This is a genomic window from Streptomyces sp. NPDC051041, assembly GCF_044456065.1.
GTDB lineage: Bacteria > Actinomycetota > Actinomycetes > Streptomycetales > Streptomycetaceae > Streptomyces > Streptomyces glaucus.
This window is the reverse complement of the sequence record NZ_JBITFM010000011.1, coordinates 1-56,420: the sequence shown is the minus strand read 5'-3', so window position 1 is coordinate 56,420 and position 56,420 is coordinate 1. Positions and strand designations below refer to the sequence as shown.

Genomic DNA, 56,420 nt, shown 5'->3' with positions numbered 1-56,420 from the left:
GTTCGGTTACGCGGCCGACCACGTGCGGGCCCTCGACGTCGTCACCGCCGACGGCGAGCTGCGCCATGTGACGGCCGACAGCGACCCCGACCTGTTCTGGGCCCTGCGCGGCGGACGGGACAACTTCGGGGTGGTCACCAGCCTGGAGATCGCCCTGCAGCCCGTCGGGCGCATCTACGGAGGCGGGGTGTTCTTCGGCTTCGAACACGCCGAGAAGGTCCTCGCCTTCTTCCGGGAGTGGACGTCCCGGGCGCCGGAGACGATGACCTCCTCCGTGGGCATGATCGAATACCCGCCGATCCCGGCGTTCCCCGAGCCGCTGCGCGGCCGGCACGTGGTCCACGTCCGCTTCGCCACCACCGACCCGGAGAACGGCCCGGACCTCGTACGGCCGTGGCCGGAGGTCGCTCCCACGCTCCTGGAGCACCTCGGCGAACTGCCGTACAGCGAGTCGGGCTCCATCTACCGGGAGCCGGACTTCGCCCACTCCTACGACGGCAACAGCGTGCTGCTGAGCGAACTCCACCCGCGGGTGCTGGAGGCCGTCCGGGAACTTGCGGGGCCCGGCGCGCCGGTGCCGTGCATCGTGGACCTGCGCCACCTCGGCGGCGCGCTCTCCCGCCCGCCCGAGGTGCCGAACGCGGTGTCCTTCCGCGAGGCGCAGTACATCCTGCGGGTGCTGTCCGCGCCCGACGGCGTCGGACTGTCCGAGGTGCGGGCCGCGCACGAACGGATCGACGAGGCCGTCGAGCCGTGGACGATCGGACGGTCGCTGAACTTCGTGTACGGGATGCGGGCCGCCGGCGACTTCCGCTCCGAGCTCTACGAGGACGCCGTTCTGGCCAGGCTGTCCGCGCTGAAGGCGGTCTACGACCCGAACAACGTCTTCCGCCGCAACCAGAACATCGAACCGGCGGCCTGAGCGCCACCGCGCTCCCCGGCCCCCGCCGCGCGGAACGGGGACGGCCACGAGACCCCCGCCCGGGCCGCGGGAAGCATCTCGTGGCGTCCCCGCACCGCCGAGGAGCGCCCGCGCCGAGTGTCCCGGTCCTTCACCGCGCGCCCGGCGGCGCCGGGGGACGGCTGCCGCGTGCCGCGGCGCCCGTGCCCCGGCCATGCCGGAAGCGGGGGCCCGCGGCGACCCGGCCGCGGCGGGCCGGGCACTCCCCGCCGGCGGTCACCCTCGGTTACTATGCACACTTCATGTCGGAGGCCGAGAGCAGGACGGACGGCCACCGGCGGACTGCCGGGAGGACGGGGAGGTCCACATGCCGGTCGAACCCCCCGGAAGATCCTCCCCGGGGCTGACGAGGGGCGGTCCCCGCTGGTGCGCGCCTTTGGGGCCGAGCGGGGACTTCACGGCTGAAGAGGCGGGTGACCTGGAAAAATGCTGAGAGAGGTCCGTGCGACCCGCTACATCGAACCCCTGCACTCCGGCGGTTCCGTCCCCGGCGTCGTCGAGGCCGACGACCTGGGCACCTACGTCGTGAAGTTCACCGGCTCCGCACAGGGCCGCAAGGCGCTGGTCGCCGAGGTGATCGTCGGCGAGCTGGCCCGCGCCCTCGGACTGCGCTTCCCCGAGCTGGTCCTGGTGCACTTCGACCCGGCGATCGCCGGGCACGAACCGCACCAGGAGGTGCGCGACCTGCACACGGCCAGCGCGGGCGTCAATCTCGGCATGGACTATCTGCCGGGCGCCCGGGACTTCACCCCGAAGCTCGCGGAGGCCTTCCCGGTCGATCCGCTGGAGGCGGGCCGGATCGTCTGGCTGGACGCGCTGACCGCGAACGTCGACCGCACGGTGCACAGCTCCAACCTCATGGTCTGGCCCACGCTCGGTGTCGCGCCGCCGCGCCTGTGGCTGATCGACCACGGCGCCGCCCTGGTCTTCCACCACCGCTGGGACACCTCCGCCCCCGACAAGGCGTACGACTTCCGCCACCACGCCCTCGGCTCCTACGGGCCCGACGTGCGGGCCGCCGACGCCGAGCTCGCGCCGAAGGTGACCGAGGAGCTGCTGCGCCGGGTCACGGCCGCCGTGCCGGACGCCTGGCTGTCCGGCGAGCCCGGCTTCGGCACGCCCCGGGAGCTGCGGGAGGCGTACGTGGACTACCTGTACGCGCGCGTGCGGGCCTCGGCGGCGTGGCTGCCCACCGACTTCCCCACCCGGGAGGACCTGGCCGCCGAGGAGGCGCGCCGCGCGGAACGGACCCGGCGAGGCCGTCCGGACTGGCTCAAGCGGGTCCCCGACCTGCACGGCAAGCCGGCGGCGGAACAGGATTGGTCGGTGCACCTGGGATGACGGACACCCCTTCGGCGGAGAGCCGGCGCGTGCAGATCGAGTACTGCACGCAGTGCCGCTGGCTGCCGCGCGCCGCCTGGCTGGCGCAGGAGCTGCTGACGACGTTCGAGACCGAGCTGACGGAGCTGTCGCTGAAACCCGGCACGGGCGGCGTCTTCGTGGTGCGGGTGGACGACGAGGTGGTGTGGGACCGCCGGGAGCAGGGCTTCCCGGAGCCCACGGCGGTGAAGCGGGCCGTACGCGACCGGGTGGCCCCGGGCAGGTCCCTGGGCCACTCGGACAGCTCCGCGTGAGCCTCAGCCCGTGAGCTGCTCGTACGCCGGCAGGGTCAGGAAGTCGGCGTAGTCCTCGTCGAGGGCGACCTTCAGCAGCAGGTCGTGGGCCTGCCGCCAGGCGCCCGCCGCGAACGCGTCCTCGCCGATCCCGGCGCGGATGTCCGCCAGCTCCGCGGCGGCGATCTCGCGGACCAGGCCGGCGGTGACCCGCTCGCCGGTGTCCAGGACCACGCCGGCGTCGACCCACTGCCAGATCTGCGAGCGGGAGATCTCGGCGGTGGCCGCGTCCTCCATCAGGCCGAAGATGGCGACCGCTCCCCGGCCGCGCAGCCAGGCCTCGATGTAGCGGATGCCGACCTGCACGGCGTTGACCAGGCCCGCGTGGGTCGGCCTGGCGTCGAGGGAGTCGACGGCGATGAGGTCCTCGGCCCGGACGTCGACGTCCTCGCGGAGGCGGTCCTTCTGGTGCGGACGGTCGCCGAGCACCCGGTCGAAGGACTCCATCGCGATCGGCACCAGGTCGGGGTGGGCGACCCAGGAGCCGTCGAAGCCGTCGCCGGCCTCGCGGTCCTTGTCGGCGCGGACCTTCTCGAAGGCGGCCTGGTCGGCCTCCGGGTCCTTGCGGGACGGGATGAACGCGGCCATGCCGCCGATCGCGTGCGCGCCGCGCCGGTGGCAGGTGCGGACGAGGAGGTCGGTGTACGCCCGCATGAACGGGGCCGTCATCGTGACCGCGTTGCGGTCCGGCAGGACGAACCTCGGCCCGCCGTCCCGGAAGTTCTTGACCAGGGAGAACAGGTAGTCCCAGCGGCCGGCGTTCAGCCCGGAGGCGTGGTCGCGCAGCTCGTGGAGGATCTCCTCCATCTCGTACGCCGCCGTGATCGTCTCGATGAGGACGGTGGCGCGGACGCTGCCCTGCGGAACGCCCACGTGATCCTGGGCGAAGACGAAGACGTCGTTCCAGAGGCGGGCCTCCAGGTGCGACTCGATCTTCGGGAGGTAGAAGTACGGGCCCTTGCCGAGGCCGAGCAGGCGCCGGGCGTTGTGGAAGAAGTACAGGCCGAAGTCGACGAGGGCGCCGGGGACCGGGGCGCCGTCGCCGTCGACGAGGTGACGCTCGTCCAGGTGCCAGCCGCGCGGGCGCATGACGACCGTGGCGAGTTCCCCGTCCGGGCGCAGGGCGTAGGACCTGCCCGTGCGCTCGTCGGTGAAGTCGATGGTCCGGGTGTGGGCGTCGATCAGGTTGAGCTGGCCGAGGACGACGTTCCGCCAGGTCGGCGCCGAGGCGTCCTCGAAGTCGGCGAGCCAGACCTTCGCCCCCGAGTTGAGGGCGTTGATCGTCATCTTGCGGTCGGCGGGGCCGGTGATCTCGACCCGGCGGTCCTCCAGCGCCTTCGGGGCGGGCGCCACGCGCCAGGTGGGGTCCTGCCGGATGTGCGCGGTCTCCGGCAGGAAGTCGAGCGTGGCGGTGCGGGCGATCTCGGCGCGGCGCTCGGCGCGGCGGGCGAGCAGCGCGTCACGCCGGGGCGTGAACCTGCGGTGCAGCTCCGCCACGAAGGCGAGCGCCGCGTCGGTGAGGACCTCCTCCTGCCGGGGCAGGGGCCCGGCGTCGACGATGGTCAGCGGGGACGGCGCTGGCGCGGACATGAGCGGTCACTTCCTTCGGGGAGCGTGGCGCCGGGTGCCGGTCCTCCGGGCGCCTCTCGGATGTCTTCCCGGACAGGGCGGGCGGCGACCGAGCGGTGAGCGGGCGCTTCTGGAAAATGGATAGTAATTTCCTCATGGCGGAAGTTCAATGATCTGTTGAGCCGGATCCCCCGCATCGACGCGGGCGGCGCCCGGTGCCGCTTCCCTCACTCCAGGCGGCCGAGATCGGCCTCGGTGTCGATGTCGTACGGCCGCGCCACGTCCCCGCACTCGACGAGCGCGATCGCCTCCGCGTGCTCCCGCAGATAGGCGCGCGCCCCCCGGTCGCCGGTCGCGGTCGCGGCGACGCCGGCCCAGTGGGCCGCGCCGAGCAGGACGGGGTGGCCGCGCACGCCGTCGTACGCGGCCGAGGCCAGGGACGTCTCGTCCCGGTACGCCGCGAGCACCCGGGCCATCGCCGCCGCCCCGATGCCGGGCTGGTCGACGAGCGAGACCAGCGCGGCCCGCGCCCCCGTCCCGGCGAGCGAGGCCAGCCCGGCCCGCAGCGACGTCCCCATGCCCCGCTCCCAGTCGGGGTTGTCCACCAGCACGCAGCCGCCGAGCGCCGCCCGCTCGCGCACGGTGTCGGCGCGCGCCCCCAGCACGACGTGCACGCGGGCGCAGCCGGCCGCGCGCAGGACGTCGGCCGCGTGCTCGACGAGGGGGCGTCCCCGGTGGGCGAGCAGCGCCTTGGGCCGCCCGCCGAGCCGCCGCCCGCCCCCCGCCGCGAGGAGCAGCCCGGCGACCCGGTCATCGTTGTCCGTCATGCGTCCTGCATACCCGACGCGCCGGCGGGCGCCGGATTTCCGGGGCTGAATTTCGGTCCCGACGGTGGCGCGCCCCGCGTGCGGTGGCGTTTACTACCCGCGTCCCCCGGCGCACGTTCCGTGCCGAAGGGGGCGCTCGGCGCGGCCACGATGAAGGGGCGCACAACGGCGTGCGGAGGGGGAGAGCTGTGTTGCGGAGCGTGGGACAGCGGCCGGTGACCGGCAGCGACGGGGACCCGAGGGTGGTGGAACTGCGGACCGCGGTGTCCCGGCTGCGCCGGGAACTCGCCGCGCATCCGGCCGAGTTCACCGATCGCGCCATCGCCGAGGACGAACTCGCCGCCCTCGCGGCGATGGTGACCCGAGGTGTCGTGGAGGTGCCGCGGCTGCGCCGCTCGCTGCTGCTGATCGCCGGTGCGATCGGCTCGGTGAGCGCCTTGTCGCGCGGGGTGTCGGAGGTCCGGCGCGCGGTGGAGCTGTTCGGCGAGCCGCCGCGGGACTGAGGCCGGGCGTCCCGAGGCCGGGGCGCGCCCGCCGGCCGGGGCCCAGGAGGCGCGGAGGCGGGGACCGGGCGTCCGGGGTCAGGGGCTCAGGGCGTCGGCCCGCCGGAGCTCAGCAGCGTCTGCGACAGGTCCGCCGCGACCTGCCGCAGCACCGGCACGATCTTCTCCGTGGCCGCCTCCGTGACCCGGCCGGCCGGGCCGGAGACGGACAGGGCCGCCGCGGTGGGGGAGCCGGGCACGGGGACGGCCAGGCAGCGGACGCCGATCTCCTGCTCGTTGTCGTCGATCGCGTAGCCCTGCCGGCGCACGTCGCGGAGCGCCGCGAGGAAGCCCTCCGGCGTGGTGATCGTCTTCTCCGTGGCGGCGGGCATCCCGGTGCGGGCGAGCAGGGCGCGCACCTCCTCGTCCGGGAAGGCCGCGAGCAGGGCCTTGCCGACCCCCGTGGAGTGCGGCAGCACGCGCCGGCCGACCTCGGTGAACATCCGCATCGAGTGCTTCGAGGGGACCTGCGCCACGTACACGACCTCGTCCCCGTCGAGCAGTGCCATGTTCGCCGTCTCGCCGGTCTCCTCGACCAGGCGGGCCAGGTGCGGGCGCGCCCAGGCGCCCAGCAGCCGGGACGCGGACTCGCCGAGCCGGATCAGGCGCGGGCCGAGGGCGTAGCGGCGGTTGGCCTGCTGGCGTACGTACCCGCAGGCCACCAGGGTGCGCATCAGGCGGTGGATGGTGGGCAGCGGCAGCCCGCTGCTCGCGGACAGCTCGCTCAGGCCGACCTCGCCGCCCGCGTCCGCCATCCGTTCGAGCAGGTCGAAGGCGCGCTCCAGGGACTGGACGCCGCCGCTGGCGGACCTGGCGGAGCCGGTGGTGCTGGCGCTGGACGTCGGCACGGCACGTTCCTTTCGGGGCTGGCGGGAGGCAGAAGCCTACCCGGCGGCCGGTCGGCGCCCCGCTTGCGCGAAGCCGTTTTCCATTGTTGAGAATTCTAGTTCCGCTTCGTGAAAACCCCCAGGACGGGGGCGGCTGAACGCACGGGGAGGCGGCGCGCCCTTGACGGGGCGGGGGCGGGAGTGAAGACTCCTTCAACAGAACGTTGAATTCCGTTACGTGGGTGTAAATCCCGTTACGGCGAGGTGACGACGGCGGCAGGGAGAGGTCCGGGTGTCCGACGCTGAACTGGTGCTGCGCTCGACGCGCGTCATCACCCCCGAGGGGACGCGCGCCGCCTCCGTCGCGGTGTCCGGCGGAACCATCACGGGCGTCCTGCCGTACGACGCCCCCGTCCCGCGGGGGGCCCGCCTGGAGGACGCCGGCGACCACGTCGTCCTGCCCGGCCTGGTCGACACCCACGTGCACGTCAACGACCCCGGCCGCACCGAGTGGGAGGGCTTCTGGACCGCCACGCGCGCGGCGGCGGCCGGCGGCATCACCACCCTCGTCGACATGCCGCTCAACTCCCTTCCGCCGACCACCACGGTCGAGAACCTGCGCGTCAAGCAGAAGGCGGCCGCCGGCAGGGCGCACGTCGACGTCGGCTTCTGGGGCGGCGCCCTGCCCGGCAACACCGGGGACCTGCGCCCGCTGCACGAAGCCGGCGTCCTCGGCTTCAAGGCCTTCCTGTCGCCGTCGGGCGTGGACGAGTTCCCGCACCTGGACCGGGAGCAGCTGGTCCGGGCCATGGCCGGGATCGCCGCGTTCGACGGCCTGCTCGTCGTGCACGCCGAGGACCCGCAGCGCCTCGCCGCCGCCCCCCGGCCCGGCGGCCCGGAGTACGCCCGCTTCCTGGCCAGCCGTCCGCGCGACGCCGAGAACGCCGCCGTCGCCCACCTCGTCGCCCAGGCGAAGCGCCTGCGGGCGCGCGTGCACGTGCTGCACCTGTCCTCCGGCGACGCGCTGCCGCTGCTCGCCGAGGCCAGGGCCGAGGGCGTGCGCGTCACCGTGGAGACCTGCCCGCACTACCTCACCCTGACCGCCGAGGAAGTCCCCGACGGGGCCAGCGAGTTCAAGTGCTGTCCGCCCATCCGGGAGGCCGCCAACCGGGACCTGCTGTGGCGGGCGCTGGCCGACGGCACCATCGACTGCGTGGTCACCGACCACTCGCCGTCCACGGCCGACCTCAAGACCGACGACTTCGCCACCGCCTGGGGCGGCATCTCCGGCCTCCAGCTGAGCCTGGCGGCCGTGTGGACCGAGGCGCGCGGGCGCGGCCACTCGCTGGAGGACGTCGCCCGCTGGATGTCGGCGCACCCGGCACGGCTGGTGGGGCTCGACGGGCGCAAGGGCGCCATCGCGCCCGGCCGCGACGCCGACTTCGCGGTCCTCGACCCCGACGCGGCGTTCACCGTCGATCCGGCGGCCCTCCAGCACCGCAACCGCGTCACCGCCTACGCCGGCCGGACCCTCACCGGCGTCGTCCGGTCCACCTGGCTGCGCGGACAGCGCATCGCCGCGGACGGCGAGTTCACCGGGCCGAGGGGCCGCCTGCTCACCCGCGCCCGCTGACCCCGTTCCCCACCGGCCGGCTCCCGAAAGGCAGGACCAGACCACCGTGACGGCGATCGAGCGCTTCACCGGCGACGCGAACCCCTACGGCGGCGGCGACCCGTACGCGGACTACCGCACCGCCGACCTCCCCTTCACCCACCTCGTCGACCTCGCCGACCGCGAGCTCGGCGCCGGTGTCGTCGCCGCCGGCGACGAGTTCTTCGCCCCGCGGGAGAACCTGCTGCTGCCCGGACGCGCCGAGTTCGACCCGGAGCGCTTCGGACCCAAGGGCAAGATCATGGACGGCTGGGAGACCCGGCGCCGCCGCGGCGCCTCGGCCGACCACCCCTGGCCCGCGGCCGACGACCACGACTGGGCGCTGATCCGCCTGGGCGCGCCGGGGATCGTCCGGGGCGTCGTCGTCGACACCGCCCACTTCCGCGGCAACCACCCGCGGGCGGTGTCCGTCGAGGGCGCCGCGGTGCCGGGCACCCCGTCGCCGGAGGAACTGCTCGCGGCCGACGTGCGGTGGACGACCCTCGTCCCGCGCACGCCGGTGGGCGGCCACGCGGCGAACGGCTTCGCGGTGTCCCTGGAGCAGCGCTTCACCCACCTGCGCCTCAACCAGCACCCCGACGGCGGCATCGCCCGCCTGCGGGTGTACGGCGAGGTGGTCCCCGACCCGCGGTGGCTGGCGGCGCTCGGCACCTTCGACGTCGTCGCCCTGGAGAACGGCGGCCGGGTGGAGGACGCCTCCGACTTCTTCTACTCGCCCGCCGCCCACACCATCCGGCCGGGCCGCTCCCGGCGGATGGACGACGGCTGGGAGACCCGGCGCCGCCGCGACCGGGGCCACGACTGGATCCGCTACCGGCTGGCCGCACAGGCGCGGATCCGCGCGATCGGGATCGACACGGCGTACCTGAAGGGCAACGCCGCCGGCTGGGCCTCGGTGTCCGTCCGGGACGGCGAGGACGGCGACTGGACGGAGATCCTGCCCCGCACCCGTCTCCAGCCCGACACCGACCACCGCTTCGTCCTGCCGGCCCAGGCCGTCGGCACGCACGCGCGCCTGGACGTGTTCCCGGACGGGGGCGTCTCCCGGCTGCGCCTGTTCGGCTCCCTCACGCAGGAGGGCGCGCACCGGCTGGCCGCCCGCCACCGGGAAGCGGGCGGCTGAGCCCTCGGCCCGCGGGGCGCCCCGGCCGTACGGCGCCGGCGCGCCCCGCCCGCCTCACGCCGCGTGACCGCCGTCCACGGCGAACTCCGCGCCCGTCACGTACGCCGCTGCGGCCAGGTGGGCCACCGTCGACGCCACCTCCTCGGCCGTCCCGAAGCGGCCCAGCGCGGTCATGGCCGCCTGACCGGCCGCGTACGGGCCGTCCGCCGGGTTCATGTCGGTGTCGACGGGGCCCGGGTGGACGATGTTCGCGGTGATCCCGCGCGGGCCCAGCTCCCTGGCCAGGGCCTTCGTCAGGCCGATCAGCGCCGCCTTGCTCATCGCGTACAGCGTCCCGCCGGGGCCGGGCACGCGCCGGGCCAGGCAGCTGCCGACGGTGACGATCCGGCCCCCGTCCGTCATCCGGGCCGCCGCCGCCCGGCAGGCCAGGTAGACGCCCCGCACGTTCACCGCGAGGACCCGGTCGACGTCGGCGTCGGACAGGGTCTCCAGAGGGCCCAGCACACCCACGCCCGCGTTGTTCACCAGCACGTCGAGCCCGCCCAGCGCGTCAGCCGCGCGTTCCACGGCCCCGGCCGCCTCCGCGGCGTCCCCCGCGTCCGCGCGCAGCGCCACCGCCCGCCGCCCCAGCGCCTCGACGGCCCGTACGACGTCCTCGGCCGCCTCCGCGGCGCTGACGTAGGTGAGGGCGACGTCCGCGCCCTCCCGGGCGAGCCGCAGGGCCGTCGCCGCGCCGATGCCGCGGCTCCCGCCGGTCACGAGGGCCGCCTTGCCGTGCAGGGCCCCGGGGGCCGTTTCCTGGGAAACCGGAGAAGTTCCTTGAGAAGTCATGCGTCCATCCCACCCGCCGCCGCGCCCGAGTACCGGCGGTGAACGGACGTCGACCTCGGCCCGCCGGGCGCCCCGCCCCCGCCCGCCCCGCCGGGAGCGCCGATGAGGCGCGGACGCCGACGGGGTCCGAACCGGTCCCGGACCGATGACGGCGGACCTCACCCGGGCCCGGAGGAGGGCGTCCCCCGAGTCCGTCCGTACCGCCTTCGTCGCCCCCGACGACGTGTACCGGCGCCGGGCGGTCCTCGGGAGGACGTGCGCGACGGCTTCGGGCAGGGCGGCGCCGCTCAGCCGGACCCCCGGCCCTCGGCGGCGGCGCACAGGGCGAAGCCCAGCACCAGCAGGGCGACGCTCGCATAGACCTCGTAGCCGTCGAGCACGCCGAGCCGCTGCGCGAGGCCCCAGTCCCAGCCGGTGAACTCGTGCACCAGGCCGGCCACGCCCTGCAGCAGAGTGACGAATCCGAGAAACTCCAGCACCCGCTTCACGGCAGGAGCCTCGCCCCGCGAGCCCTCCGCGCGCATCGGCCGCGGGGCGAGCCGTGTCCGGCGGAAGTCGCCCGTCCCGCAGCGGCCAACGCGTCGAAAGTCTCCCGGGCGTACGACTTCGGTCGACGATCCGCCGCGGGCGGCGGTGGCGCGGGCCGCGGCTGCGTAGATTTGCCGACCGTGAGGGGTGACGATCCGGTACTCGAGCCGCCGGCCTTCCCGGCGCGACGCTGGCTGCTGCCGTCGGCGGTGGCCGAGGAACCCGGTGCCGACGGGAGAGGAACCGGACGGCGCGGGCCCCGGCGGACCGTGCGCGACTGGGCCGTCGACTTCTCCTGCTTCGCCCTGGCCGTGCTCGTCGGCCTGCTGGCCGCCGACACCCTGGAGAAGGAGCCGGACCTCCCGTACGCCCTGGAGGTCCTCGACCAGTGCGCCGGCGCGCTCTCCTGCGCGGGGGTCTGGCTGCGCCGCCGCCGGCCGGTCGGGTTCGCGGTGGCGATGGTGCCCGTCGGCCTCCTGTCGAACACCGTGGGCGGCGCGGCCCTGGTCTCCCTGTTCACGCTCGCCGTGCACCGGCCCTTCCGGTACGTGGCCTGCGTGGGCGGTGCCTCCGTCGCCACGGTCCCGGTCTTCTTCCGGCTGCGCCCCGACCCGGAACTCCGGTATCCCGAGTCGGTCGTCCTCACCGTGTCGCTGATCGCCGCGGCGGTCGGCTGGGGCATGTTCACCCGGTCCAAGCGGCAGCTCATGCTGAGCCTGCGCGACCGCGCCCGGCGCGCCGAGACGGAGGCGCGGCTGCGGGCCGAGCAGGCGCAGCGGCTCGCCCGGGAGGCCATCGCCCGGGAGATGCACGACGTGCTGGCCCACCGGCTGACGCTGCTGAGCGTGCACGCCGGGGCGCTGGAGTTCCGGCCGGACGCGTCCCGCGAGGAGGTGGCGCGGGCGGCGGGCGTCATCCGCGAGAGCGCGCACGAGGCGCTGCAGGACCTGCGGGAGATCATCGGCGTGCTGCGGGCGGCCGACGGCCCCGACGGCGCCGGCCGCCCCCAGCCGACCCTCGCGGCGCTGGACACGCTGGTCGCCGAATGCCGTGCGGCCGGCATGAAGGTCACCCTCGCGGGCGGCGTCGCCGACCCCGCCGCCGTCCCCGCCTCCGCCGGCCGCACCGCTTACCGGATCGTCCAGGAGGGCCTGACCAACGCCCGCAAGCACGCCCCCGGCACGGAGGTCACGGTGTCCGTCACCGGCGCCCCGGGCGACGGCCTCGCCGTCCGCGTGCGCAACGCACCGCCCGGGGCCGCGGCGGCGCACGTCCCCGGCTCCGGGCAAGGCCTGATCGGCCTGACCGAGCGCGCCGCCCTGGCCGGCGGCCGGCTGGAACACGGCCCCGCGGCGGACGGCGGGTTCGAGGTGCGGGCGTGGCTGCCGTGGAGGTGAGGACCGTGACGGGAGCGGCTGCCGCGGGGGCGGGCCGGAGCGGGGCCGGCTGCCGGGACGACCGCGGCTCCGCGCGGCCCCCGGCGTGATTACGTAAGCCCATGACTGCGATCAGAGTGCTCCTCGTCGACGACGACCCCCTGGTGCGGGCCGGGCTGTCCTTCATGATGGGCGGCGCCGACGACATCGAGATCGTCGGTGAGGCCGCCGACGGCGACGAGGTCGAGGCACTGGTCGACCGCACCCGCCCGGACGTCGTGCTCATGGACATCCGGATGCCGGCGGTGGACGGTCTGACGGCCACGGAACGGCTGCGCGGCCGCCCGGACGCCCCGCAGGTCGTGGTGCTCACCACCTTCCACGCCGACGAGCAGGTGCTGCGGGCCCTGCGCGCGGGCGCCGCCGGATTCGTCCTCAAGGACACCCCGCCCGCCGAGATCCTCGACGCCGTGCGCAGGGTCGCGGCCGGCGACCCCGTCCTGTCGCCCGCGGTCACCCGCCGGCTGATGGAGCACGCGGCCGGCTCCGCCGACACCCGGCGCGTCCGGGCGCGTGCCCGGATCGCCGCCCTCAACGAGCGCGAGCGCGAGGTCGCCGTCGCGGTCGGCCGGGGCCTTCCCAACGCGCAGATCGCCGCGGAGCTCTTCATGAGCGTCGCCACGGTCAAGGCCCACGTCTCCCGCGTCCTCGCCAAGCTCGGCCTCGGCAACCGGGTCCAGATCGCGCTGCTGGTGTACGACGCGGGACTGCTGGAGGAGCACGAGGAGCACGAGGAGCACGAGGGGGGCGGGCGCTGACGGCCCCCGGGACCGCCCGCCCCCGCGCCCCTCACCCGGCGACGGACTCGGCGGCCCCCGCGATCTCCGCCAGGCGCACCGGCCTGCGCTCCCGCCGGGACAGCTCGCAGGCCTCGGCGATCCGCAGGGCCTGCAGCGCCTCGCGCCCGTCGCAGGGATTGGGCCGCTCGCCCCGGACGACCTCCACGAACGCGTTCAGCTCCGCCGCGTACGCCGGGCCGAAGCGCTCCAGGAACCCCGGCCACGGCTTGTCCGCGGCCGGCGGCCCGGTCGGCTCGGTGGACGCGATCGGCGTGCGGTCGTCCAGCCCGACGACGATCTGGTCCAGCTCCCCGGCCAGCTCCATGCGGACGTCGTAGCCCGCGCCGTTCAGCCGGGTCGCGGTGATCGCGGCGAGCGTGCCGCCGTCCAGGGTGAGCAGGGCCGCGCCCGTGTCGACGTCCCCCGCCGCGCGGAACATCGCGGGCCCGGCGTCGGACCCGGCGGCGTACACGTCCACCACCTCGCGCCCCGTCACCCAGCGCAGGATGTCGAAGTCGTGGATCAGCGTGTCCCGGTACAGCCCGCCGGCCTGCGGCAGCCGCGCGGCCGGCGGCGGCTCCCGTTCGCCGGTCACCGCCCGCACGGTGTGCAGCCGGCCGAGCCGCCCGGACCGCACCGCCTCGCGCGCCCCCGTGTAGCCCGTGTCGAAGCGGCGCTGGAACCCCGTCTGCAGGACCGTCCCGGCCGCCTCCACCTCGGCGAGGGCGTGCGACGTGCCCGCCAGGTCCAGCGCGACGGGCTTCTCGCAGAACACCGGGAGCCCCGAGCGGGCCGCCCGGCCGATCAGTTCGGCGTGGGCCGACGTCACCGTCGTGATCACCACGGCGTCCACGCCCCAGCGGAAGATCTCGTCCACTCCCGGCGCCGCCGTCTCGCCCAGCCGGTGCGCCAGCTGCTGTGCCCGCGCCGGGTCCGCGTCGGTGAGGATCAGGGAGCCGACGTCCCGGTGGCGGCTGAGCGTGCGGGCGTGCAGGGTGCCGATGCGGCCCGTGCCGATGACCCCGATGCGCATGGGAACAAGGTGCGGGCCGGACCCGCGCGCTGTCAATCCATATGTCAGGACAACCGGACTACACGACTTCCCGTCAACAGCGCACGGAGCTACGCTCGGGCCGTGCCGAAACCAGAAGTGGACCCGACCGTGTCACTCGACCTGAGTGTGGACCGCAGCAGTCCCGTGCCGCTGTACTTCCAGCTGGCGCAGCAGCTGGAGGCGGCGATCGAGCACGGCGTGCTGACCCCCGGCAGTCTGCTCGGCAACGAGATCGAGCTCGCCGCCCGGCTCGGCCTGTCCCGGCCCACCGTCCGCCAGGCCATCCAGTCGCTGGTCGACAAGGGACTGCTCGTGCGCCGCCGCGGAGTCGGCACCCAGGTCGTGCACAGCCAGGTCAAGCGTCCGCTGGAGCTCAGCAGCCTGTACGACGACCTGGAGGCGGCGGGTCAGCGCCCCGCCACGAAGGTGCTGGTCAACACGGTCGTCCCGGCGGCCGCCGAGGTCGCGGCCGCGCTCGGCGTGGCGGAGGGCGACGACGTGCACCGGGTCGAGCGGCTGCGGCTGGCGCACGGGGAGCCGATGGCGTACCTGTGCAACTACCTCCCGCTCGGCCTGATCGACCTGGGCACCGACCAGCTGGAGGCCACCGGCCTGTACCGGCTGATGCGCGCCGCCGGGATCACCCTGCACAGCGCCCGCCAGCGCATCGGCGCCCGCGCCGCCACCGCCGCCGAGGCCGAGCGGCTCGGCGAGCAGGAGGGCGCCCCGCTGCTCACCATGCAGCGCACCACCTTCGACGACACCGGCCGCGCGGTCGAGTTCGGCACCCACACCTACCGGCCGTCCCGCTACTCCTTCGAGTTCCAGCTGCTCGTACGGTCCTGAGCCCGGCCCCGGCCGCCCGGACGGCCCCGACTTCGTCGCAATGTCCGGACAAGGCGACCGGCTGCTCCTCCCCGGCCGCCGGGTGCCCGGCCCCCGTGCCCGACAATGGGGCGTTTGGGACTGGTGAGGTCAACACCGTCATCAGTCCCTCGCACATGTCAGAACACGGCAGGACACGGCAAGAAGGGCACGGCCTCGTGGCACGGTTTCGGACCTGGGTAGGCATCGCGGTGGCGGGGGCGCTGACCCTCTCCCTCGCCGGGTGCAGCAGCACCGGCGGCAAGCGCGCCGAGGACGCCCGCAAGGCCGCGGCGGCCCAGGGGAGGGCGGCGGTGAACACGCCCCGCTGGACCTTCGCGATGATCACCCACTCGGGCGACGGCGACACCTTCTGGGACATCGTCCAGAGCGGCGCCGAGCAGGCCGCCGTGAAGGACAACGTCGACTTCCTCTACTCCCACGACGACGAGGCGCACCAGCAGGCGCAGCTGGTGGACGCGGCCGTCGACAAGAAGGTCGACGGGATCATCGTCACGCTCGCCAAGCCCGACGCCCTGCGGGCCGCGGTCGCCCGCGCCCGGAAGGCGGGCATCCCGGTGGTCACCGTGAACTCCGGCTCGGCCGAGTCCCGGGAGTTCGGCGCGCTCACGCACATCGGCCAGGACGAGACGATCGCCGGCGAGGCGGTCGGCGAGGAGCTGGACGAGCGGGGCCGCAAGAAGGCGCTCTGCGTCCTGCACGAGCAGGGCAACGTCGGCCACGAGCAGCGCTGCGACGGCGTGGCGAAGACCTTCGACGGCACGGTCGACCGGCTGTACGTCAACGGCACGAGCATGCCGGACGTGCAGTCCGCCATCGAGGCCAAGCTCCAGGCCGACAAGAGCGTCGACGCGGTCGTCACGCTCGGCGCCCCGTACGCCGACACCGCCGTACGGGCCCGGCGGGACGCGGGCAGCGACGCCGAGGTCGCCACCTTCGACCTCAACGCCAAGGTGGCCGCCGGCCTGCAGGACGGCACCCTCGCCTTCGCCGTCGACCAGCAGCCCTACCTCCAGGGCTACGAGGCGGTCGACCTGCTGTGGCTGTACAAGTACAACGCCGACGTCCTCGGCGGCGGCAAGCCGGTGCTGACCGGGCCGCAGATCATCACCAAGGACGACGCGGCCGCGCTGGCCGAGTACACGAAGCGGGGCACCCGATGAGCACCACGACCGGCACCACCCCCGAAGAAAGGTTCCTGCGCACGCCTTCGCCGCAGCGGCTGCTCAGCCGCCCCGAACTGGGCGCGGTCGTCGGCGCGATCGCGGTCTTCCTGTTCTTCGCCCTGGCCGCCGACAGCTTCCTGCGCGCCTCCAGCATCAGCACGGTCCTGTACGCCTCCTCCACGATCGGCATCATGGCCGTCCCGGTGGCGCTGCTGATGATCGGCGGCGAGTTCGACCTGTCCGCGGGCGTCCTGGTGACCTCCTCGGCCCTGGTGTCGTCGATGTTCAGCTACCAGATGACCGCGAACGTCTGGGTCGGCGTCGGCGTCTCCCTGCTGGTCACCCTCGCGATCGGCGCCTTCAACGGCGTCATGCTCACCCGTACGAGGCTGCCGAGCTTCATCGTCACGCTCGGCACCTTCCTGATGCTGACCGGCATGAACCTCGGCTTCACCAAGCTGATCGACGGCACCGTCTCCACCAAGACGATCGCCGACATGGAGGGCTTCCCCTCCGCGCACGACGTCTTCGCCGCCACCCTCACCGTCGGCGGCGTCGACTTCAAGATCACCATCGTGTGGTGGCTCGCCCTCGTCGCCGTCGCCAGCTGGATCCTGCTGCGCACCCGCGCCGGCAACTGGATCTTCGCGGTCGGCGGCAACCAGGACGCGGCCCGCGCGGTCGGCGTCCCCGTGCGCAGGACCAAGATCGGCCTCTACATGGGCGTGGCGTTCGGCGCCTGGGTCTCCGGCCAGCACCTGCTCTTCAGCTACGACGTCGTCCAGTCCGGCGAGGGCGTCGGCAACGAGCTGATCTACATCATCGCGGCCGTCATCGGCGGCTGCCTGATCACCGGCGGCCACGGCAGCGCCGTCGGCTCGGCGGTCGGCGCGCTCCTGTTCGGCATGACCAGCAAGGGCATCGTCTTCGCCGAGTGGAACCCCGACTGGTTCAAGTTCTTCCTCGGAGCGATGCTGCTCCTCGCGACCCTGCTCAACGCCTGGGTCCGCAAGCGCGCGGAGGCCACCAAGTGACACAGACCGCACCGCGTACGGCGCTCGTCGAGCTGTCCGGCGTCGGCAAGTCCTACGGCACCGTCCGGGCCCTGGAGGGGGTGTCGCTGGAGGTCCACGCGGGGGAGATCACCTGCGTCCTCGGCGACAACGGCGCGGGCAAGTCCACCCTCATCAAGATCATCGCCGGTCTGCACCGGCACGACGCCGGCGTCCTGCGCATCGAGGGGGAGGAGACGCGCCTGTCCTCCCCGCGCGAGGCCCTGGACCGCGGCATCGCCACGGTCCACCAGGACCTGGCCGTCGTACCGCTGATGCCGGTGTGGCGGAACTTCTTCCTCGGCTCCGAGCCCCGCAAGGGCGTCGGCCCCTTCCGGCGCCTGGACGTCGGCCTCATGCGCCGGACCACCCGCGCCGAACTGCTGCGCATGGGCATCGACCTGCCGGACGTGGACCGGCCCATCGGCACCCTCTCGGGCGGCCAGCGCCAGTGCGTGGCGATCGCGCGGGCGGTCCACTTCGGGGCGAAGGTCCTGGTCCTGGACGAGCCGACCGCGGCCCTGGGCGTGAAGCAGTCGGGGGTGGTGCTGAAGTACGTGACGGCGGCCCGGGAGCGGGGCCTGGGCGTCGTGCTGATCACCCACAATCCGCATCACGCGTATCTGGTGGGGGACCGGTTCGTGCTCCTGAAGCGGGGCACGATGGTGGGCAACCACACACGGGACGACATCACGCTGGACGAGCTGACCCGGCAGATGGCCGGCGGCAGTGAACTGGACGATCTGCGGCACGAGCTGGAACGCGCTCCGTAGGGGCGCGGCTCCGCCGGCGCGGGCGCGACCGGCCCGGGGCGCCCGCGCCGGCGGACATCACACGTCCCCGTCGCCGCCCCTTACGGTGTCCGCCGCGAGGGTGAGGCAGAATCGGCCCCGATGAGCACCTACCGCGACCTCACCGCCCCCATCGGCTCCCGCCGCGCCCCCGTCCTGCGCACGGTCGGCACGAGGGAGCGCCGCTCCCATCTGACGGCGCCCCGCGTGCCGACCGTGGGCATCGACATCGGCGGCACCAAGGTGATGGCGGGCGTCGTCGACGCCGACGGCAACATCCTGGAGAAGCTCCGCACGGAGACCCCGGACAAGTCCAAGAGCCCGAAGGTCGTCGAGGACACCATCGTCGAGCTGGTCCTGGACCTGTCCGACCGGCACGACGTGCACGCGGTCGGCATCGGCGCGGCCGGCTGGGTGGACGCCGACCGCAACCGCGTCCTGTTCGCCCCCCACCTGTCGTGGCGCAACGAGCCGCTGCGGGACCGCCTCGCCAGCCGCCTGTCGGTGCCGGTGCTCGTCGACAACGACGCCAACACCGCCGCCTGGGCCGAGTGGCGCTTCGGCGCCGGCCGCGGCGAGGACCACCTCGTCATGATCACGCTGGGCACCGGCATCGGCGGCGCCATCCTGGAGGACGGCCAGGTCAAGCGGGGCAAGTACGGCGTCGCGGGCGAGTTCGGGCACATGCAGGTGGTGCCCGGCGGCCACCGCTGCCCGTGCGGCAACCGCGGCTGCTGGGAGCAGTACAGCTCCGGCAACGCCCTGGTGCGGGAGGCGCGCGAGCTGGCCGCGGCCGACTCCCCGGTGGCGTACGGGATCATCGAGCACGTCAAGGGCAACGTCTCCGACATCACCGGCCCGATGATCACCGAGCTGGCCCGCGAGGGCGACGCCATGTGCATCGAGCTGCTCCAGGACATCGGCCAGTGGCTCGGCGTCGGCATCGCCAACCTCGCCGCCGCGCTCGACCCGTCCTGCTTCGTCATCGGCGGCGGCGTCTCGGCCGCCGACGACCTGCTCATCGGCCCCGCCCGCGACGCCTTCCGCCGCCAACTCACCGGCCGCGGCTACCGCCCCGAGGCCCGCCTCGTCCGCGCCCAGCTCGGTCCCGAGGCCGGCATGGTCGGCGCCGCCGACCTGGCCCGCCTGGTCGCCCGCCGCTTCCGCCGCGCCAAGCGCCGCCGGGTGGAGCGCCACGAGCGCTACGAGCGGTACGCGAAGGCCCGCCGTACGATCCGGGAGTCGCTGTGACGGAGTCCCTGCCGCCCCGGCCCGCCCCACCGAAGCCGCACCCGCCGGCCGAGGAACGCCGGCACATGATCCGCCGCAGGGCGCTCACCCTGCTCATCATCGTGCTGCTCATCGGCATCCCGGCGGGCTACCTGGTGATCTCCGCCAACCAGAGCCGCAGCAGCGGCAAGGACAAGGAGGAGAAGTACTCCGCGACCGGGCTGACCGCGGGCTGGCCGTCGAAGCTGCAGCGCCGCCTGTACCAGGTGCCGGTGCCGCACCCGTCCGGCAAGGTCGCCCACTACGAGACGAACAACTGGAAGACCAGCCGTCTCTACGTCCAGTTCGAGACCACCTCCGCCGGCCTGGACGCCTTCCTGGCGGGCGTCGGCGTCGACCGGGGGGACCTGAAGCGGGGCGCCGTCACCATCGGCGACCGCGACCAGCGGGTCACCGGCTGGCGGTTCACGGGCCCCGGCCCCTGGTGGGGCCTGGTCCACCGGCAGAAGAACCCGCTGCCCACGCGGGACATCGTGGTCAACCTGGCCGACCCTGCCTATCCGATGGTGTACGTCGTCTCGCGCACGGTGCCCTGACCGTCCCGCACGCGATGTCCTGACCGGGACCGGCCCGGGACCGGTTGTCAGACCCCGCCCGTACAGTCGTAGACGTCTGATCCGGCACACGGGCGGGAGGGGTGACAAGGCGCATGGGCGGCACGGCCGCGGTGGACGAGCGAGCGAGGGCGGCGGGGGAGTCCGGGCCGGCCGTTCCGGTCCGGCTCGCGGCCGTCTTCCTGCCCGCGCCCCTCCCGCGCGAGGGCCGGATCGCCTTCTGGGACCCCGAGGGCGGTGAGCTGCCCGCCGAGGACACACAGCTCACCGTCGCACGACGGCACGGCACCGGAGCGCGGCGCAGGACGACCCCGGCGCTCACGCTCCCGCTCGGCGAGGCGCTGCCCCTGCTGGTGCGCGCCCGGCACGACCCGGCCGCCCACCCCGCCACCGCCTGCTGGGGCGCGGCCGCCCTGCACGCCCTGCGGCTCGCCGCGCGCGGACGGCTGCTGCCCGGCCTGACGGCCGACGGGCACGACGCCTGGCGCGCCGGCCCCCTGGACCCGGACGACGTGGCGCACCTGCGGGCGGTGGCCGCCGCCCTGCCCCCCGAGGGCCACGCGGTCCCGCTGCCCGGCGCGGGCCCGCTCCGGCTGCCGGAGCCGGAGGCGCTGATGCGCTCCTTCCTGGACGCGGTCGCCGACACCCTGCCCCGCACCCCGGCCGCGCCGTACGCGGCGGGCAGGCCCTTCGCGGCCCCCGGACCGCAGCACCTGCCGGGCGCCCGCGACTGGGCCGCGGAGGTCGCCGCCGGCATGGACGCGGGCGTGCGGATCTCGCTGCGCCTGGACCTGTCGGCGTACGACGTCTTCGACGACGACGGCAGCGGCGTCCGCAGCGCGGGCGCCGCGATCGTGCAGGTGCACAGCCTCGCCGACCCCACCCTCGTCGCCGACGCGGCGGCCCTGTGGGCGGGGGAGGCGGACGCGGCCTTCGGTCCCCGCGCACGCGTGGACGCGGCCCTCGCGGTGCGGCGCGCGGCCCGGATCTGGCCGCCGCTGGAGCGGCTCGCCGAGCAGGACGCGCCGGACGTCCTGGCGCTGTCCGAGGCCGAGCTCGGCGATCTGCTCGGCGTCGCCGCCGCCCGGCTCGCCGCGGCCGGCGTCGCCGTGCACTGGCCCCGGGACCTGGCACGGGACCTCACCGCGACCGCGGTCGTGCGGCCCGCGCCCGGCTCGGCGACCGACGGTACCGGCTTCCTCGAGAGCGGGGAGCTGCTCCGCTTCCACTGGCAGCTGGCGCTCGGCGGCGACCCGCTCACCGACGCCGAGATGGACGCGCTCGCCGAGGCCCACCGCCCGGTCGTACGGCTCCGGGACCGCTGGGTGCCGGTCGATCCCGCGCTCGTCCGCAAGGCCCGCAAGCGCGAACTCGGCCTGCTCGACCCGGTCGACGCGCTGTCCGTCGCGCTCACCGGCAGCGCCGAGGTCGACGGCGAGACGGTCCAGGCGGTGCCGGCCGGCGCGCTCGCCGCCCTGCGCGACCGGCTCACCGCCGGGGTACGGCCGGCCGAGCCGCCGCCCGGCCTGCACGCCACGCTCCGCGACTACCAGCTGCGCGGCCTCGCCTGGCTCGACCTCATGACCTCCCTCGGCCTCGGCGGCTGCCTCGCCGACGACATGGGCCTCGGCAAGACGATCACCGTCATCGCCCTGCACCTGAAACGGGCCCGCAGCGAGCCGACCCTGGTGGTCTGCCCGGCCTCGCTGCTGGGCAACTGGCAGCGGGAGATCGCCCGGTTCGCGCCCGGCGTCCCCGTCCGCCGCTTCCACGGCCCGGACCGCGCCCTGGACGACCTGGCCGGCGGCTTCGTCCTCACCACGTACGGCACCATGCGGTCGGCGGCGCCTGCGCTGGCCCGGCAGCGCTGGGGCCTGGTCGTCGCCGACGAGGCGCAGCACGTGAAGAACCCGTACTCGGCCACGGCGAAGGCGCTGCGCACGATCCCGTCCCCCGCGCGCGTCGCGCTCACCGGCACGCCGGTGGAGAACAACCTCTCGGAGCTGTGGGCCCTGCTCGACTGGACGACACCGGGACTCCTCGGCCCCCTGAAGTCCTTCCGCGCCCGGCACGCGCGCGCGGCGGAGACCGGCGAGGACGAGGAGGCGGTGCGGCGCCTGGCCCGCCTGGTCCGCCCGTTCCTGCTGCGCCGCAGGAAGTCCGACCCCGGCATCGTCCCCGAACTGCCGCCCAAGACGGAGACGGACCACCCGGTGCCGCTCACCCGGGAACAGGCCGCGCTGTACGAGGCGGTGGTGCGCGAGTCGATGCTCGCCATCGAGGCCTCGCGGGGCATGGCCCGCCGAGGCCTGGTGCTGAAGCTGCTGACCGCGCTGAAGCAGATCTGCGACCACCCGGCGCTGTACCTCAAGGAGGACCACCGCCGGGGAGGCGACCGGCTCGCCGCCCGCTCCGGGAAACTCGCCCTGCTGGACGAGCTGCTGGACACGCTGCTCACGGAGGACGGCTCGGCGCTCGTCTTCACGCAGTACGTCGGCATGGCCCGCCTGATCACCTCCCATCTGGCCACCCGAGCCGTCCCGGTGGACCTGCTGCACGGCGGCACGCCGGTGCCGGAGCGCGAACGCATGGTGGACCGCTTCCAGAGCGGCGCGACCCCCGTCCTGGTGCTGTCCCTCAAGGCCGCCGGCACCGGCCTCAACCTCACCCGCGCCGGCCACGTCGTCCACTTCGACCGCTGGTGGAACCCGGCCGTCGAGGAACAGGCCACCGACCGCGCCCACCGCATCGGCCAGACCCAGCCGGTGCAGGTCCACCGCCTGATCACCGAGGGCACCGTCGAGGACCGCATCGCCGAGATGCTCCAGTCCAAGCGCGCCCTGGCCGACGCGGTCCTCGGCTCCGGCGAGTCGGCCCTCACCGAACTGACCGACCGCGAGCTGTCCGATCTGGTCTCCCTGCGGAGCACGTCATGACCCCCCGCCCCGCCGACGAGGCCCGCCGCGCCCTGCGGGAGGCACGCGCACGCCAGGAGGCGGCGTCGGAGGCGTCCCCCGAAGACCGGGAGCGGGCGCCGGAGGCGCTCGGGGACCGGAAGCGGGTGTCGCGGGCGGCCCCGGACCGGGAGCGGGCACCCGGCGACCGTACGTACGGCGGCGGTGAGCCGGCGCCCGGGACGGCCGCACGCGGCGGCCGGGTCCCGGAGACGCCCGCGGCCCCGGGCGGACCCGCCGCGCCCGGACGTCCCGGGCCCCGCCCCGGCGACGCCGCCCGCGCGGCCCTGCGGCGCGCGGTGTCCGCCGGGCGCGCCTCGGCCGGGGGCGACGCCGACGCGGCCCGGGACACGGCCGCCGACGCCTCCGGGGGAACCGGCGGCACGGCGGGGGACACCCTCCGTGCCCCCGCGGACGCGGCCCGCACCGACGACGTGGCGGACCCCGCCTCCCGGCCACGGCCGGCCACGGCCGGAGCACCGGGCGCCCGCCCCGGGGACGCGGCGCGGGAGGCACTGCGGGCAGCCCGCCGCGCGGCGCTGCGGGACCGGACCGACGACGGGGACCGGGCCGACGACGGGGACCGGGCCGCCGGGGCCGGGCACCGCCCGGCCCGTCCCGCCCCGGCCGCTCCGCGGGTCCAGGACGCCGAGGGCCGCGCCCGTGATCTGCGGGAACTGCTCGCCGGCACCTTCCGGGCGCCCTCCGACGACGCGGCCCCGGACCGGAGCGCCCCGGACACGCGTGACCGGCACCGCACGGCGACCCACGACCCCGGCGCCGCCCTGCCCCGCGACGGCCGCGTCACCCCGCACCACCCCGACCGGGCCCACCCGGCACGCCCCCGCCGGTCCCCTGCGGCACCCCCGTCCGCCGACGCCCCCGCCGCCCCGTCCACGCCTGCGCGCGTCCCCGCCTCCATGGCCGCCCCCGGGCGGGACGGCGAGCTGCGCAGGACCTTCCCGGCCTTCCCGCCCCGGGCGTCGGCCGGGCAGGGCTTCGCCGGGACGTGGTGGGGGAACGCGTGGGTGACCGCGCTGGAGGAGGGCGCCCTGGACCCCGGGCGGCTGGCGCGGGGACGCGGTTACGCCGAGCAGGGGCACGTCGACGCCATCACCGTGACGCCCGGGCTGGTCCTGGCGTACGTCCGCGGCAGCCGCCCGCGCCCGTACCGCGTGCAGGTGCGGCTGCGCACGCTCGACGACACCGGCTGGGAGCGGTTCCTGGACGCCGCCGCCGAACGGCCCGGGCACATCGCCGCCCTCCTCGACGGGAAACTGCCCCAGTCCCTCGCCGACTGCGGCGTCCCCCTGCTGCCCGGCCCCGGCGACCTCGTCCCCCGCTGCAGCTGCCCCGACTCGGGCCACCCCTGCAAGCACGCCGCCGCCCTCTGCTACCAGACCGCACGCCTGCTCGACGCCGACCCGTTCGTGCTGCTCCTGCTGCGCGGCCGCGGCGAACGCGACCTGCTGGACGCCCTGTCCCGGCTGAGCGCCGCCCGCGCGGCCCGCGCCGCGCGGGACAAGGAACCCGAGCCGCTCCCCGGCGTACGGGCCGGCGACGCCCTGGCCGCCCGCGCGCTTCCGCCCCTCCCGCCGCCGCTGCCCGCACCCGCGCACCCCGAGCAGCCCCCGGCCTACCCGGCCGCCCCCGGCGGCCCCGATCCCCTCGCCCTCGACCAGCTCGCCACCGACGCCGCCGCCCGCGCCCACGCCCTGCTCACCACCGGCCGCGACCCGGTCGGCGGGCTCACGCTGTGGCAGGACGCCGTCCGGCTCGCCGCGGCCCGCCCCGGCTCCGGACTCACCGCCGCCACCCGGGCGTTGTACTCCTCCCTCGCCTCCGCCGCCGGCCGCACCCCGGCCGAACTGGCCCGCGCGGTCGCCGCGTGGCGGCAGGGCGGCCCGGAGGGACTCACCGTCCTCGAGGATCCGTGGGACCCGCCGGCCGGCCGCTTCGACCGCGCTCGGCCCCTCCTCCTCGCCGCCGGCCTGCCCGCCTTCCGCCCCTGGCGCAACCGCCTCACCCACCCCCAGGGCCACCTCCAGCTCCGGCTGGGCCGCGACGGCCTGTGGTACGTCTACGAGTCGGAGCCCGGCCGCGACGACTGGTGGCCCCGGGGCACCCCCGGCCCCGACCCGGTCGGCGCCCTGACGGGCCTCGGCGTCATAGGCGTCGTATAGGCACCGGGCACCGGGGGGACCGGGCGCGGGCGGAGCGGCACGTGCCCGTGCTCCGCTCCGCCCGGTCCCGTCGGTCAGCGGATGTCCGGGGGCTGGGCCGCCTTGGCCTCGGTGACGCTGGCGTACAGCGGGAAGACGGTGTCGGCGCCGGTCAGACGCAGCATGCGCATGATCCGGCCGGCGGGGGCGGCCAGGGTGAGGCGGCCGCCGTTCTCGTCGGCGTGGCGGCGCAGCCGCAGCAGGGTGTTGAGTCCGGAGGAGTCGCAGAAGGTGACGCCCGACAGGTCCAGGATCACGTAGGGGTGGTCGTCGATCAGGGCGGTGGCCCGTGGGTGGAAACCGGCGACGGTGTGCAGGTCCATCTCCCCGCGCGCGGCGGCGACGGCGAGCGGGCCGCGGGTTTCGACGACGTCCAGGTGCAGGCCGCTGCTCGTCATGGGGTCCTCCCGCCGTCGTCGGCCGGTGCGGGACGGGCGGGTTCGGGCACCCCGCCCAGGTCGGCCGCCTCCTCGGTGGGACCGGGGCGGGGGCCGAGCCATTGGCAGAACAGCACGGTGGCGTCGTCCTGGAGCCGGCCGTCGTGGTGCTCCAGCACCGCGCGGATCACCCGGCGCAGGGTTTCGGGGACGGACAGGCCGTCGGCGTGGTGCCGGATGAGGAAGTCGGTGAAGTGCTCGAGGCCGAACTGGGCGTCTCCCGTGCCGCCGGCTTCGGTGATGCCGTCGGTGTAGAACACGACGCGGTCGCCGGGCTGCAGCTGTTCGCGGCACAGGTGGCTGTCCAGGCCCAGATCGGTGCCCATCGGATGGGCGGGCGGGCACCGCAGATGGGTGGTCCACCGGCTGCCCCGGATGATCACCGGCGGGTGGTGGCCGCGGTTGACCCACGACAGCGTCCCGTCCCGGGTGTCCAGCGTGGCCAGGATGCCGGTGACGTAACGCCGCTGGCCGTACTGCTCGATCAGTGCCGCTTCCGCCGCCTCCCCGCAGGCGACCAGGTCGCCTCCATGCCGGCGGGCGTTGCGGCAGGCGCCGACGGCCAGGTTGGCGGACAGGCCGGCGGCGGTGTCGTGCCCCATCGCATCGAAGATCGACAGATGGACCAGCGGGCCGTCGGTGGCGTAGTCGAAGGCGTCCCCGCTGATCTGGTAGGCCGGTTCCATCGTCGCGGCGATCACCACCCGCCCGTCGGCGTACACCCGGGGCGGCATCAGCTGCCACTGCATCTCCGCCGCCACGTTCAGCGGCTCGGCCCGCTCCACCCGGGCCAGGAAGTCGCTGCTCTCCCGCCTGCTGTGGAGGATCAGCGCGAGCAGCGAGGCCAGCCGCTCCATGCCCTCCCGCGCGAGCTCGTCGTCGTGGACCGCGCTGACCCGCAGCACGCCCAGGCGCTCGGTGCCGTCCAGCAGCGGCACCCACCAGTCACGGCCCTCCTCCCCCGCGGGTCCGGCCGGCAGGATCTGCCCGTGCTGGAAGGCCCGCCCGGCCACGGTGCCCTGGACGGACAGCTGCCTGTCGTCCTCCTCGGCGCCCGCGCCCTCCGCGGCCAGCAGCCGCAGCACCCGCCGCTGCAGATCCGCCAGGTAGATCAGCACGCGGGGAAACCCCGCCGCCGCGGCGTTCTCGGACGCTCTGGCCGGCAACAGCTCCACCGGCGTCAGATGGCTGTCCGCCAACAGGCCCGACAGCATCCGCCATCCGCCCGCTTCCCTGCCCAGTCCGGAGGACACCACGTCACTCTCCCGCCGGAAGTCGGGCACGCCCCCGGCGGACGTACCCGCGTCCACTGCCACGGCTACCCGTAATCGCCGCTTGCGACCATGACCGCCGTACGCCCGTGGCCGGCCCCGCGCCCGAGGGCGTCGCGGGGCACCTCTCCCGGCGGCCGTCGATCCGGGCGGCGGGCTCCGCCCTCGGGTGACAGGGGCGCCGCGATGGGCGGGAAGCCGGGGACGGGACGCCTCGCGCACCCGGCCGGACCGGCCGGTTCCAAACCCGCCCGTGCCGGGACCGGGGTGCCGGTCCGGCCGGGCGGGGCGGGGGAGCGGGCCGCGGCCGTGTCCGCAGGCGGCACGGGCCCCGTCCCGCCCGCGGACGACGCGCGGCGCGGGGCGGCCGCCCGGGGGCGCACGTTTCCGGCCGATACGGGCGGCCCCACGGGGGTACGAGGGAGGACCCGTCCGGTCGAACGAAAGGTGAGGGTGTGCGGCGGCAGCTGAGGTGGACGCTGGTCCTGCGCGGGGCGGCGGCTGTGTCGTTCGGGATGATGGCGCTGGTGTGGCCGGGAGTGACGGCGTCGGCGCTGGCGCTGCTGTTCGGCGTCTACGCACTCGTCGACGGCGCGGCTCTGCTGGTGAGCGCCTTCCACCGGGAGGGGGACAGGACGCACCGCCTGGCGCACGCGGCCGGAGGCGCCCTGGGCGTCGCGGTCGGCGTGACCGCCATCGCCTGGCCGGGCATCACCGCGCCGGCGCTGGTCGTCCTGGTCGGTGTCTGGGCCGTGACCACCGGCGTCGCGGAGATCTGGGCAGCGGTGCGTTTCCGCCGCGAACTGCACCACGAGTGGTCGCTGTTCCTGGCCGGCGCCGCCTCGGTCGTCGCCGGGGCGCTCCTGTGGGCCCGGCCGGACGTGGGCGCGATCATCCTCGCGCAGATCGTCGGCGTCTACGCGCTGCTCTCCGGCGGGCTGGCGCTGGCCGCGGCCCGGCGGCTGCTCGGCGCCACCACCGCGGCCCGCCCGGCCCGGCACGCCCGGCACGCCTAGGAGTCCGACGCGCCGGCCTCCCCGAGCGGGGCCGTGGTCCTCCGCCGGACGGTCCCGGTGTCCGGGGCCGGGGATTCGGGGTCCAGTTCCCGGACCAGGCGATGGAGCAGGCGGCGGAGGGTGCGGCTGTCCCTTTCCGGGAGCGCCGAGGTCGTCCCGGTCCCGATGCGGCCGGCGCCCGTACGGCGTCACGGAGCGGAGGGCGTCCTACGGCACCTCCGGGTGCACCGGACGTCTTTCCCGGCGGGGGCAGGGGACTCCACCAGCACCCGCGGCATCCCCCGAAGGGTTCCCGCGACCCGCGAGGAGACCGCCCTACGCCGACTCGCCTCCCACCCTTGCGACGATGATCTCCCGGAGCACCGGCCAGAACCTCCTGTCAGCAGCGGGATGGGTCCGACGACTGACGGCCTCCCAGTAGTCGAGGACACGGACCACGAACCGCCACTGCTTCCGGGTCAACGTCACGGTGACACGTTCGTCGTTCGGCGGCCATCTGCCGGATCCGGGTACACCCGGTGTCCAGCCCGCCACCTGGCTCCAGCCGGCTTCGCGAACAGCGTGACCCATCTCGATGATGTCGTCGCGGCCGTCCTCCGCCGCTGTCGAGACCTCGTTGTCCATGCCGCCGTCGATGTGGTGCCACTGCAGCATCGTCATCTCCACGGACACGTCCACGGCCGACTCGTCGCATGCCATCGCGGGCCATCGTCGCCATGGGCTCCGCTCTGCGTCAACGGCCTGCGCCGTCACCGAGCGGCGCGGCGGCGGGTCCTCGGGCGGTTCGCGGGCGGGCGTCGCAGCCCCGGGGCGGCCCGGCCGGCCCCGGAAGCCACTCTGGCCGGATGTGACCTCGGTACTCCCGGCCACTTCGGCCACACTGGTTCCTCCCACCGCCCGCGCACACCGCCCGTCGGTGTCCCGCGCCCGGAAGGCCCAGGATGCTCCCAGAGACGCCGCAGGACGACGGCACGGCCCCGCCCGCCCGTGACAGGCGTCCGGCCGACCGCGTCGCCCTGCGCGCCGACCTGCGGGCCGCGCTGCCCGACGCGAGCGCGGCGGTCGTGGTCACGGCGGCCGTCTTCGCGTTCCTGTACGCGCGCATGGAGTGGGGCGACTCGGCGACGACCGCGGTCATGCCGTTCATGGACGATCCCGGCACGTACTGGATGTACCTGCTCAGCCAGGCGTTCGGCTGGTCGGGCCTGCTGTGGGCCTGGGGCACGGTCATGCTCGGTCTGCTGCTGTCGGGGCCGCGCCCCGCCCGGCTGCCGGTCTCCCGGCAGGTCCTGGAACGCTGGCACCGCACCACGAGCCTGACCACGACGGCCCTGATGTTCGCGCACGCGCTGATGTTCGCGGCCGAACTCGTCCGCTACGAGGCCCGGCTGGCGTGGGCCGAACGCCTGTGGGCGGGATTCGCGGACAGCTTCGTGCCCGGCTGGTACGACTCGGGCACCGGCCGGATCGCCATCCCGATCGGCCAGGGCGCCCTGTACCTGGCGATCCCGCTCGGCCTGCTGTTCTACGTCCGGCACCGCATCGGGGCGAACACCTGGCGGCGCCTGCACCGCTTCGTGATCGTCGTGTACGTGCTGAGCGTGTGGCACACCCTGCTGTACGGGACCAACGTCTGGTACGGCGGATGGCCGCGCACCGTGCTGTGGCTGCTGCAACTCCCGGTCGCGGCCCTGCTGCTGGCCCGCCTGCTGCGACCCGCCCGGCGGGCCGAGCGACTGGGCGCGCCGCGGCGGCGCGAGGGCGTGTCGCTGCCGGGCTGGGCGGTGCGGGCCGCCGGCCGGGCGGCCGCCGGGGCCGTCGTGGTGGGTCTGGTCGTCGTGGTGGCGTCCGGCCACGACGGCGGCCGGGAACGCCCGGCCGAACCGCCCTCGACGAGCCCGCACGCCCCCGAGCCCGGGTGATCCGCGGCAGCCGGGAGACGCCGACCGGCCGACCGCGACGGGCCGCGGAAACCGCCCGACGGCCGGTGCACCACCCGGCTGTGATCGGGCGCCGGCGCACAGGTCTGTCCGCCGAGCCGGGCGCACGCGAGTGCACGGACGGCTGTCCCCGTCGAGGAAAGACCGGATAGGTTGATCATTTGTGTCACGAGGGGGCGTGGGGAACCGCCTTCGGCCCCGCAGAAGAAAAGCCGAAGAAAGCTGTCGTCGGATGTCGAGAGCTCGTCTCCGGCTCCGACCGGGGGATGACAGCGCGCCGACGGGGCGCGCGGGACCGAGGGGACACCCGGGATGAAGTACGTCGCGATGATCTACGGCAACCAGGCCAAGTGGGACTCCTTCCCGGCCGAGGCATGGCCGGAGGCCATCGCCAGGCAGGAGGCGTTCAACCGGAAGTACCGGGAGACCGGGGAGCTCGTGGGCGCCTACGGCCTGGCGGACGCGGCCAACGCCCGGCTCGTGCGCCGCAAGGACGGAGCCCCGGCGGTCACCGACGGGCCCTACCTGGAGACCAAGGAGTACATCGCCAGCTTCTACCTGCTCGACTGCGGGAGCGAGGAGCGCGCGCAGCAGATCGTGGCGGACATGCCCTTCGCCGATGTGGAGCCGGTCGAGCTGTGGCCCGTCCTGCACGAGTCCGCGGCGGACGCGTGAGCGTGGATCACGGCGTCGAGGACCTGCTGCGCGAGCTGGCGCCGCAGGTCCTCGGTGCGCTGCTCCGCCGGTACGGCGCCTTCGACGCGTGTGAGGACGCCGTACAGGAGGCCCTGCTCGCCGCGGCGCTGCAGTGGCCCGCCGAAGGAACGCCGGACAACCCGAGGGGCTGGCTGGTCACCGTCGCCTCACGCAAGCTCGTGGACCACGTGCGCAGTGAGCAGGCACGGCGGCGCCGCGAGGACCGCATCGCCCTGGCCACCCCGCAGGCGGAACTGCTCAGCCGAGCCGCCGACGCCGAGCCGGACGCCGACCGGGACGACTCCCTCGCGCTGCTGTTCCTGTGCTGCCACCCGGCGTTGTCCGCGCCGAGCCGGATCGCTCTGACGCTGCGCGCGGTCGGCGGCTTGACCACCGCCCAGATCGCCGTCGCCTTCCTGGTCCCGGAGGCGACCATGGCCCAGCGCATCAGCCGGGCCAAGCAGACCATCAGGACCTCCGGCATACCGCTGCGCATGCCCGAGGCGGCAGACCGTGGCGAGCGGCTGCGCGAGGTGCTGCACGTGCTGTACCTGATCTTCAACGAGGGATACACCACCACGGACGGCGCCGACCTGACCGCGCCCGCCCTGTCGGCCGAGGCCATCCGGCTCACCCGGCTGCTGCACCGCCTGCTGCCCGACGACGCCGAAACGGCAGGCCTGCTGGCACTGATGCTGCTCACCGAAGCACGCCGTCCCGCTCGCACCGGCCCCGCCGGTGACCTGGTGCCGCTGGCGGAGCAGGACCGCAGTCAGTGGGACCGCCGGCTCATCGCCGAGGGAACCGACCTGATCGGCAGGACCCTGCCGCGAGGGCGGATCGGCCCCTACCAGATACAGGCCGCCATCGCCGCCGTCCACGACGAGGCCGACCACGTCGACACCACGGACTGGCAGCAGATCCTCGCGCTGTACGAACTGCTGGAGCACATCGCTCCCAACCCGGTGGTCACCCTCAACCGCGCGGTCGCCGTCGCCATGGTGCACGGTCCCGCCGCCGGACTCGACCTGCTCGCGACCCTGCGATCCGACAAGCGCATGGCACGCCACCACCGTCTGCTCGCCACCAGGGCCCACCTCCTGGAGATGCTCGGCCGGCACGACGCAGCGGCGGACGTTTACCGCGATGCCGCCCGGCGTGCCCTCAGCGCACCCGAACGGCGCCACCTCACCTCCCGCGCGGCACGCCTCTCCCCGGCAACGAGCAGACCGGCAACGCCCGAACCGACCGGCAACGCCTGAGCTGATTCGGCCCTGCTGACCGAGACGCGCCGCGCCGGCCTGCTGGGACTGGACGACTGCTCCATGGCCGGATCGCACGTCCAGGCCCTCGAAGGGGGGATCACGTCGGCCCCTCTCCGATGAGGTGGCCGGGGGAGTGCCCGCCGCCCCGGCGGACTGCCGGTCGCCTGTGCGGGCGGCGGGAGTCCCGGATCAGTAGCCGTAGACCATCTTGTAGGCGACCTCGGGGAGGAACTGGCCGGCCGTGGAGCCGGTTCCGACACCGCAGTTGCCGTCGGACTCGCCCGGGGTCTTGATCCACAGGAGCATCTCGGCGCCTCCGCCCGTCTGGGTGGGCGTGCCGATGCGGCGGCCGGAGGGGTTGCACCACTGGCCGTTGGAGCCGTTGCCGTTGCGGCTGGTGTCCACGACGAACGGCTTGGTGTAGCCGTAGCGGGCGGCCAGTTCGTTGTTGACGGCGTTGCCGTAGGCGGTGTTCTCGGCGGTGGTGATGTAGTTGGAGACGTTGAGCGAGAAGCCGTGGGCCTGTCGGAGGCCGGCTTCGTGGAGGCGCCGGGCCATGGTCGCCGCGTCGGCCCAGCGCGGGTTGCCGGCGTCCATGTAGACCCAGGTGTTGGGGGCTTGGCGGTTGAACTCGGCGAGGGCACCGGTGAGCATGGCCTCGCGCTCGTCGATCTGGGCCTGGGTCATGCAGCCGTAGTCCCCGAGGGAGTCCGGTTCGAAGATGACGACGGCCGGGCGGGCCGCGATGCCTCCGGCGAACTGGGAGATCCAGCTGGCGTAGGCGGACGGCGAGGCGGCTCCGCCGGCGGAGTGCCCGCCGCAGTAGTCACGGTGGTAGATGTTGTAGGCGACGAGGATGGGCAGCTTGTCCCGCTGGTCCGCCGCTCCGACGTAGGCACCTGTTGCGGTGCCGATGGTGCCGCTCCAGGAGCCGAACCAGCGGGCCATCGGTGTGTTGGCGATGGAGGCGTTGATCGCGGCGGCCCGGCCGTCGCCGGGGTTGGCGGCCACCCACCGCCTCGCGCTCGAGTCGGGGTCCACGTAGAACCCGTTGGTCATGGTGGTGGGGTCGGCCGCGTGGGCGGAGGGTGCGGCGGCGAACGCCAGCGGCAGAGCACAGAGCGCTGCCATCAGGGTGCGGAGTCTGCGGCTCAAGACAGTACCTCGGTTTCGGAGGAGGTGCGCTTTGGGAGCGCTCCCACTGGAAGCGGTCCCAATCGTGTGGGTGGGTGGTTGGGCTGTCAATGGTCGGCGCAGCATTCGACTTTCACAGAAGGGACGCAGGTCCTGTAGACCACTGCACTGGAAGCGCTCCCATCTCTGCGTCCCTGAGCGCTCCCCGCCTGTGAAAGACTCACGAGCCATGGCAGAAGCAGCGCCGCGTCGGCATCCGACGCTCGACGAGGTGGCCGAACGCGCCGGTGTTTCCCGCTCCGTGGCCTCCCGCGCCCTCAACAACGCCCCGCACGTCAGCCGCGCCAAGCGCGAGGCCGTCGAACGGGCCGTGCGGCAACTCGGTTACGTACCCAATCCGACCGCCCGCGCGCTGGCCACCCGTCAGACGGGAGCGGCCGCCCTGGTCGTCTCGGGAGAGGACCCGTCGATCTTCGCTGATCCGTTCTTCGCCCGGGTGATCGTGGGAGCGTCGGCCGCCCTGGACGAGGCGGACCTGCATCTGATGCTGTGCCTGGCCGCTTCCGACCGGGGCCGCAAGCGGGTGGAGGAGCTCCTGCGGTCCAGGGGCGCGGACGGTGTGATGCTGATGGCGCTGCGCGAGGACGATCCGCTGACCCGGATGGCCGACGAGGCGCGGATGCCCGTCGTGTTCGGCGGCCGCCCGGTCGGTTCGGCTCCCCGGTGGTACGTGGACGTGGACAACGTCGGCGGAGCGCGCGAGGCGACCGAGCATCTGGTCTCGCTCGGCCGCAGGCGCGTGGCCGTGATCTGCGGGCGTCTGGACACCGAGGCCGGGCGCGCCCGGTACCGCGGCTACCGGGACGCCATGCTGGGCGCCGGTCTCGATCCGTTCCCGCCGCTGGAGGGGGACTTCACGGAGCGCAGCGGGGCCGCCGCCATGGCCGCGCTGCTGGCGGAACACCCCGACGTGGACGGAGTGTTCGCCGCCAACGACAACATGGCGGTGGGAGCGCTGCGCACCGTGCGGGAGGCCGGCCGACGGGTCCCCGCCGACGTCGCCGTGGTCGGCTTCGACGACCTGACGGTCGCCCGGATCGCCGATCCGCCGCTCACCACCGTCCATCAGCCTGTAGAGGCTCTCGGACGGGAAATGGCGCGCATGCTCGTCGCGCTCGTCAACGGGCAGGACCCCACCCCGCTGGTCCTCCCCACCCGCCTGGCCGTCCGGGCCAGCGCCTGACTCCTCACCGTCCGGGAGGGGCGGGTCCCGGTCCGAGCGGGCTGCTCCCGGACGCGGCGCGGGGCGCCCGGGGCGCCGGCCAGGAGGGTCGAGGTCCGGCAGCGGAAGCAGCGACCGCCGTCCGGTCCGGTGGCTCGGGTACTGGTTGCAGCCTGCCTCTTCTTCTGCTGGTGCCGGGTTCATCGGGACGGCCGCGGCCGGCACGCTCGGGACGGATGCCCGGCGAGGACCGAGCTGTTCCAGCGGGCTCATGGTTCTCCTGGTCGGGGCGGGGGCCGGGCGGTGCGGTCGATGGACCGGTTCAGGGTGTGGACACCTCGAACCGCGTGACGCGGACCGCGCCGCCGAGGGCCTGAGTGGCGTGGTTGAAGAGGGCGAACCGGTAGCCCATGAAGAACCGCCAGTCGTTGCCCATGGAGAAGGCGGGTCCCAGACGGGTGAACGTGATGCCGTCGGTGCTGTAGGAGAAGGTCCCGGGGCGCGGTGCGCCAGGGCGGATGTCCGCGTTCGCGCGCAGCCAGATGCGGCCGCCGGAGACGGGCGCGCTCGCGATCTCGGTGCCGGTGCCGGTGGTGTTCCAGTTGCTGTCCATGGTCAGCCCGGTGACCATCACCACCCGTGTCGTACCGCCGTCGCGCTTGAGGCCGATCCAGGCGGAGGAGTCACGCAGCAGCGCAAGCCCGGCCCGGTCGCCGTCCCGCATCGCGGAGTGGTCGAGCTGGACCGTGGCGGTGGAGGTGGGGCCCTGGATGCGGTGCGTGAGGGTGTTGCGGGCCCAGTAGAGGTCGTGGGTGACGGTCGCGGTCCGCAGCGTCAGGCCGTTGCCGACGGACCACTTGGTGTTGTCGGGGTTGTGGTTCCACTCCCATCCCGGTTTCAGGGTCGTACCGTCGAAGGTGTCGACGCCGGTCATCGGGGTGACCTGGCGGGGCGGAGCGGGTACGGCCGGACTGGGATACGTGGTGCCCCACGCGCCGTTGACGAGCTGTACGACGGGCCAGCCGTCCGCGGTCCAGACGACCGGTGCCAGGGCGGGCAGGCGGCCGCCGGGGTAGGCGTCGACGAAGGCCATGTAGTACCAGGCGCCGCTCTGCGTCCGCACCAGCCCGCCCTGGTGGGGGACGCCGCCGCCGGGGATCGGTCCGCGCAGGTCGAGGAGGACCTGCCGCATCGTGTACGGGCCGAAGGGGCCGCTCGAGGACTTGAGGATGTACTGGCCGTTCGCGGGGCGGGTCAGGAAGATGTAGTACTGCCCGTTGATCTTGTAGAACCGGGCGCCCTCCAGGGTGCCGACGCTGGACGGTGTCCTGAACACCTCCTGCGTGCGGACCTGGTCGCGGCCGTCGGGCGAGAGCTGGGCCACGCTGATGGTGGTGTTGCCGTACGCCACGTAGAGGGTGTCGTCGGTGTCGACGAGCAGGCCGGCGTCGTAGTAGGGGGTGCTGATCGTCGTCAGCCTGTTCCACGGCCCCTCCACCGCGGTGGCGGTGTAGAGGTACGTCCGGGCGAAGTCGATCTGGCCGAGCCAGTAGAAGGTCCTGTTGCTGGGCCGGTAGGCCAGTGACGACGCCCAGATTCCTCTGACATAGCCGCGGGCGCCGTTCAGGTCGTACTTGGCGCCGAAGTCGAGGACGGGTACCGAATGGCCGGCGATCTCCCAGTTCACCAGGTCGTACGACCGCAGAACGGGCGCGCCCGGCGAGTAGTGCATCGTCGAGGCCGAGGCGTAGTAGGTGTCGCCGACGCGAATGATGTCGAGGTCCGCGAAGTCCTGCCAGATCACCGGGTTCGTGTACTGCGCCGCGGTCGCGAGGGCGGGCCCGGGGGGGAGGAGGGCGCCGGCGGCCAGGCCGGTGGCGGCCGCGAGCGTGCGGCGACGAGTGAGCGGTTGATGTGACCATGACAGATCCATGGAGGTGTTCACCTCGAGTTCAGCGGTCGGAGTGACCCTGGCGCATTCGAAATATCGAACGTGGTGCGACTTGCCGAGCATTCTGGAGGATAGGAGGTCGGCGTACCCCGTCAACCCTTCTCGCACGAGTCGCGCGTCGCTTCGAAATGTTCGAAGCGTCTGGCGCGGAGTCGGTGCGCCCCAGCCTCGCTCTCTTGCCGATCACGCGTCAGATCCCGCTCCTCGAGGAGGTGTTGACATGACCGGCCGCCTCTCTAGTATCCGTGGGGCATCCGAAGTTTCCGAACGTCAGTCGAAATTTCGAACTCTCCTCTCCTCCCCTCTCTCCACCTGCCGAAGGAGTCCCGGTGCCCAGACGATCAGGCGGGCGACTGCTCCGCCTCCTCACGGCCGCCGCGCTGACGGTGACCGCGGCCGTGACGGCCTCAGCGCAGTCCACCGCCACGGCCGCGCCGGGCAGTCCGGCGCTCACCCCACCGCTGGGGTGGAACAGCTGGAACAGCTTCGGGTGCGGGATCACCGAGGCCCAGGTCCGCCAGGCCGCCGACGCGATGGTGTCCTCGGGCATGCGGGACGCCGGCTACCGGTACGTGGTGGTCGACGACTGCTGGTTCGACCCGCAGCGTGACGCGCAGGGCAACCTGCGGGCCAACCCGACGAAGTTCCCGAGCGGGATGAAGGCCCTCGGGGACTACATCCACAGCAAGGGCCTGAAGTTCGGCATCTACCAGGTGCCGGGCGAGCGCACCTGCGCGCAGACCGTGGGCACCTACCCGGGCTCCACGGGCAGCAGGGGCCACGAGGTCCAGGACGCCGCCACGTTCGCCTCGTGGGGGGTCGACTACCTCAAGTACGACTGGTGTTCCTCGAGCGGCACGCGTGACGAGCAGGTCGCGCGGTTCAAGCTGATGCGTGATGCCCTGCGCGCCACCGGCCGGCCGATCGTCTACAGCATCAACCCCAACAGCTTCCACGCCATCACGGGATCCACGTACAACTGGGGCGAGGTCGCCGACCTGTGGCGGACGACCGAGGACCTGCTCGACATCTGGCAGAACGGCAACACCAACAGCTACCCGATGGGCGTCGGCAACGTCCTGGACGTCAATGCGCCGCTGGCCGCACAGTCCGGCCCGGGGCACTGGAACGACCCCGACATGCTGGTCGTCGGCCGCCCCGGCCTGTCGCTGACCGAGTCCCGCTCCCACTTCGCCCTGTGGGCGCTGATGAGTGCCCCGCTGATGGCCGGCAACGACATCCGCACGATGTCCGCCGACGTCAGCGCGATCCTGCGCAACCCGCGCCTGCTGGCGGTGAACCAGGACTCCCGGGGCGCGGGCGGACGCAGGGTGCGCGATGACGGCGACATCGAGGTGTTCGCCAAGCCCCTGGCGGACGGTTCGGTCGCGGTGGGGCTGTTCAACCGGGGCGAGAGCGCAGCGACGGTCACCACGACGGCCGCCCAGATCGGCCTGAGCGGAGGACCGTTCACCCTCACCGACCTGTGGACCGGCTCCACGTCGAGCACGTCCGGGCAGATCTCGGCGAGCGTCCCCGCGCACGGCGTCGCCGCGTACCGGGTGAGCGGCGGCAGCCCGCTGGCCGCCACCACCTCACGCCTGCGGGGCAACGCCTCCGGCCGCTGCGTGGACGTGGACAACGCCTCCACGGCCGCCGGCGCCGCGACTCTGCTGTGGGACTGCCACACGGCCGCCAACCAGCTGTGGACCACATGGGCGGGCGGCGAGATCCGCGTCTACGGCGACAAGTGCCTGGACGCCTACGACCAGGGCACCACCAACGGCACCCGTGTCATCACCTGGCCCTGCAACGGCCAGAACAACCAGAAGTGGACCGTCGGCCCCGACGGCTCGATCCGCAACGTCCACTCCGGACTGTGCCTCGACGCCAACGGGGCCGGCACCGCCAACGGGACCCCGCTGGTGCTGTGGACCTGCAACGGCCAGGCCAACCAGAAGTGGACCCGCGCGTGAGCGACACGGCACCGGGCCGTGGCCGGAGCGACAACACCCCGGCCACGGCCTCCCGCACGGCTGCCGCGTCCGCCGGCCCGGCCGCCCCCGGCTCCGGCTGCGACGGAACCCCGGGCGTCGGCACATCGGCTTCCAGAATGGACGCAACCGGCCCTCGCAGGGTCCGTCTGTACGATGCTCGGGCGTCTTGCCTCACGTACCTGGCCGACAACGGGGTGCCGGATCACCTGCTCGCCACGCGGGCCGGGGGCACATCCCCGGGGTGAGCGGGCACGAGCTGTCGTACACGGCGAACCGGCACTTCTCGATCGTGCTGCTGAACGAGGCGATTGCCGATCTGGTCAACGCGCACGCCCGCCTGGACGTCTCGCAGGCGTGGGGCGACGGCACCGCGGTGGCCGCCGACGGCACGCACACGGACACCTACCTGGACAACCTGCTCGCCGAGACGAGCGTCCGGTACGGGAAGCCGGGAGGCATCGCCCACCACCACATCCCGGACACGTACATCGCGCTGTTCACGCACTTCATCCCGTGCGGGGTGTGGGAGGCCGTCTGCATCATCGAGGGCCTGTTGAAGAACACCTCCGAGGTCAAGCCGACCACCGTGCACGCCGATACGCAGGGCCAGTCCCAGCCGGTGTTCGCACTCGCCCACCTGCTGGGCTTCGATCTGATGCCCAGGATCAGGAACTGGAAGGGCATGACCTTCTACCGGCCCTCCGAGCAGACCGAGTACGTGCACATCGACGCGCTGTTCGGCGAGCCGGGCAAGAACGTCATCGACCGGGACCTGATCGAGTCGCAGTTCCGGCACCTGATGCGGGTGGCGATCTCCGTACCCGAGGGAGCGATCTCCTCGTCCACGCCTTCCGCTCCGTACTGGGCCTCTGCGCACCCGTCACCAGCCCGTTCGCCCCCTCCGTGGCCCGTGCCGTCCTCCTCCGGCCGCCCATGCCGACGCCGGCCGAGCCGCCGACGTCACCGGAGGAACCCGGAGCCTGAGGAAGTGCGGCAGCCGATGGTCTGTCCGGCTGTCCGGCTGGGTGGGCGGTCGCAGCCTTCTGGGCCTGGCGGGGGACGGTCTGGGCTTGTCGAGGTGCCCGTGCACCGTGAAACGGGGCATGCCGAATCCGTCGGGGATCTGCTGGACGGTCCTCTCCCGCTCGTCGTAGAGCCGTTGGACGAGCACGGCCTGGTCCGCGGTGAGCTCGGCCTGCTCCCGCCGTCTGTTCCGGCGGCGGATCCAACGCGTTCGGCGCGGGATTCCATCTCCACGCTCACGTCACTCCGCCCCGGTGGGCGGAACCCGCGCCGAACCCTACGGTTCGCACGGGGTCGCCCAGCTGATCAGAGAAGCTGGCGAGGCGCCGCGAGTACGTCCCCGAGTACCTTCTCGAGCGTGACGCGGGCCAGTTCGTGTCTCAGGGTCTCCTCGATGCCCTGGTAGATGCCCCGCATTGCCGGCTGGATGCCGTGACCCACCACGCATCCCTGGTCCGGGGCGGTGCGGTGCATCGCGAACAGCGGGCCGGGTTCCACTGCCTCGTACACGTCGAGCAGGGTGATCGACTCCAGCTCGCGTGCCAGCGACCAGCCCGCGCCCGCGCCCCGCCGGGACTCCACGAGCCCGGCCCTGCGCAGCTCGCCGAGCAGTCGTCTGATCACCACGGGGTTGGTGTTCGCGCTGGCTGCGATCTGCTCGGAGGTGGCGACCTCGTGGCCCTGGCGCTGGTAGAGACCGATCCAGGCCAGCGCGTGGGCGGCGATGGTCAGCCTGCTGTTGGCGCTCATGATCCCCCCTCCGGTCGAAACGCTCCATGTTACGACAGCGCAGTCGCAACAGTGAAGGTTGCGACAATCTGTCGTAACGGTTACTGTTACGACAGTCGGGGAGGGTCGATCAAAGACAGGCGCGGATCGTGAGCGTGTTGCGAACTCAAAGGAGAGCAGGAATGGAAAGTAACGAAAGGACCGTTCGCGAGGCTTACCGGCTCGCGGAAGGGAACGTTCTCGACGGTGACGGTTTCCTGGCCTTGTTCACCGAGGACGGGTCGTTCAACGACATGTCGACCTCGCAGAGTTTCCGCGGAGAGCAGATTCCTCAGGTGATCGCGGGCCTCGCCCGCTCGTTCCCCGATGTACACCGTGAACTGCTCGAGGTACATGCGTTCGGTGATGTCGTCGCCGTCGAGTTGCGAATCCAGGGCACGCATCTCGGAGGGTTTCCGACTCCGGTCGGCGAGATCCCACCGACCGGGAACCGGATCGACGTGCCGGCGGCGGACCTCTGGTACCTCCGTGACGGAAAGATCGAAAGGTTCAATTGCTACAACTCGATGAGCGTGTGGCTTGACCAGATCGGGGTCCGCCCTGACTTCAAGTCCGCAGTCGAAGCCACCGAGACAGCAGCCACGACGGCGTAACTCTGCCGGTCAGCGCCGAGTATGCGACAAGACACTCCCTTCTTCGGGCCGCATACCCGGCGCTGCTTCTTGACCAAAGTCGGTGTTCGCACCCAGCCGCCGACACGACCCGGCAGGCCGACTCATCGAGTATCAGCAGCCCTGGCCGGCAGGTAGGGCAACGACCCACATCGAGTGACGTTCTCCGGGCCCGCCTCCACGGGACACACGGCTGCGACGAGACCCCACCCCAAAGATCATCGAGGTACGCGGGGCCGGACTGCCCTTCCCCATGCCGCCAAGCCCTGCGCATCCGACGCTGACCGTGGACGAGTTCCACGCGTGCGCGGACCGTGGAGGGCTCGGCCTGCCATGAGTCCGTGACGATCACGAGAACCGGCGCGGAGGCCGGCGTAGGAGACGGCACCACCCGCGCCCCTTGCTCCGCCCTTGGGCAGGACGACGACTCCCAGCTCGACGCCTTGCGGGCCACGGCATCCCGAGGGACAAGATCTTCAGCGAGAAGACCAGCACCCGCGTCCGCGGAGGGCCCGGTTCGAGGAGGCGCTCGTACGGCGCGGGAGGTCAAGGCCCACGCCCCGCACTGCCGCGTCATCTTCACCGTGTACGAGACGAAGTGGCTCGGCCGCGACACCGCCGGACTCACCACGCTCGCCGACCACCTCACCGCCCACGGCCTGGTCCTGGAGATGCTCGCCGGGCCACTGCCCGGCATCTACGACCCCACCGGCCCCGGCAAGCTGCTGTTCGCGTTCTTCGCGGCGATGGCGGAGACCGAACGGGAGAACATCCGGGAGTCGACGCCGGAGGGGCTCGACACCGCGGCCCGCAAGGGCAAGCACGGCGGCCGACCCCCGGTCATCACCGCCGACATGCTCCCCACCGTGCTCCGCCGCCGCGCGGGCGGCGAGTCCGTCGAGCGGATCCAGCCCCACCTGATCGTCCCCACCGGCAAGCGCGAGGGACAGAACCCCTCCGTCGCCGGCATCTACCGGGCGCTCGCCGAACACGCCAAGCGCGAGGCGTACCCCGAAGCCGTCGAGGCCGCGCACGCCGACTTCGCCGCCCTGAAGGCCAGGGACGTTCCCGCCCCGCGTACGGCGGACCAGCCGGAGCCCACCCGGTACCTCGCGGTCCGCCAGCTCGAAGAGGGCGGCCCGGCCGTCACCGGCGAATGGACCGACGACGCTCCCGCCCTGCGCACGTACCGCGGCTGGGTCGGGCTGTACGGCAGCCAGGACAGCGTGGTCGTCCGCCTCATCGAAGTCAGCGACGGCCGCGAACACGTGCTCAAGACCTGGACCGCACAGGGCGAAGTCGGCGCCCTGCCAGGGGAAAATCCGTAAACCTGCTGGTCACCGGCCCGACGGCGGGGTGATGATGGCCGCCGCAACGCGGGGAACGCCGTCATCCGCAAGGTCGCCACCGGCGACGCGGTCGTCGACCTGTCGGCCGTCCGTCCCGAGCGCGCCCGCATCCGGCCCGAAGGATGAGTCGCACTCGCGTCCGCGCAGAAGACCTGTTCTGCGCGCGATGCCGCCGGGCCGTTCGGCCCGGGGCAGCCCACTGGCTTGAGGGTTGCCTTTGCGCGGGTTGCTACGCCCAGGCCCTGGAGACCTACGGAACCTGCACTGGCTGCGGTGTCGAGCGGCTCACCGGACTCAGCAGCGACGACGTCCAGCACAAGGACGGCGAAGTCCTCGTCCGGCTCGGCGACCCACCGTCGCCCGTTCCCGCCCCGTTCGACGGAATGCTGCTCAACTGCCTGGGACAGCGACCGAACACCAAGACCGCGACCAATCCCGAAGCCCGATGGCTCTTCCCCGGCCGCCGGGCCGGACAGCCCACGTCCCCGGAAGCCATGGCACCTCGGCTCCGCCAACTGGGCTTCCCGACCCGGCCAGGACGCACAGCGGCGATCCGCCAACTCGTCCTCCAAGCCCCCGCTCCGGTGATCGCCCGGATGCTCGGCTGCAACGACGACCACACCACCCGTCTCGCCGAAGAGGCCGGAGGAACCTGGAAACGCTGTGCCCTCGGAGATCACGCACGGTGACCCGCGCTCAGCGACGGATGTTGCGGGAAGCCGGTCACGCACGGCCTTCGCCGCCCCGCAGGTACGCTCCCGCACGCGCTGCAGCCGCTGCGGCTTCGGCGGCCTGGTCTGCGGCGGCTTCGTCGAGGCGGTCGTTGCTGGTCAGCAGGCGGTAGTAGAGGGGGGCGGAGACAGCACGGATCACCTCGTGGACATCGGTGCCCTCGGGCACCTCGCCCCGGTCGATGGCCTGTTGAACGCAGGGTGCCCACTCCTTGACGCGGATGTCGTAGAAGCGGTGCAGGGCCTCGGCTGTCTTCGCCTCGCAGGTGGCGGCGGCGATCACTGCCTTGAACAGCGCTCCTTGCCGCGGGTCGGCCAAGGTGCGCTGCACGAGTCGGGCGTTGGCCTTGAGATCACCGAGCAGCGAGCCGGTCTCGGTACGCGGCAGTGACTGCTCGGCCATGTCCACCAGCAAATCGGCCACCAGGCTGGTCACCGTTCCCCAGCGACGGTAGACGGTGGTCTTGCCCACCTCGGCCCGGCGCGCGATGTCGGCGAGGTCCAGATGGGCAAAGCCATGCTCCGCCAAGGCGTCCCCAGCCGCTCGAAGCACCGACGCCCGCACCCGCGCCGTGCGCCCTCCAGGACGGACGGTCCCCGGATCCGCACCCTCAAACCCCATAACGGGACTCCAGTTTCTTTAATCGCTCGCGTCTGCTACGTTGAGGCTCCACACTAACGGAACTCCAAGCCCATTAGTTAGATGCGAGCGGCGAGAGAGGAGCAGCCATGGAGTACAGGCGGCTGGGCGCATCCGGCCTTAAGGTCCCCGCACTGAGTTTCGGCGCCGGCACCTTCGGCGGCCAAGGGCCGCTGTTCGGCGCCTGGGGCAACACCGATGCGCACGGAGCACGCCGTCTCGTGGACATCTGCCTCGACGCCGGGGTCACGATGTTCGACACCGCCGACGTCTACTCCGGCGGGGCCTCCGAGGAGGTGCTGGGCGAAGCGATCAAAGGCCGCAGGGACCAGGTGATCGTGTCCACCAAGACCAGCCTGCCGATGGGCGAAGGACCAGGCGACGCGGGCTCCTCTCGTTCGCGCCTGATCACCGCATGCGAGGACGCCCTGCGCCGGCTCGGCACCGACTACATCGACCTGTTCCAGCTGCACGCGTTTGACGCTGGCACGCCGATCGAGGAAGTCCTGTCCACACTCGACGATCTAGTACGAGCAGGGAAGGTCCGCTACCTCGGCATCTCCAACTTCTCCGGCTGGCAGGCGATGAAGTCCCTCTCGATCGCGGAGAGATACGGCCACCCGCGCTATGTCGCACATCAGGTCTACTACTCCCTCATCGGCCGCGACTACGAATGGGAGCTGATGCCCCTCGGGCTCGATCAAGGCCTCGGAGCCCTCGTCTGGAGCCCCCTCGGCTGGGGACGGCTCACCGGCAAAGTCCGCCGCGGCCAGCCGCTACCGACCAACAGCCGACTGCACCACACCGCGGACTACGGCCCGCCGGTCGAGGACGAACACCTCTACCGCGTGGTCGACGCCCTCGACGAGATCGCGCAGGAGACCGGCAAGAGCATTCCGCAGATCGCCATCAACTGGCTGCTGCAGCGACCGACCGTCTCCTCCGTCATCATCGGCGCCCGCGACGAGAACCAGCTTCGCCAGAACCTCGGTGCCGTCGGCTGGACGCTCACGCCCGAGCAGATGGCGAAACTCGATGCGGCGAGCAGCAAGACAGCGCCCTACCCGTACTTCCCTTACCAGCGCCAGGAAGGCTTCGCCCGCCTCAACCCACCAGCTGTCGCGCCTCCGCCCGCTGCATGACATCCGCGTCAAGTAGCTGGAGCGGTATAGCCGCGCGTCCCAGGCTCGGACTGGGGGCTGCCTCGCTCAACGCCTGCCCGGGCCTGGACAGCTGCGGTGACAGCCTCTCCCCCTGATGCCAACTTGTCGGCACGACCACAGAAGGTCACCAGGGAACCTCATGCGGAGAGCAATACGCGACAGCCGAATACGCGAGGTCGCCAGTGTCGCACCCCTTCCTGGTCCGGTTGCCTTCGGCGTCGTAGGCGGTGGTCGTGGTGCCGGTGGTGGTGGAGGTGAGCTGGTCGGCCGCGTCGTGGACGTAGCTGGCGGAGGTGGTGCCGAGGGTGGGGGCCAGGCGGTTGCCGACCTTGTCGTAGGTGTAGGACGTGTACGATCACCGGTCCGACACGTCCGCCTCGCGCGTCCACTGGGCCTCGATCGCGAACATGACCCGCCGCCTCACCACACCGAGTCCAGCCTGGCGCGACACCCTCGGACTGGCCGCGTGAACGTCATCGAGCTCCTGGCCGGCCTCCAGGCCCAGCACGACAAGACCGCAGCCCGTGCCGACGAACTGCGTGATCGGATCCAGCACTTGACCGCCGCCCTGACCAAGACCCAAGCGCGACTCGCGAACCTGGTCACCACCCGGAAGGTCATCGCCGAACTCGCACCGGCTTCAGGCCAACCCGCACCGCCCGAGACGAACACCGCCTACCAGGCCATCGTGAACACCTTCAACCAGCATCCCGATCAAGAGTTCCGAGCCCGTGAACTGCACGAACGCCTCGGCACGCCCACCGACGAGGCATCCGTCGACATCACCCGCAGCCGCCTCGGACACCTCACCCGCCAAGGCTTCCTCACTCAACCCGGACGAGGCCGCTACCAGAAGCGGACTCAACGTCCACTGAGAGCCACCGGCCGGGTCTCAGCACTGCCCCGGTGCTGACGTAAGCGAGCCGTCGGCCGGATGTCAGTCAGCTGACGGAGGCTGTCGGCACGGTGGCCGAGCCATTCTCGTGGAGACATCGAATCCGCCCGGTACCCGGGTGAGACCACGAGGAGCGGACCATGAGCACCATCGCGCAGCACTGGATCAACGGACAGTGGACCGGCTCCGGCTCGGTTCTGGAATCGATCAACCCGGCCGACGGCACCGTCGTCGGCTCGTTCTACGACGGTGGCGAGGCAGAGGCCTCGGCCGCCGTGGACGCAGCCGCCGCCGCGTTCGAGACCACCGAATGGGCGCGCACGCCCTCGCTCCGGGCGACCGCGCTCAGCCGGCTGGCCGACGCCCTCGAGGCCCGGGTACCCGAGGTTGCGGCCATGTTGTCCCGGGAGAACGGCAAGCTGCTGGGTGAGACCATGTGGGAGGTCAGCGGTGCGGTCGGGTGGCTGCGGTACGCGGCGGCCTCTGCGCGCACCCAGACCGCCGGGCGCGCCGCCGAGACGGCACCCGGCCAGTACACCCACTCGGTGCCCGAGCCGCTCGGTGTCGCCGGGATCATTTCTCCCTGGAACTCCCCCATCATGCTGACCGTGCGGGCACTGGGCCCGGCGCTGGCCGCCGGCTGCACCGTCGTGGTCAAGCTTCCGGCTCAGACGGCGCTGACCAATGAGCTTTTCGCGCAGGTCCTGGCCTCGGTCCCGGAGATCCCGGCGGGCGTGGTCAGCGTGTTCACCGAGTCCGGCAACACCGGGGCCCCGTTCCTGGTCTCCTCGGACAAGGTCGACGTGATCAACTACACCGGCAGTACGCCGGTCGGGCGCCGTATCGCGGCCGCGGCCTCCACCACGCTCAAGCGGCTCGGTCTGGAACTGGGCGGCAAGGCGCCCATGGTGATCTTTCCCGACGCCGATCTGGACATGGTGATCCCCACCGTGGTGCAGTCGCTGGTGCTGATGAACGGGCAGTTCTGCTGCACCGGCTCCCGTGTACTGGTTCACCGGGACATCGCCGACCAGGTGCGCACTCGGCTCACCGACGCGCTCGCGCAGGTGCGGCTCGGGTCGGGCGACGACGAGAAGGCCCAGCTCGGCCCGGTGATCGACCGGGCGTCCGCCCAGCGGGTGGACGCGATCGTCGAGGAAGCCGCCTCGTACGGCACGGTACTGCTGCGCGGCGGTGTGGTCACCGACGGCCCGCTGGCCGCCGGCGCGTTCTACCGGCCGAGCCTGATCGAGGTGGACCGCACCGACGTCCGGATCGTGCAGGAGGAGGTCTTCGGCCCGGTCCAGACGTTCGAGATCTTCGATGACGAGGACGACGCCGTGGCCAAGGCGAACGCCACCATCTACGGCCTGGCCGCCTCGGTGTTCAGCTCGGACTCGATGAAGGCCCGCCGGATCGCCCGGCGCATCCGCACCGGCACGGTATGGATCAACACCTGGGGGGCCATCAGCGAGGACTTCGAGGAGGGCGGCGTCAAGGGAAGCGGTTACGGCTACCTGTGCGGCCCGCGAGCGATCGAGGAGTTCCAGGCCCTCAAGGTGTACGTGGAGCAGGACCACACCCAGTCCGCTCACTGATCAGGTCATCACCTGGCCCGGCGCCCACCTGGGCGCCGGGCAGCCCTCCTGCACAGGAAGGGTGCACCATGGCCTCGATTCTGATCACCGGAGCGACGAACGGTCTTGGTCTCGCTCCGGCTGAGGAGCTTGCGGAAGCCGTGCACCAGTTGCTTCCGCACGGTCGTGCCCCGCAGCGACCGGTGCCGATCGCGCGGCGTTTCGGGGCCGAGCAGTACATCGCCGACCTGTCCGCTCCGGCCGGGACCCAGCGACCCGCGGCCGAAGTGGCGGCACGGCGCGGTCGCCTCGACGTGCTGGTCAACAACGCGGGTGCGGGCTTCACCTGGAACGGCACCATCCGAGGCATGCCAGCGGACGGATACCGGCAGCGGCCGGCGGTGAGCCGTCTGAGCCCTGGGCTGCCCACCCGGCAACTGCTGCCGCTGTTGCGCTCGGGCAGTCCATCACGCAGCGCCGACATCGCCTCGGTCGCGCAGGAACCGATGGAATCAAAACGATACGCAGCTTTTCGATTTGGAGTGGTCCATGAACGAGAGAACTGTTCCTGATGCCTACGGTGCCGACGATCCTGGACTGCCAAGCCCACCGGCAGTGACAGGCGTCCGGCACACGCTCCGGGAGCAGAGCCGGAACGCGTTCGCGAACGCCGAACCCCGGCCCGGCCCCACCGCTCCGGCCGCCGTCCGGCGTTGGAAGCTGTGGCTCCTCACCGTGTGCGGTATCTACCCCACCATCGTCCTGCTGGGCCTGGCCACGGATCCTGTTCTGGAGGATCTGTACCTGCCGGTGCGACTCGCTGTACTCGTCCCGGCGGCGGCAGCAGCGATGGTCTGGCAGATCAATCCCCGACTGCAGCGGCATTTCGGAGCTTGGCTCACCAGATGACAAGCAGCCCGGCTCCGCCGCCGGTGTGCTCCGCGGCGCCCGCACACCACAGACCACTGCGCAGGCTCACGGCGCGAGGCCGCGACGAGACCCGCCGCGGCGTCTCCTCACTGGAGCTCTTCTTCGACCTGTGCTTCATCGTGGCCATAGCCCAGGCAGGCGCCCAGCTGGTGCACGCCATGGTCGAGGGACACACGGGCGAGGGGATCCTCAACTACTTGATGATCTTCTTCGCCATCTGGTGGGCGTGGATGAACTTCACGTGGTTCGCCTCGGCTTACGACAACGACGACGTGCTGTACCGGATCGTCACGCTGATCCAGATAGCCGGCGTGCTCGTCCTGACGGCGGGCGTCTCCCAGGCGTTCGAGGAACACGCGTATCTGGTCGTCGTCCTGGGCTATGTGATCATGCGGCTCGCCATGACGGCGCAGTGGCTGCGCGTGGCGCGGTCGAGCCAGGGCCCCGAGCGGACGATGGCGCTGCGGTACGCCATCGGGCTGTGCCAGATCGGCTGGCTGGGGCTACTGGCCCTGCCGGAGGCCGGCCGCCCGTGGGTCTTCCTGGTGATGGCGTTGCTGGAGATGGCCGTACCGCTGTATGCGGAGCGGACCCACCCCACGCCCTGGCACCCCCGCCACATCGCCGAACGGTACGGGCTGCTCACGCTCATCGTGCTCGGCGAGACCATCGCGGCGGCCACCGTCGCCGTGAAGTCGGGGATCGACGAGCACGAGGCCCTGGGGGAGTTGCTGTCCATCGCCGCCGGCGGACTGCTGATCATCTTCGCCGCCTGGTGGGTCTACTTCGCGGTCCCCATCCACGGGCACCTCCGGTCCAACCGGCAGTCCTTCCTCTGGGGCTACGGCCATTACCTGATCTTCGTCTCGGGTGCCGCGATCGGGGCCGGCCTGGAGGTGGCGGTGGAGCAGGCGGTGGGCAAGACGCACCTTTCGGCGCTGTCGGCGTCGGCAGCGGTGACGCTGCCGACAGCGCTGTTCCTGCTCACGGTGTGGGCGCTGCACTCGCGCTTCTACAAGGTGGGGATCGCCCAGCAGTCGGTGCTGCCGGCCACGGCGCTGCTGGTGGTCGTCTGTACGTTCCTGGGCCACTGGGCGGTGCTCGCGGCGGGGCTGGTGGCGGCGCTGGCGGTGGCAGCCGGGGTGACGCTGACGGCGCTCGGGGCGAGCCCGGAGCGCGGGATGGGCGAGGAAGGCGTCGCGGTGTCAGTTCTGTGAGGGAACCCCCGCCGCCGCGGGAACCCGGCCGGCACGGCGTACGACGGCGCCCGTGCCGTGCGCCCGGTGCACCTGCTCAATGACGGCGACACGTTGTTCACGCCGACGACGGGGACGCACCCGCTCGGCACCGCGAACCCGCCGGCCCTGGACAACGTCCTCACGGCGGGGCGCGGACGCGGTGACCCGCGCGACCGTACGCGCCGTGGGCACCGCCGAGTCGGTGCCCACGCCTGCTCGGCGAGGCCCAGGGCGACTTTCTCCGGTACGCCTACGGCCGGCTCGGACCCGAGCAGCAGGTCCTCCGCAGCCTGATGCGCCGGGCACGGGTCACCCACCGCTGGGGCACCCGTCCCCGACGCCTCCCCTGACTCGTCACCAGGGCACGGGGGTTCCGTCCCAGGAGAAGAAGCCACCGGTGGGGCCGTCGTCCGGCAGCAGGGCCAGGCGGAGGGCACCTTGGGCGGCCTCGGCCGGGTCGCCGCCGGCAGCGGCGGCCCCGGGAGTGAGATCAGTGGCCCGCAGGCCGGGAGCGAGCGCGTTGACCTTGAAGCCGTCGTGGGCCAGCGTCTGGGCGTACAAGACGGTGAGGGCGTTGAGGGCGGCCTTGGACGACCGGTAGGCAGCGGCGCCGCCGCTTCCCGGGGTGAACTGGGGGTTGGGGTTCGTGCTCCAGGTCAGCGACGCGGTGCCACTGGAGATGTTGACGATGCGCGGGCGCGGCGACCGGCGCAGGGCGGGCAGGAAGGCATTGGTCACCGCCACCACCCCGAACACATTGGTCTCGTACGTGCGCCGGAACTCCTCGACGCCGGTGCCGGCCGGCGGGTCGAGTGACAGCGAGATGCCGGCATTGTTGACCAGCACGTCCAAGCGGTCCACCTGAGCCGCGGCCCGTGCGATGCCGTCGGGATCACTCACGTCGAGGACCAGCAGGCGGGCCCCGGCGCCGATCTCCTCGACGGCCCGCTGCCCGCGCCCGGGGTCGCGGGAGCCCACGTACACGGTGAGGCCCTCGGCGGCGAGCAGCCGGGCAATATGCTTGCCGATGCCCTTGTTGGCACCGGTGACCAGAGCTGTGCGTTCGTTCATGGCAACCACGCTTCCCCGGTCGCAGGCGCCCGGCCAGGGACAGTCTGTACCAGGCAGTGGGAGGAGACAGGAAGCGGTATGGCACGGCAGGAGCTGGCCCGCTACCTGCGGGACCGCCGGGCGGCCCTGCGTCCGCACGAGGTCGGCCTGCCGGAGACGGGCACCGCCCGCCGCACACCGGGCCTGCGCCGCGAAGAGGTGGCGGAGCTCGCCCACATGTCGGTCGACTACTACACGCGGCTGGAGCAGGCCCGGGGACCGCGGCCGTCGGCCCGGATCCTGGACGCGTTGGCCCGCGCGCTGCGGCTCACGCCGGCCGAGCGCAGCCACCTGTTCCGCCTGGCGGGTTCGAGCGCGCCGCCCGGCACCAGCGCCGTGCGGCGGGTGCGCCCGCACGTGGCCCGGATGCTGGACCGGCTGCCGGGGACCGGTGCCATCGTCACCGACGCGGCGTACCACGTCGTCGCCTGGAACCCCCTGGCCCAGGCACTGCTCGGCGCCGACCTCGCAGACGGGACGACGAACCTGGTCCGCCGCCGCTTCCTGGGCCAGGGGCGGACGTACGAGAGCTCTGGCGCCGAGGAATTCGGGCGCATCGCGGTGGCGCGGCTGCGCCGGGCCGCCGACCGCTACCCGCACGACCCGCAGCTGGCCGCCCTGCTGGCCGAACTGCACGACGGCAGCGAGGAGTTCCGGCAGATCTGGCAAACACATCCGGTTCACGCTCCCGGGCACCGCACCAAGACCCTGCACCATCCGGAGGCCGGCGCGCTGCGGTTGAACTGCGACGTCCTGCTCGTGCCCGAGGACGACCAGGAGGTCGTCCTGATGACGGCCGACCCCGGATCACCTGCCGTGCGGGCCCTGCGCAGGCTGGCCAGGCAGGCAACCCGAGACGAAGGATGCGCACAGGTCCCGCCGGCGATCACGGAGCGTCGCAACTCCTGATTCACCGGGGCCTTGTACCCGCCTCGATGCCGAGGCTTTCCACGCCGCCTGTCTGCGCGAGCTCCAAGCAGCGGGTCGGGGAAGGGCGCGGCGGCATCTCCGATGCTTCTGCGGGCCTTTGGGCCAAGGCCATGAAGTCGGGAATCGGGTCCGTGGCTGCAAGTGGTGTCTGATCTGGGGAATGCCGGACGCGAGAAGCGGAGCCCAGGCACCGGGCGCGGCGCGCGCACTCTGGTTCACGCATTGCTCGTGCCGGACGATCGCGCGACACCTCGGCGGGGGGGGATGGCGGAACGCCCTCGCCGACACGGATGGCCTTATGACTGCGCGGGCCTCTGGAGGACGGCGACGAGGGGGCGGTAGCCGGCGGAGGCGACCGTGGCGGCCGGTCTTTGCCGGGCGGGAGGAGGACCGGCACGATGATCCGCGCGCCCTTGGTGCTGTCGTTGCGGTGGGGCTGCGGCGCCCGACGGGTGCTCTGCATGATCTTCGTTTGGGAGCCGCGGGCGTCGGCGAAGCAGATGGCTTCAGGCTCCGTTTACCGGTGGGTGCAATACTTCCTGGTCAGGTGCGTGGCTAGTGTTTCGACTGCTTCGCGAGGCAGGACGAGGGACGCGGCGGATGTGGGCGAAGTCAGGGACAGGCATGGGCGTCGGCCCGACCGGGCTGGTCGGCCGGGAGGGCGAGCTCGCCGAGCTTGCGGCGTTCCTGGACATGGCCGGGATGGACGGAGCTGTTCTGCTGCTCACCGGTGATCCGGGCGTGGGGAAGACGGCACTCCTGGACGCGACCGCCGAGCTGGCGGTGGCGAAGGGAGCGCGGGTCGTCCGCGGCAGCGGTGTCGAGTACGAGACGGACATCAGCTTCGCGGGGCTCCATCAGCTCGTCGGCTCGCTGCCGGACGAGCTCGGTCGTCTGCCGCGTTCCATGCGGGAGGCCCTCGAGGTCGCCCTCGGTCTCGGCGCCGGTCCCGCGCCGAGCCGGATCGCCGTCCTGAACGCGGCACTGTCCCTGTTCGACGAGGCCGCGAAGGAGCGGCCGTTGCTCCTCGTGGTCGATGACCTTCATGTCGTCGACCAGGCGAGCCGGGCCGCGGTGGGTTTCGTCGCCAGAAGACTGGGGGGCCGCCGCATCGGGCTGCTCGGAGCGCAGCGGGCGGAGTCCGGCGAACCCTTCCGGTCCACCGGTCTGCCGGAGCTCGAGGTCGAGCCGCTGGGTGACGCGGACGCCCTGCGGCTGCTGTCCCGACGCTTCGCTCACCTTCCCCGCCGGGTTCTTTCGACCGTGGCCCACGAGGCGCAGGGAAATCCCCTGGCGCTGCTCGAGTTCGCCGGGTCCACCGGGGTGTCCGGCGACCACCACGGCCAAGGGGCGGGGTGGGCGAGCGGCCCGGGGCGGGATGTCCGCGCTCTGTACGGCGCCCGCGTCGGACGACTGCCGCGGGGAACGCGTGAGGTACTGCTGCTCGCGGCTCTTGAGGGCTCCGGCGACATCGGCGTCCTCGAGGCGGCCGGCGGGCCGGGCAGCCTCGAGGAACTCGCTCCCGCGGAGCGTGACCACCTGGTCATGGTCACGGAGAACGGCCGCGCGGTGCGCTTCAGGCATCCGCTGGTCAGGTCCGCGGTGGTCGACGGTTCCACCGGTGAACAGCGGCGCGGCGCCCACCGCCGGCTGGCCGACGCGCTGGCCGGCCAGCCCGAGCGGCGCGGTGATCACCTCGCGAGAGCCACCACGGCGCCCGACGAGGCGGTCGCCGCCGTGGTGGAGTCGGCGGCCCGGAGCAGCCTGCGGCGCGGTGACGCCGACGGCGCGATCGCGAGATTGCGGCGCGCGGCCGAGCTGAGCACCGACCGCGCGGACCGCAGGCGCCGCCTGTCGCAGGCCGCCTATGCCGCCGCCTGGGTCACAGGCCATCTGGAGGTCAGCCACGAGATCATGCGTGAGGTCGAGGGCAATCCGGCGGCCCGGTCGCTCTCGGCGGCCGCGACGGCCGGCTTCCTGGTGCTCGTCACGGAAGGCGACGCCGATACGGCCCAGGCACTCCTGATGGAGGCGGTCGAGCAGGCCCCGGTGATGTCCGGACCGCCGCACGAGGAGCTGGAGACCGCGCTGTTCACCCTCATCCTCGCCAGCCAGTACTCGGGCCGGCCCGAGCACTGGCAGCCTCTGGTCGACGTGCTCGCCCGGTTCCCCGAGGCGGCGCCCGCCGCCGCGGCGTCGCTGGGACGCGTCCACCACGACCCCGGCTCCGTCACCGACGGCATGCTGCGCCGCCTGGACGAGGAGATCGCGCGGCTGAGGGACCAGAGTGACGCCGACGTGGTCATCCGCACCGCCCTGATCGCCTCGTACCTCGACCGGCTTCCGGGCTGTCGCGAGGCCGTGTCCCGGGTCATACGCGACGGCGGCGCGGTGGGATCGAGCATGCCGGCCCTGATGTTCGTCGCCCTGGACGACCTGTACGCCGGCCGGTGGCAGGCGTCGGCCGGCGCCGCGGACGAGCTCATCGCACTGTCCGAGGAGACGGGGTACCACCTGTTCGCCCAGGTGGGGCACTACGTCGCTGCAATGGCCGCGGCCCAGCGCGGCGCCCTCGACGTGTGCCGGGAGCACTGCGAGGACATCTGGGGGTGGTCGGGTCCCAGGGGCCTGCGGCGGCTGGAGAACTGCGCCCACCAGGCGGCGGCCCGGGCGGCCCTCGGCGCCGCCGACTTCGAGACGGCGTTCCGGCACGCCACGGCGATCTGCGCCCCGGGCGTGCTGCCGGCGTTCAACCCCGAGGCCGTGTGGTCCGCGCCGGACCTCGTCGAGGCCGCCGTGCGCTCCGGGCGGCACGCGGAGGCGCGACGGCACGCGGACGCGCTGCGCGACGCCGGTGTCGGTCACCTCTCGTCGCGGTTCGCGCTGAGCGCGGCCACGGTCACGGCGATGACATCGGCTGCCGAGGACATGGTCCGGTGCTTCGAGGAGGCGCTCGGGCTGCCGGGCGTCGAGCAGTGGCCCTTCGAGGTCGGCCGTGCTCATCTGGCGTACGGCGAGAGGCTGCGCCGTCAGGGGCTCAACCGCGAGGCCCGGGTGCAGCTGGCCGCCGCCCGCGGCCGCTTCGAGGAGCTCGGAGCGCGTTCGTGGGAGGCCCGGGCCGCGGCGGAGCTCCGCGCCACCGGGATGACGCGGACCGGCCGGGGCAAGGCCGGCGAGGCCCTCACCCCGCAGGAGCTGGAGGTCGCCAGGCTGGCGGCGACGGGGCTGTCGAACCCGCAGATCGCGTCGCGGCTGTTCCTTTCGCCGCGGACCGTGTCGTCGCATCTCTACCGTGTATTCCCGAAGCTGGGGATCACGTCGCGGGCCGGGCTCCGCGACGCTCTGGAGGCGTTGCCTCCCGAGCCTCCGGCCACCCGGCTGTGAGAGCCACCGGCCGGGTCCCAGCACTGCCCCGGTACTGACGTAAGCGAGCCGTCGGCCGGATGTCAGTCAGCTGACGGAGGCTGTCGGCACGGTGGCCGAGCCATTCTCGTGGAGACATCGAATCCGCCCGGTACCCGGGCGAGACCACGAGGAGCGGACCATGCCGTTCGTCACCACCGGCGACGGAGTCGAGATCTTCTACAAGGACTGGGGCTCGGGCCGGCCGGTGATGTTCCATCACGGCTGGCCGCTGAGCTCGGACGACTGGGACGCCCAGTTGCTGTTCCTCGTCCGGCGGGGCTACCGCGTCGTCGCCCACGACCGCCGCGGGCACGGGCGCTCCGCCCAGGTCGGCCACGGACACGACATGGACCGCTACGCGGCGGACGCCGCCGCCGTGGTGGCGCACCTCGGCCTGCGCGACGTCGTCCACGTCGGCCACTGCGCCGGTGGCGGAGAGGTCGCCCGGTACGTCGCCAGGCACGGTGCCGGCCGGGTCGCCAAGGCCGTCCTCATCGCAGCGGTCCCGCCGCTCATGGTCCAGACGAGATCCAACCCCGCAGGGCTGCCGGTGGAGGTCTTCGACGGCTTCCGCGAGGGCGTGGCCACCGACCGCTCCCAGTTCTACCTCGACATCGCCTCCGGGCCGTTCTACGGGTTCAACCGTCCGGGCGCGGACGTCTCCCAGGGCATCATCCAGAACTGGTGGCGCCAGGGGATGGCCGGCAGCGCGCAGGCGCACCACGAGGGGATCAGAGCGTTCTCGGAGACGGACTTCACCGACGACCTCCGAACGATCGACGTGCCCACGCTCCTCCTGCACGGCGACGACGACCAGATCGTCCCGATCGCCAACTCCGCCCGGTCGGCGGTCACGTTGGTCGAGCACGTGACCCTGAAGGTCTACCCGGGCCTGTCGCACGGCATGTGCACCGTCAACGCCGACACCGTCAACGCAGACCTCCTCGACTTCATCAAGAGCTGACCCGGCTCGGTACCGACACACAGCCCGTCGGCACGGAACACAACACGGAACAGAGAAGGAATCACCATGACCGCAACACCCACCGGCTACGTGACCGTCGTCTGGGACGCGAAGGCGAAGGCGGGCAGGGAGGCCGACCTCAAGGCGTTCATCACCGACGCCGTCACCCCCTCGCGCAACGACCCCGGCAACATCGACTACGAGGCCCACGAAGTCGAGGGCCGACCCGGCGAGTTCGTCATCTACGAACGCTGGGAGACACGCGCCCACCTCGACGCACACCTCGCCGCGCCCCGGATGCGGGAACTCGTCCCGCAGATGCTCGAACTGATCGACGGATCCATCGAGGACGGCATCCGCCTGCTGCGTCCGTTCCGCCCCGCCCACTAGAGCAGGGCGCCCGCCGACGTCGGGGTCGACGCCGACGGAGCACACCGCCGCGGAACCAATCCCTTGGGTGCTCCCGGTGACCGCTTTCCGGGAGCACCCGCTCCGACGACACGCACAGGAGAGACACGACGTGACCACCACATTGATCACCGGCGGCAACAGGGGCCTCGGCCACGAGATCGCGCGCCGACTCGTACAGGCGGGCCAGACGGTCTGGATCGGCGCCCGGGACGCCGGGAACGGACGCAAGGCCGCCGACCGGCTCGGCGCCGGCTTCGTCCAGCTGGACGTGACCGACGACGCGTCGGTCGGCGCGGCGGTCGAGACGCTGCGCGCTCGGGCGGGCCACCTGGACATTCTCGTCAACAACGCCGGGATCCTCGGCGAAGTGACCACGCCCGAGGACATGACGGCCGACCAGATCCGCCACGTCTACGAAACCAACGTCTTCGGCCTGGTGCGCGTCACGCACGCGTTCCTGCCCCTGCTGCGCAAGGCAACTGCCCCGTCCGTCGTCAACGTCACCAGCGGTCTGGGGTCGTTCACGCTGACCCACGACCCAAAGCGGGTCGAGTCGCAGTATCCGCTCGCCGCCTACGGCTCGTCGAAGAGCGCGGTCACCATGCTGACCATGCAGTACGCCAGGACGATCCCCGACGTCCGCTTCAACGCGGTGGACCCCGGCCAGACCGCGACCGAGTTCACCGGCCACATCGGGCACAGCGTCGAGGAGGGCGCGGAGGCGGCGGTGCGTATCGCCACCCTGGGGTCCGACACGCCCACCGGCACGGTGACCGACCGCGCCGGCGCACTCCCCTGGTGACGGCGGCAGGCCCGACCCCGCGACAGTCCTGGCAACCACACCCACCCGGCGCACCGGTCAGGGCCGACGGGCCCTGACCGAGGGAATCAGGACTCAGAAGCTGTTGCTCTATCGATCTTGGTGGGCGTGAGTTCGAGGTCGTCGACTCGGTCGGGTGATCTCGTGGCCGACCGGGCATGAAAGCGGG

Annotated in this window: 52 protein-coding genes (1 of these 52 running past the window's edge); 37 read left to right on the top strand and 15 right to left on the bottom strand. The window is 72.9% G+C overall.

Going from position 1 to position 56,420, the window contains the following annotated elements:
* From ACIBAI_RS18705 to ACIBAI_RS18695, 3 genes are all read left to right on the top strand, one after another.
* On the top strand, positions 1-922 hold the 3' portion of the coding sequence (locus ACIBAI_RS18705) for an FAD-binding oxidoreductase (protein WP_399035547.1). The gene continues 461 nt to the left of window position 1, outside the view; the window shows 922 of its 1,383 coding nt (coding positions 462-1,383); the start codon falls outside the window, past its left edge; the stop codon is at positions 920-922.
* A 465-nt stretch (positions 923-1,387) separates the two neighbouring features.
* On the top strand, positions 1,388-2,302 hold the full coding sequence (locus tag ACIBAI_RS18700) for a HipA family kinase (protein ID WP_399035545.1): 915 nt from the start codon (positions 1,388-1,390) through the stop codon (positions 2,300-2,302).
* On the top strand, positions 2,299-2,595 hold the full coding sequence (locus ACIBAI_RS18695) for a SelT/SelW/SelH family protein (RefSeq protein ID WP_399035543.1): 297 nt from the start codon (positions 2,299-2,301) through the stop codon (positions 2,593-2,595). Before ACIBAI_RS18700 ends, ACIBAI_RS18695 begins: the two co-directional genes overlap by 4 nt.
* A gap of 3 nt (positions 2,596-2,598) precedes the next feature.
* Here the strand turns inward: ACIBAI_RS18695 and aceB are convergent, their stop codons facing one another.
* Together aceB and ACIBAI_RS18685 are read right to left on the bottom strand one after the other, a co-directional pair.
* Complete coding sequence (gene aceB / locus ACIBAI_RS18690; RefSeq protein ID WP_399035541.1) at positions 2,599-4,224, bottom strand: malate synthase A; 1,626 nt, start codon at positions 4,222-4,224, stop codon at positions 2,599-2,601.
* 206 nt (positions 4,225-4,430) lie between these two features.
* Positions 4,431-5,030 carry an NTP transferase domain-containing protein gene (locus tag ACIBAI_RS18685; RefSeq protein WP_399035539.1) on the bottom strand — a complete coding sequence of 200 codons (600 nt, stop codon included), beginning with the start codon at positions 5,028-5,030 and terminating at the stop codon, positions 4,431-4,433.
* A 215-nt stretch (positions 5,031-5,245) separates the two neighbouring features.
* On the opposite strand from ACIBAI_RS18685, the gene ACIBAI_RS18680 reads away from it, so the two are divergent.
* Positions 5,246-5,533 carry a DUF5955 family protein gene (locus ACIBAI_RS18680; RefSeq protein ID WP_399035537.1) on the top strand — a complete coding sequence of 96 codons (288 nt, stop codon included), beginning with the start codon at positions 5,246-5,248 and terminating at the stop codon, positions 5,531-5,533.
* An 86-nt stretch (positions 5,534-5,619) separates the two neighbouring features.
* On the opposite strand, the gene ACIBAI_RS18675 is transcribed toward ACIBAI_RS18680, so the two are convergent.
* Positions 5,620-6,420, bottom strand: a complete 801-nt coding sequence (locus ACIBAI_RS18675; RefSeq protein ID WP_399035535.1) for an IclR family transcriptional regulator — start codon at positions 6,418-6,420, stop codon at positions 5,620-5,622.
* Between the two features lie 271 nt (positions 6,421-6,691).
* Here ACIBAI_RS18675 and allB point away from each other — a divergent pair, with 271 nt between their 5' ends.
* Together allB and alc are read left to right on the top strand one after the other, a co-directional pair.
* On the top strand, positions 6,692-8,032 hold the full coding sequence (gene allB / locus ACIBAI_RS18670) for an allantoinase AllB (protein WP_399035534.1): 1,341 nt from the start codon (positions 6,692-6,694) through the stop codon (positions 8,030-8,032).
* Between the two features lie 46 nt (positions 8,033-8,078).
* Positions 8,079-9,194 (top strand): allantoicase, encoded by a 1,116-nt coding sequence (gene alc, locus ACIBAI_RS18665; RefSeq protein ID WP_399035532.1) that lies wholly within the window; start codon positions 8,079-8,081, stop codon positions 9,192-9,194.
* 54 nt (positions 9,195-9,248) lie between these two features.
* On the opposite strand, the gene ACIBAI_RS18660 is transcribed toward alc, so the two are convergent.
* A complete protein-coding gene (locus tag ACIBAI_RS18660) occupies positions 9,249-10,025 on the bottom strand; it encodes an SDR family oxidoreductase (protein WP_399035530.1) in 777 nt (258 codons plus the stop codon).
* A gap of 287 nt (positions 10,026-10,312) precedes the next feature.
* Positions 10,313-10,513, bottom strand: coding sequence for a hypothetical protein (locus tag ACIBAI_RS18655; protein WP_399035528.1), 201 nt, complete (start codon positions 10,511-10,513; stop codon positions 10,313-10,315).
* Positions 10,514-10,684: 171 nt separating this feature from the next.
* Between ACIBAI_RS18655 and ACIBAI_RS18650 the strand changes: the two genes are divergently transcribed.
* Together ACIBAI_RS18650 and ACIBAI_RS18645 are read left to right on the top strand one after the other, a co-directional pair.
* Positions 10,685-11,950, top strand: a complete 1,266-nt coding sequence (locus ACIBAI_RS18650; RefSeq protein WP_399035527.1) for a histidine kinase — start codon at positions 10,685-10,687, stop codon at positions 11,948-11,950.
* Between the two features lie 101 nt (positions 11,951-12,051).
* On the top strand, positions 12,052-12,747 hold the full coding sequence (locus ACIBAI_RS18645; RefSeq protein ID WP_399035525.1) for a response regulator: 696 nt from the start codon (positions 12,052-12,054) through the stop codon (positions 12,745-12,747).
* A 31-nt stretch (positions 12,748-12,778) separates the two neighbouring features.
* On the opposite strand, the gene ACIBAI_RS18640 is transcribed toward ACIBAI_RS18645, so the two are convergent.
* On the bottom strand, positions 12,779-13,801 hold the full coding sequence (locus ACIBAI_RS18640; protein WP_399035523.1) for a Gfo/Idh/MocA family oxidoreductase: 1,023 nt from the start codon (positions 13,799-13,801) through the stop codon (positions 12,779-12,781).
* 129 nt (positions 13,802-13,930) lie between these two features.
* Here ACIBAI_RS18640 and ACIBAI_RS18635 point away from each other — a divergent pair, with 129 nt between their 5' ends.
* From ACIBAI_RS18635 to ACIBAI_RS18600, 8 genes are all read left to right on the top strand, one after another.
* Entirely contained in the window at positions 13,931-14,668 is a 738-nt protein-coding gene (locus tag ACIBAI_RS18635) for a GntR family transcriptional regulator (RefSeq protein WP_399035771.1), read from the top strand.
* 197 nt (positions 14,669-14,865) lie between these two features.
* Positions 14,866-15,870, top strand: a complete 1,005-nt coding sequence (locus tag ACIBAI_RS18630; protein ID WP_399035521.1) for a sugar ABC transporter substrate-binding protein — start codon at positions 14,866-14,868, stop codon at positions 15,868-15,870.
* Complete coding sequence (locus tag ACIBAI_RS18625; protein WP_399035519.1) at positions 15,867-16,907, top strand: ABC transporter permease; 1,041 nt, start codon at positions 15,867-15,869, stop codon at positions 16,905-16,907. Before ACIBAI_RS18630 ends, ACIBAI_RS18625 begins: the two co-directional genes overlap by 4 nt.
* Entirely contained in the window at positions 16,904-17,698 is a 795-nt protein-coding gene (locus ACIBAI_RS18620; RefSeq protein WP_399035517.1) for an ATP-binding cassette domain-containing protein, read from the top strand. Before ACIBAI_RS18625 ends, ACIBAI_RS18620 begins: the two co-directional genes overlap by 4 nt.
* Positions 17,699-17,818: 120 nt before the next feature.
* Complete coding sequence (locus ACIBAI_RS18615) at positions 17,819-18,967, top strand: ROK family glucokinase (RefSeq protein ID WP_399035515.1); 1,149 nt, start codon at positions 17,819-17,821, stop codon at positions 18,965-18,967.
* Positions 18,964-19,542 carry a sugar kinase gene (locus ACIBAI_RS18610; RefSeq protein ID WP_399035514.1) on the top strand — a complete coding sequence of 193 codons (579 nt, stop codon included), beginning with the start codon at positions 18,964-18,966 and terminating at the stop codon, positions 19,540-19,542. Before ACIBAI_RS18615 ends, ACIBAI_RS18610 begins: the two co-directional genes overlap by 4 nt.
* Before the next feature lie 113 nt (positions 19,543-19,655).
* Entirely contained in the window at positions 19,656-22,496 is a 2,841-nt protein-coding gene (locus ACIBAI_RS18605; RefSeq protein ID WP_399035513.1) for a DEAD/DEAH box helicase, read from the top strand.
* The gene (locus ACIBAI_RS18600; protein WP_399035511.1) at positions 22,493-24,697 is read left to right on the top strand and encodes an SWIM zinc finger family protein; all 2,205 of its coding nucleotides are present in this window, start codon (positions 22,493-22,495) and stop codon (positions 24,695-24,697) included. Before ACIBAI_RS18605 ends, ACIBAI_RS18600 begins: the two co-directional genes overlap by 4 nt.
* Positions 24,698-24,771: 74 nt before the next feature.
* On the opposite strand, the gene ACIBAI_RS18595 is transcribed toward ACIBAI_RS18600, so the two are convergent.
* Complete coding sequence (locus ACIBAI_RS18595) at positions 24,772-25,134, bottom strand: STAS domain-containing protein (RefSeq protein WP_399035509.1); 363 nt, start codon at positions 25,132-25,134, stop codon at positions 24,772-24,774.
* Positions 25,131-26,426, bottom strand: a complete 1,296-nt coding sequence (locus tag ACIBAI_RS18590) for a PP2C family protein-serine/threonine phosphatase (protein ID WP_399035507.1) — start codon at positions 26,424-26,426, stop codon at positions 25,131-25,133. The genes ACIBAI_RS18595 and ACIBAI_RS18590 overlap by 4 nt, the downstream gene beginning before the upstream one ends.
* A gap of 473 nt (positions 26,427-26,899) precedes the next feature.
* On the opposite strand from ACIBAI_RS18590, the gene ACIBAI_RS18585 reads away from it, so the two are divergent.
* Positions 26,900-27,460 (top strand): HdeD family acid-resistance protein, encoded by a 561-nt coding sequence (locus tag ACIBAI_RS18585; protein ID WP_399035506.1) that lies wholly within the window; start codon positions 26,900-26,902, stop codon positions 27,458-27,460.
* Positions 27,461-27,775: 315 nt separating this feature from the next.
* Here the strand turns inward: ACIBAI_RS18585 and ACIBAI_RS18580 are convergent, their stop codons facing one another.
* Entirely contained in the window at positions 27,776-28,159 is a 384-nt protein-coding gene (locus tag ACIBAI_RS18580) for a hypothetical protein (protein WP_399035505.1), read from the bottom strand.
* 242 nt (positions 28,160-28,401) lie between these two features.
* Here ACIBAI_RS18580 and ACIBAI_RS18575 point away from each other — a divergent pair, with 242 nt between their 5' ends.
* From ACIBAI_RS18575 to ACIBAI_RS18565, 3 genes are all read left to right on the top strand, one after another.
* Positions 28,402-29,382: a ferric reductase-like transmembrane domain-containing protein gene (locus ACIBAI_RS18575; protein ID WP_399035503.1), complete on the top strand. Its 981-nt coding sequence runs from the start codon at positions 28,402-28,404 to the stop codon at positions 29,380-29,382.
* A gap of 330 nt (positions 29,383-29,712) precedes the next feature.
* Positions 29,713-30,075, top strand: coding sequence for a YciI family protein (locus tag ACIBAI_RS18570; protein WP_399035500.1), 363 nt, complete (start codon positions 29,713-29,715; stop codon positions 30,073-30,075).
* Positions 30,072-31,358 carry an RNA polymerase sigma factor gene (locus tag ACIBAI_RS18565; RefSeq protein WP_399035499.1) on the top strand — a complete coding sequence of 429 codons (1,287 nt, stop codon included), beginning with the start codon at positions 30,072-30,074 and terminating at the stop codon, positions 31,356-31,358. Before ACIBAI_RS18570 ends, ACIBAI_RS18565 begins: the two co-directional genes overlap by 4 nt.
* Before the next feature lie 192 nt (positions 31,359-31,550).
* On the opposite strand, the gene ACIBAI_RS18560 is transcribed toward ACIBAI_RS18565, so the two are convergent.
* A complete protein-coding gene (locus ACIBAI_RS18560; RefSeq protein WP_399035497.1) occupies positions 31,551-32,516 on the bottom strand; it encodes a glycoside hydrolase family 6 protein in 966 nt (321 codons plus the stop codon).
* A gap of 208 nt (positions 32,517-32,724) precedes the next feature.
* Between ACIBAI_RS18560 and ACIBAI_RS18555 the strand changes: the two genes are divergently transcribed.
* A complete protein-coding gene (locus ACIBAI_RS18555; RefSeq protein WP_399035495.1) occupies positions 32,725-33,738 on the top strand; it encodes a LacI family DNA-binding transcriptional regulator in 1,014 nt (337 codons plus the stop codon).
* 301 nt (positions 33,739-34,039) lie between these two features.
* Here the strand turns inward: ACIBAI_RS18555 and ACIBAI_RS18550 are convergent, their stop codons facing one another.
* Positions 34,040-35,650 carry a glycoside hydrolase 43 family protein gene (locus ACIBAI_RS18550; RefSeq protein WP_399035493.1) on the bottom strand — a complete coding sequence of 537 codons (1,611 nt, stop codon included), beginning with the start codon at positions 35,648-35,650 and terminating at the stop codon, positions 34,040-34,042.
* A gap of 347 nt (positions 35,651-35,997) precedes the next feature.
* On the opposite strand from ACIBAI_RS18550, the gene ACIBAI_RS18545 reads away from it, so the two are divergent.
* Complete coding sequence (locus tag ACIBAI_RS18545) at positions 35,998-37,644, top strand: glycoside hydrolase family 27 protein (protein ID WP_399035491.1); 1,647 nt, start codon at positions 35,998-36,000, stop codon at positions 37,642-37,644.
* Between the two features lie 262 nt (positions 37,645-37,906).
* The gene (locus ACIBAI_RS18540) at positions 37,907-39,094 is read left to right on the top strand and encodes a Tn3 family transposase (RefSeq protein WP_399035489.1); all 1,188 of its coding nucleotides are present in this window, start codon (positions 37,907-37,909) and stop codon (positions 39,092-39,094) included.
* Here the strand turns inward: ACIBAI_RS18540 and ACIBAI_RS18535 are convergent.
* Positions 38,995-39,438 (bottom strand): Rrf2 family transcriptional regulator, encoded by a 444-nt coding sequence (locus ACIBAI_RS18535; RefSeq protein ID WP_399035487.1) that lies wholly within the window; start codon positions 39,436-39,438, stop codon positions 38,995-38,997. The two genes, ACIBAI_RS18540 and ACIBAI_RS18535, sit on opposite strands and share 100 nt — an antisense overlap.
* 161 nt (positions 39,439-39,599) lie before the next feature.
* Here ACIBAI_RS18535 and ACIBAI_RS18530 point away from each other — a divergent pair, with 161 nt between their 5' ends.
* A complete protein-coding gene (locus tag ACIBAI_RS18530) occupies positions 39,600-40,070 on the top strand; it encodes a nuclear transport factor 2 family protein (protein WP_399035485.1) in 471 nt (156 codons plus the stop codon).
* A gap of 332 nt (positions 40,071-40,402) precedes the next feature.
* Entirely contained in the window at positions 40,403-41,416 is a 1,014-nt protein-coding gene (locus ACIBAI_RS18525) for a recombinase family protein (protein WP_399035482.1), read from the top strand.
* Positions 41,417-42,160: 744 nt separating this feature from the next.
* Here the strand turns inward: ACIBAI_RS18525 and ACIBAI_RS18520 are convergent.
* Positions 42,161-42,790 carry a TetR/AcrR family transcriptional regulator gene (locus ACIBAI_RS18520; RefSeq protein WP_399035481.1) on the bottom strand — a complete coding sequence of 210 codons (630 nt, stop codon included), beginning with the start codon at positions 42,788-42,790 and terminating at the stop codon, positions 42,161-42,163.
* Positions 42,791-42,897: 107 nt separating this feature from the next.
* On the opposite strand from ACIBAI_RS18520, the gene ACIBAI_RS18515 reads away from it, so the two are divergent.
* Complete coding sequence (locus tag ACIBAI_RS18515) at positions 42,898-43,950, top strand: aldo/keto reductase (protein ID WP_399035479.1); 1,053 nt, start codon at positions 42,898-42,900, stop codon at positions 43,948-43,950.
* Positions 43,951-44,095: 145 nt separating this feature from the next.
* Here the strand turns inward: ACIBAI_RS18515 and ACIBAI_RS18510 are convergent, their stop codons facing one another.
* Positions 44,096-44,287, bottom strand: coding sequence for a hypothetical protein (locus ACIBAI_RS18510; RefSeq protein ID WP_399035769.1), 192 nt, complete (start codon positions 44,285-44,287; stop codon positions 44,096-44,098).
* A gap of 31 nt (positions 44,288-44,318) precedes the next feature.
* Between ACIBAI_RS18510 and ACIBAI_RS18505 the strand changes: the two genes are divergently transcribed.
* The 6 genes from ACIBAI_RS18505 (at position 44,319) to ACIBAI_RS18480 (ending at position 48,590) form a co-directional block, all read left to right on the top strand.
* Positions 44,319-44,441, top strand: a complete 123-nt coding sequence (locus ACIBAI_RS18505) for a hypothetical protein (protein WP_399035477.1) — start codon at positions 44,319-44,321, stop codon at positions 44,439-44,441.
* Entirely contained in the window at positions 44,438-44,884 is a 447-nt protein-coding gene (locus tag ACIBAI_RS18500; protein WP_399035476.1) for a hypothetical protein, read from the top strand. The genes ACIBAI_RS18505 and ACIBAI_RS18500 overlap by 4 nt, the downstream gene beginning before the upstream one ends.
* A 122-nt stretch (positions 44,885-45,006) precedes the next feature.
* Positions 45,007-46,464, top strand: coding sequence for an aldehyde dehydrogenase family protein (locus ACIBAI_RS18495; RefSeq protein ID WP_399035474.1), 1,458 nt, complete (start codon positions 45,007-45,009; stop codon positions 46,462-46,464).
* A gap of 68 nt (positions 46,465-46,532) precedes the next feature.
* Positions 46,533-47,015: an SDR family NAD(P)-dependent oxidoreductase gene (locus ACIBAI_RS18490; RefSeq protein ID WP_399035472.1), complete on the top strand. Its 483-nt coding sequence runs from the start codon at positions 46,533-46,535 to the stop codon at positions 47,013-47,015.
* Positions 46,993-47,352, top strand: coding sequence for a hypothetical protein (locus ACIBAI_RS18485; protein WP_399035470.1), 360 nt, complete (start codon positions 46,993-46,995; stop codon positions 47,350-47,352). The genes ACIBAI_RS18490 and ACIBAI_RS18485 overlap by 23 nt, the downstream gene beginning before the upstream one ends.
* On the top strand, positions 47,349-48,590 hold the full coding sequence (locus tag ACIBAI_RS18480; RefSeq protein WP_399035469.1) for a low temperature requirement protein A: 1,242 nt from the start codon (positions 47,349-47,351) through the stop codon (positions 48,588-48,590). The genes ACIBAI_RS18485 and ACIBAI_RS18480 overlap by 4 nt, the downstream gene beginning before the upstream one ends.
* 375 nt (positions 48,591-48,965) lie before the next feature.
* On the opposite strand, the gene ACIBAI_RS18475 is transcribed toward ACIBAI_RS18480, so the two are convergent.
* On the bottom strand, positions 48,966-49,682 hold the full coding sequence (locus ACIBAI_RS18475; protein ID WP_399035467.1) for an SDR family oxidoreductase: 717 nt from the start codon (positions 49,680-49,682) through the stop codon (positions 48,966-48,968).
* A 78-nt stretch (positions 49,683-49,760) separates the two neighbouring features.
* Here ACIBAI_RS18475 and ACIBAI_RS18470 point away from each other — a divergent pair, with 78 nt between their 5' ends.
* From ACIBAI_RS18470 to ACIBAI_RS18450, 5 genes are all read left to right on the top strand, one after another.
* Positions 49,761-50,630 carry a helix-turn-helix transcriptional regulator gene (locus ACIBAI_RS18470; protein WP_399035466.1) on the top strand — a complete coding sequence of 290 codons (870 nt, stop codon included), beginning with the start codon at positions 49,761-49,763 and terminating at the stop codon, positions 50,628-50,630.
* Between the two features lie 645 nt (positions 50,631-51,275).
* On the top strand, positions 51,276-54,035 hold the full coding sequence (locus ACIBAI_RS18465; protein ID WP_399035465.1) for an ATP-binding protein: 2,760 nt from the start codon (positions 51,276-51,278) through the stop codon (positions 54,033-54,035).
* A gap of 160 nt (positions 54,036-54,195) precedes the next feature.
* Complete coding sequence (locus ACIBAI_RS18460; protein ID WP_399035463.1) at positions 54,196-55,020, top strand: alpha/beta fold hydrolase; 825 nt, start codon at positions 54,196-54,198, stop codon at positions 55,018-55,020.
* Between the two features lie 66 nt (positions 55,021-55,086).
* Entirely contained in the window at positions 55,087-55,410 is a 324-nt protein-coding gene (locus ACIBAI_RS18455) for a putative quinol monooxygenase (protein ID WP_399035462.1), read from the top strand.
* A gap of 130 nt (positions 55,411-55,540) precedes the next feature.
* Positions 55,541-56,233, top strand: coding sequence for an SDR family NAD(P)-dependent oxidoreductase (locus ACIBAI_RS18450; protein WP_399035460.1), 693 nt, complete (start codon positions 55,541-55,543; stop codon positions 56,231-56,233).
* Positions 56,234-56,420: the final 187 nt, after the last annotated feature.

What these genes read in the sequence shown, in the direction of transcription:
- ACIBAI_RS18700 (WP_399035545.1), top strand. Translation starts at nt 1,388, where the DNA reads ATGCTGAGAGAGGTCCGTGCGACCCGCTACATCGAACCCCTGCACTCC.
- ACIBAI_RS18695 (WP_399035543.1), top strand. Translation starts at nt 2,299, where the DNA reads ATGACGGACACCCCTTCGGCGGAGAGCCGGCGCGTGCAGATCGAGTAC.
- aceB (WP_399035541.1), bottom strand. Translation starts at nt 4,224, where the DNA reads ATGTCCGCGCCAGCGCCGTCCCCGCTGACCATCGTCGACGCCGGGCCC.
- ACIBAI_RS18685 (WP_399035539.1), bottom strand. Translation starts at nt 5,030, where the DNA reads ATGACGGACAACGATGACCGGGTCGCCGGGCTGCTCCTCGCGGCGGGG.
- ACIBAI_RS18660 (WP_399035530.1), bottom strand. Translation starts at nt 10,025, where the DNA reads ATGACTTCTCAAGGAACTTCTCCGGTTTCCCAGGAAACGGCCCCCGGG.
- ACIBAI_RS18645 (WP_399035525.1), top strand. Translation starts at nt 12,052, where the DNA reads ATGACTGCGATCAGAGTGCTCCTCGTCGACGACGACCCCCTGGTGCGG.
- ACIBAI_RS18640 (WP_399035523.1), bottom strand. Translation starts at nt 13,801, where the DNA reads ATGCGCATCGGGGTCATCGGCACGGGCCGCATCGGCACCCTGCACGCC.
- ACIBAI_RS18625 (WP_399035519.1), top strand. Translation starts at nt 15,867, where the DNA reads ATGAGCACCACGACCGGCACCACCCCCGAAGAAAGGTTCCTGCGCACG.
- ACIBAI_RS18615 (WP_399035515.1), top strand. Translation starts at nt 17,819, where the DNA reads ATGAGCACCTACCGCGACCTCACCGCCCCCATCGGCTCCCGCCGCGCC.
- ACIBAI_RS18605 (WP_399035513.1), top strand. Translation starts at nt 19,656, where the DNA reads ATGGGCGGCACGGCCGCGGTGGACGAGCGAGCGAGGGCGGCGGGGGAG.
- ACIBAI_RS18600 (WP_399035511.1), top strand. Translation starts at nt 22,493, where the DNA reads ATGACCCCCCGCCCCGCCGACGAGGCCCGCCGCGCCCTGCGGGAGGCA.
- ACIBAI_RS18595 (WP_399035509.1), bottom strand. Translation starts at nt 25,134, where the DNA reads ATGACGAGCAGCGGCCTGCACCTGGACGTCGTCGAAACCCGCGGCCCG.
- ACIBAI_RS18580 (WP_399035505.1), bottom strand. Translation starts at nt 28,159, where the DNA reads ATGGCATGCGACGAGTCGGCCGTGGACGTGTCCGTGGAGATGACGATG.
- ACIBAI_RS18575 (WP_399035503.1), top strand. Translation starts at nt 28,402, where the DNA reads ATGCTCCCAGAGACGCCGCAGGACGACGGCACGGCCCCGCCCGCCCGT.
- ACIBAI_RS18570 (WP_399035500.1), top strand. Translation starts at nt 29,713, where the DNA reads ATGAAGTACGTCGCGATGATCTACGGCAACCAGGCCAAGTGGGACTCC.
- ACIBAI_RS18555 (WP_399035495.1), top strand. Translation starts at nt 32,725, where the DNA reads ATGGCAGAAGCAGCGCCGCGTCGGCATCCGACGCTCGACGAGGTGGCC.
- ACIBAI_RS18550 (WP_399035493.1), bottom strand. Translation starts at nt 35,650, where the DNA reads ATGGATCTGTCATGGTCACATCAACCGCTCACTCGTCGCCGCACGCTC.
- ACIBAI_RS18535 (WP_399035487.1), bottom strand. Translation starts at nt 39,438, where the DNA reads ATGAGCGCCAACAGCAGGCTGACCATCGCCGCCCACGCGCTGGCCTGG.
- ACIBAI_RS18530 (WP_399035485.1), top strand. Translation starts at nt 39,600, where the DNA reads ATGGAAAGTAACGAAAGGACCGTTCGCGAGGCTTACCGGCTCGCGGAA.
- ACIBAI_RS18520 (WP_399035481.1), bottom strand. Translation starts at nt 42,790, where the DNA reads ATGGGGTTTGAGGGTGCGGATCCGGGGACCGTCCGTCCTGGAGGGCGC.
- ACIBAI_RS18515 (WP_399035479.1), top strand. Translation starts at nt 42,898, where the DNA reads ATGGAGTACAGGCGGCTGGGCGCATCCGGCCTTAAGGTCCCCGCACTG.
- ACIBAI_RS18495 (WP_399035474.1), top strand. Translation starts at nt 45,007, where the DNA reads ATGAGCACCATCGCGCAGCACTGGATCAACGGACAGTGGACCGGCTCC.
- ACIBAI_RS18490 (WP_399035472.1), top strand. Translation starts at nt 46,533, where the DNA reads ATGGCCTCGATTCTGATCACCGGAGCGACGAACGGTCTTGGTCTCGCT.
- ACIBAI_RS18485 (WP_399035470.1), top strand. Translation starts at nt 46,993, where the DNA reads ATGAACGAGAGAACTGTTCCTGATGCCTACGGTGCCGACGATCCTGGA.
- ACIBAI_RS18480 (WP_399035469.1), top strand. Translation starts at nt 47,349, where the DNA reads ATGACAAGCAGCCCGGCTCCGCCGCCGGTGTGCTCCGCGGCGCCCGCA.
- ACIBAI_RS18475 (WP_399035467.1), bottom strand. Translation starts at nt 49,682, where the DNA reads ATGAACGAACGCACAGCTCTGGTCACCGGTGCCAACAAGGGCATCGGC.
- ACIBAI_RS18470 (WP_399035466.1), top strand. Translation starts at nt 49,761, where the DNA reads ATGGCACGGCAGGAGCTGGCCCGCTACCTGCGGGACCGCCGGGCGGCC.
- ACIBAI_RS18465 (WP_399035465.1), top strand. Translation starts at nt 51,276, where the DNA reads ATGGGCGTCGGCCCGACCGGGCTGGTCGGCCGGGAGGGCGAGCTCGCC.
- ACIBAI_RS18460 (WP_399035463.1), top strand. Translation starts at nt 54,196, where the DNA reads ATGCCGTTCGTCACCACCGGCGACGGAGTCGAGATCTTCTACAAGGAC.
- ACIBAI_RS18455 (WP_399035462.1), top strand. Translation starts at nt 55,087, where the DNA reads ATGACCGCAACACCCACCGGCTACGTGACCGTCGTCTGGGACGCGAAG.